We start from the raw sequence: 53,891 nt of genomic DNA, 5'->3' as shown, positions 1-53,891 counted from the left end.
GCCTGGTCTCCAACCCGGGCTCCGGCTCGGCCCTCACCGCGGCCGACGGCGCCAAGCCGGACCACGCCGGCAGCTGGCTCGACTTCCTCACCGGCATCATCCCGACCGACGTCATCACGCCGTTCACCGAGCTGAACGTGCTCCAGATCGTCTTCATGGCGGTCGTCGCCGGTATCGCGATCCTCAAGATCGGCCCGAAGGCCCAGCCGGTCCTCACGCTCTCCGAGTCCGTCCTGGAACTGCTCCAGAAGGCCCTGTGGTGGGTGATCCTGCTCGCCCCGATCGGCTCCGCCGGCCTCATCGGCCGCGCCATCGTGCAGTACGGCTGGGACCTGCTGGGCAACTACGCGACCTTCACCGCCGACATCTACATCGGCTGCGCCCTGGTCCTGTTCGGCGTCTACCCGCTGCTGCTCGCCACCGTCGCGAAGCTGAACCCGGTCCAGTTCTTCAAGGGAGCCTGGCCCGCCATCCAGTTGGCGTTCGTCTCCCGCTCCTCGGTCGGCACCATGCCGGTCACCCAGCAGTCGGCGATCCGTCTCGGCGTTCCGAAGGACTACGCCTCCTTCGCCGTGCCGTTCGGCGCGACGACCAAGATGGACGGCTGCGCGGCCATCTACCCGGCGATTTCCGCGATTTTCGTGGCGCAGATCTTCGATGTCCCACTCGGCGTCAAGGAGTACCTGCTCATCGCCTTCGTCTCGGTGTTCGGCTCGGCGGCCACCGCCGGTCTGACCGGCGCGACCGTCATGCTGACGCTCACTCTGTCGACCCTCGGCCTGCCGATGGAGGGTGTGGGCCTCCTGCTCGCCATCGACCCGATCCTGGACATGATGCGCACGGCAACCAACGTCGCGGGTCAGGCCCTCGTCCCGGTGCTCGTCTCCGCCCGTGAGAAGATCCTGGACCACGCGAAGTACGACAACGCCTCGGCCTCCCCGGCCGACCACGTGGAGAGCCTCTACGACGAGCCGCAGCAGGCCGCCCGGGTGTCCGCCTGACGCCCACCCCGTTCCGGGGGCCACAACATCCTCCGCCCTGACGGCCGTTGGCCGGCAGGGCGGAGGCGCGTTCTCAGCGGCGCTACCCGCGTGCGACGCCGGGCGCCGAGGAGTCGCGCAGTCGGCACGGTCGTCCCGGCCGAGTGTCCCCGGCGCCCGGCACGGCGGCTACTTCTTGTGGCAGCCCCACTTGCCGTGGACCTTCTTGTAGTGCTCACCCTTCGGGCACTTCTTGTGGGGCGGCGTCTTGGTGTGCGCGGCCGCGGGGTCGCTGCCGGCCACCTTCGCGTTCGTCGGCACCGCGAAGGCGGTTCCTGTAGAGGCCACGGCTGCTCCGCTGGCGAGCATGCCTGCGGCGACGCTGGCGGTCAGAGCGCGTATGATCCTGCTTCGCATGATCGACAGCCTTTCTGTAGTCGGCGTCACTGCCTCTCCGTTCGATTTTTGGCACCGCTCCTCGCGACCCGCATCTCGATCACCGGCCACCTTGCCCCGAGTGTCCCAACTTTCCGCGTGCACAAGGCCCTGAGCGGCCGCGGAACGAGAACACGCCGCGCACAGCCGACTTCCGCGGAATCCCGGTCATGACCGAGTCACGCGGCGCCTTTGTCGTCCTTTGCGCCGGGCGCGACCGGCTCCTGATTCATCGCCTGACGCTCCGGCACCACCGGCGCTCGCCCTCCTGCCATGCGTCGGTGGGGGCGAGCCCGGCCGCGGTGGCGACCGCGGCGGATGCCCGATGGTCGGGATGGATGTGGGCGACGACGGTCCAAACCCGCTGCTCGTCCAGCCAGTCGACGAGTGCCCGTGCGGCCTCGCCGGCGATGCCCCTTCCCTGCCACGGGGTTCCCACCACCCAGGCGATCTCGGCGACTGCGTCATGGCCGGAGGGGGCGACCGTCGCCTGGACCGTGCCCGTCAGGCAGGACTCGTCGCGCAGCCGGATCACCCAGTTCAGCCAGGAGACGGCCGGATCGGGAGAGCCGGCGGTCATGCGCTCGTAGCGTGAGCGCAGGGCCCGCGGGGTGTCCGGAGCGCCGCCGATGAAGGTGTGCAGGGCCGGATCGGACAGCACCGCGGCCATCTCCTCGGCGTGCTCGACGCGCAGTGGCAGCAGGTCCAGCCGACCGGTGCTGATGGCGGGGGCCGTGAGGGTGCTCATGCCGCAACCCAACCATGCGGGCGTCGACTTCCGCGTCCGGGGCGGCGCTCGGCGGTCGGCCGGGGGCTCCCCTCTCCGGGGACGTGGTGCGGGGCGCCGCGACGAGGGCTCCCGCGGTGGCCGCTCGGCGTGTGGCCGCACATCCCGCGGCATCGCCTACGATATTCCATGGATTTATGGAGGATGGACTGTCCGCGACCCTGTCGACGACCATGTCCGCAGACCTGTCCCCGCCGACCTGATCGCCGACCCCGTCCACCGGGTGGCGGGTGCTTCCCGCCACCGAAAGGAGCCCCACCCGTGACGAGCACAGCGGCATCGTCCACCCTCGCCGCCGGCCCCGAGGCGCAGCGCCGCATCCTGAAGGTCCTCGTGGCCTCCCAGGTCCTCAGCGGGGCCGGACTCGCGGCGGGCATCACCGTCGGAGCCCTGCTGGCCCAGGACATGCTCGGCACCACAGGTCTTGCCGGACTGCCCAGCGCCCTGTTCACCGCGGGCAGCGCGCTCGCCGCGATAGTCGTCGGCCGCGTATCCCAGGCGAGAGGCCGCCGCCCGGGCCTGGCCGCCGGCTACCTCACCGGCGCGGTCGGCAGTGCCGGCGTCCTCGCCGCCGCGGGCCTCGGCAGCCCCGTCCTGCTGTTCGTCGCGCTGTTCGTCTACGGAGCCGGGACCGCCACCAACCTCCAGGCCCGGTACGCCGGAGCCGACCTGGCCGCCCCCACCCACCGCGCCCGCGCCGTGTCCACCGTCCTGGTCGCCACCACCCTCGGCGGCGTCGTCGGCCCCAACCTCGCCGCCCCCACCGGCGATCTCGCCGCCACCCTCGGCATCCCCCGCCTGGCCGGCCCCTTCCTGCTCGCCGGGGCCGCGTACGCGGCGGCCGCCGCCGTCCTGGCCCTCTGGCTGCGCCCCGACCCCCTCCTGCTGGCCCGCACCCTCGCCGAAGCGGAGCAGACCCCCGCCGCGCGGGCGGCACAGGTCGGTCCGGTCGCCGAAGAGGCGCCGCCGAAGCCGCGTGGCGGCGTCGTACTGGGAGCGCTGGTCATGGTCCTCACCCAACTCGTGATGGTCGCGGTGATGACCATGACCCCGGTCCACATGCACGACCACGGCCACGGCACCGCCGCCTCCGGCCTGGTCATCGGCATCCACGTCGGCGCCATGTACCTGCCCTCGCCGCTGACCGGCCGCCTCGTCGACCGCTACGGCCGGATCGCGATCGCCGGCGCCTCCGGGGTCACCCTCCTCGTCGCGGGACTGGTCGCCGCACTCGCCCCCGGAGACTCCGTCGCGCTGCTGGCGCTCGCCCTGGCGCTGCTCGGCCTCGGCTGGAACTTCGGCCTCGTCTCGGGCACCGCGATCATCACCGACACGGTGCCGCTGGCCACCCGCGCCAGGACCCAGGGCATGGTCGACGTCTCCATCGCCATCGCCGGCGCCACCGGCGGACTGGCCTCCGGCCTCGTCGTCGACCTCGCCGGCTATCCCGTCCTCGCCCTGACCTGTGGCGTCCTCGCCCTGGCCGTCCTCCCGGCCGTCGCCGCCACCGCGCGCAGCCGGTGAGGAGCGAAGAAGCAGCCGGCGGGAAACGAAGAAGAGGACGGACGACCGTCGGCGTGGCGAACGCCACGCTCCCCAAGTGATCGCGGCAGCTCGGGTACGCTATTCCATAGATTTATGGAGGAATGGGTGCGGGGACGGGAGGAGAGCATGGCGGGGACGCCCACGAAGGCGCGGCTCTACGACGCGTTCGCGGCCAGCGGCAAGGCGCTGGCCAGCGGGAAGCGCCTGGAACTGCTCGACCTCCTCGCCCAGGGCGAGCGAACGGTCGACGCGCTGGCGAAGGCGGCGGGACTCAACCTGACGACCGCCTCCGCGCATCTGCAGACCCTCAAGCAGGCCGGTTTCGTCAGCACCCGGCGCGAGGGGGTACGCATCCACTACCGGCTCGCGGGCGACGACGTCGCCCAGCTCTTCGCCCTGCTGCTCAAGGTCGCCGAGACCCACCAGACGGGCGTTCCGGCCGCCCGTGACGCCCACCTCGGCGAAGGCGGCGGCCGCACGGTCACCCGGGACGAGCTGCGGACCCGCGTGGAAACAGGGCAGGTGGTGCTCCTGGACGTGCGCCCGGTCGAGGAGTACCGGGCCGGGCACATTCCCGGCGCCGTCTCCATCCCCGTCGAGGAACTGGCCGACCGTGTCGGCGAACTGCCCGAGGACGCCGAGGTCGTCGTCTACTGCCGCGGCGCCTACTGCGTCCTCGCCCACGACGCCGTCCGCCTGCTTTCCGAGAACGGCCGCCGCGCCGTCCGCCTCAACGACGGCATGCTCGAATGGCGCCTGGCGGAGCAGCCCGTGGACGCGGGGGCGAGCGCGTGACCCACCTCCCGCCGCCGCACCCGGGCCTGACCGGCGGACCGGTCCACCTCGACTACAACGCCACCACCCCCGTCGACCCGCGCGTCGTGGAAGCGATGCTGCCCCACCTGACCGAACACTTCGGCAACCCCTCCAGCACCCACCCCTACGGCAGCGAACCCCGCCGCGCCCTCACGGCGGCTCGCGCCCGGGTCGCCGAACTGATCGGTGCCCGCCCGGACGAGATCGTCTTCACCGCCTCCGGCTCCGAGGCCGACCTGCTCGCCCTGCGCGGAGCCGCCCTGGCCTCCGCCCGGACCCGCCCCCACCTCATCACCCAGGCCACCGAACACCCCGCGATCCTCGCCACCTGCCGGGCCCTGGAGCGTCTGCACCAGGCACGGACCACGGTGCTGCCCGTCGACCGCGAGGGCCTGGTCGACCCGGCCGCGCTGACCGCCGCGCTCGACGAGGACACCGTGCTGGTGTCGGTCATGGCCGCCAACAACGAGACCGGCGCCCTCCAGCCGGTGAGGGAACTCGCCGACGCCGCCCACCGGGCCGGGGCGCTGTTCCACTGCGACGCCGCCCAGGCCGTCGGCAAGATCCCCCTGGACGTACGGGAGTGGGGCGCCGACCTGCTCACGGTCGTCGGGCACAAGATGTACGCGCCCAAGGGTGCCGCCGCCCTGTTCGTGCGCGACGGCGTGCGACTGGAGCCGGTCGTCTACGGCGGCGGCCAGGAACGCGCGCTGCGCGCCGGCACCGAGAACGTCGCCCTCGCCGTCGCCCTGGGCGCGGCCGCGCGACTCGCCGCCGACGACCTCGCCGACGGCGCGCACCAGCGGATCAGGGGCCTGCGCGACGAACTGCACCACCGACTCGTCGACGCCCTGCCCGGGAGGGTACGGCTCAACGGCCCCGCGGAGCGGCGGCTGCCGAACACCCTGAACATCGGCATCGACGGCGTACCGGGCCACCGCGTGCTGGACGGCGCACCCCGCGTCGCGGCCTCCACCGGCTCCGCGTGCCACAGCGGCACCCACACCCCCTCGCCCGTCCTGACCGCCATGGGCATCGACCCCGCGCGGGCCCTGGAAGCCGTACGACTCTCCCTCGGCCGCTGGACCACCCAGGACGAGATCGAGGCGGCCGCGGCCGCGATCGCCGCGGCGGCCACGGCCACCGACACGACGGAACCCTCCACGGCGGGCACCCGGTGACCGCCGGCGACGCGGGTGCGGCGGACATCACGGTCGACGGCACCGGACTGCTCTGCGTCACCCTCCTGCTGAGACTGCGCGCCGCCATCGACGGCGCCGCCCCCGGCACCCGCGTACACGTCATCGCCACCGATCCGGCCGCCCCGCTCGACCTCCCCGCCTGGTGCCACATGACCGGCCACCGCTACCTCGGCTCCGTCCCGAGCGCCGCCGAACACCCGGTCTACGCGCTGCGCCTGACCAGCCACGCCCGCCCGACCCGCACCGACGCCCCCTGGCACACCACCGGACCGGCATCCCGCCGGTCATCCTGACCGGACGTCACGCAAGGCTCCCGCGCCGCCTGTCCGGTCGGCCACGTGACGGCGACCTTCACGCTCGAGCCTTCGCGTGTTCGTCGGGCGAGGGCTCCGGCCCCCGCGCGGGCACGACGGCTTCGGCGGTGTGCACGAGGAAGGTCAGCGTCTCCTGGAAGTACAGCTGGATGCTGGTGTCGTCGTGCGACAGGTAGCCGACGGACAGGTCCTGGCCGAGGCGCAGTTCGAAGTCCCCGCCCCGCGTCGACAGCAGGAACGCCCCGTCGATGGCGGGCGCCCAGACGATGTCGCCGTCCAGCACGCGGGCGATGTGTTTGATGACCGGGTAGCCGTAGTCGGACGTCTCGCTGACCGCGGTGTACGCCGCGGCGCTCAGCGCGAGCGTGTACGGGCCGCCGACACCGGCGAGCCGCAGCGCGGTCAGGGCCTTGCTGACGACGTCCGGGTACTGGCGTGCCTCCGCGGGCAGGGTCAGCGCGGAGTTGGACGAACTCTCCCGCAGACCGGCGATGTCCGCGGACGGGTAGCCCTCGAACACGGCGCGGTCCTCGGCGAAGGCGATCTGCCGGGCAGCGTCCTTGACCGGCTGCCAGTCCGCGTCCTTGGCGCCGCGCGCGACGTCGTCGACCTGCTGCCGGTCCACGGTGAACGGCACCCGCAGTTCGACCAGCGGCTGGAACCGGCGCAGGCGTGCCTCGACCCCTTCGGCCGGTGCCGCCACGGCCCGCAGGTGCCCGGTCCCCACACCCGCCGACTCCGGGCCGCACGGCTCGGGCACGTCGACGATCCGGCGGGCCGCGACGTGCCGCTTGAACGTACGCCGCGCCTCCTCCTCCAGATCGGCCCACGCGGCGGCGGAGATGGGTGCCAGTTCACGATGCAGATTGTCCATCGCGGGGGCTCGCCTCCTGTCACATCCTCAGATCGCCGATCCCCAGCGAGCCGTCCACGGCCGGCGATCGGACCACCGCGGGCACGGGCTGGGTCTGGGTCTCCTCGGCCGCCTCGCCGTCGTTCTCGCCGGCCTCGTCGTCCTCGCCGTCCTCGTGATCCTCCTGGCTCCCGCGCGCGGCCGGCGCGTCAGGGAGGTCGTCGAGGAAGTCGCTGGTGGGCACGGAGAACAACGACCCGGTGACCGCGGTGGAGAAGTCCAGGATCCGGTCGTGAGCGGCCCGCGGGGCGCCCAGGAACATGCGCTCCAGCATCCGCTCGATCACCGCCGGAGTGCGGGCGTATCCGATGAAGTACGTCCCGAACTCGCCCTGCCCCACGGTCCCGAAGGGCATGTTGTCGCGCAGGATCTCGTGCTTCGTCCCGTCCGGATCCTCGATCGTGGTCAGCGCCACGTGCGAGTCGGCCGGCTTGACCGCGTCGTCCAGCTCGATGTCGGACAGCTTCCTGCGCCCGATCACCCTCTCCTGCTCCTCCACCGGCAGGGCGTTCCAGGTGTCCAGGTCGTGCAGGTACTTCTGCACGATCACATAGCTGCCCCCGGCGAACCCCGGATCCTCGTCGCCGATCAGGACCGCCTCGTCGGCCGCCCGGCCCGTCGGGTTCTCCGTGCCGTCCACGAAGCCGAGCAGGTCACGCACGTCGAAGTACTTGAACCCCTGCACCTCGTCACGCACAGTGACGGCGCCGCGCAGCCGTTCCATGATCTCGGCGGCCAGCGCGAAGCAGAGGTCCAGGCGGGCCGCGCGGATGTGGAACAGCAGGTCGCCGGGGGTCGAGACCGCCCGGTGCCGGGCTCCGGCCACCTCGCGGAAACGATGCAGCTGTGCCGGACGCGGGCCCGCGAACAGCCGGTCCCACGCGTCCGAGCCGATGCCCACGACCACGCTCAGCCGCCCCTCCGCCGCCCGGAAACCGACCGCCCGCCGGAGCCCGTTCAGCTCCGACAGGGTGTCCCGTACGACCGGCTCGCCACCCCGGTCGATGGTCACGACCAGGAAGATCGCCGCGACCGTCAGCGAGGACAGCACCGGCTGGGGCTGCGGGTCCTGGGAGTGCGCGCACATGGGCACGCCCCTTCCTGAGGGTCACGGGCGGGCACCTGTTCACCGTATGGCCCGGGCTCGGCACCCGCCACCGCGGCCTCGGCGGCCCGTCGGCCGTCCACATGCGACTGGTTTGACTTGCCGCGCGCTCGTGGGAGCCTGGAGGAACGGCGGCCGGCGGGGCGGACGGCAGCGCCAGGACCAGTGGGCGTTCCCTCGGTGAGAAGGCATGCGATGAACGACACAGCCGACTTCACGCGGTGGCTCACGAGTCACACCGAGGAGCTGAACCGCCTGGGGTCCTTCGCCCGCGCCGTCGCGAACGACCCCCAGTGGCCCGAGGCGGCCACGGTCGAGACGTACCGGCAGTACCTGGAGGGCCGCGGGGCCGCCCCGGAGGTGATCGACACCCTGCGCTGCGCCTGGAGCGAGTTCGAGCACCTGCCTCACTGAGGGCACGGGGCGTCGCTCCTCAGCCGCGTGCCACCCCCGCCACGGGTTCGGGGTGCTCGTGCGCGCAGGCGTCGTCGACGCCGTAGGTGTCCCAGGCGGGGAACGGGTCGACGGGCGGCAGGCCTTCGCCGTCGGCCAGGAGGCAGTCCGTCAGTGCCGCGTGCAGCGCGTCCGCGTGCAGATGCGTACCGATGAAGACCAGTTCCTGTCCCTCGGGGCTGTCGGCGTCGCGGGCGCCGGAGGGCTCGAAGCGTGCCACGGAGCCGGCCTGCGACCACAGGCCCGTCACCTGCCGCCGTCCGGCCAGTGTGAAGAACCCCTTGGAGCGCAGGACCTCGCCGAATGCGCCGCTGTCGAGCTTCTCGGTCACGAACGTCCACAGCCGGCCGGGGTGGAACGGCAGTTCGGAGCGGAAGACGGTCGAGGAGATCCCGTACTCCTCCGTCTCGGGAACGTGGTCGCCGTTCAGCTCCATCACCCAGCCAGGAGCCTGTTGGGCGCGTTCCAGGTCGAACAGCCCGGTGCCCAGGATGTCGGCGGTCCGCACGCGGCCGTGCACGGCGGTGACGACCCGCGCGACCGGGTTGAGGCGGGTGAGTGCGGCCCGCAGCCGGTCCGCCGACTCCTCGTCGACGAGGTCGAGCTTGTTGAGCACGATGACGTCCGCGAACTCGACCTGGTCCATCAGCAGGTCGCTGACGGTACGTTCGTCGTCCTCGTACTGGTCCAGGCCGCGCTCGGCGAGCTCGTCGCCGTCGGTCAGCTCGCGCAGGAAGCCGGCCGCGTCGACGACCGTGACCATGGTGTCCAGGCGGGCGACCTCCGCCAGGGTGGCGCCGTCGTCGCGGGCGAAGGCGAACGTCGCCGCCACCGGCATGGGTTCGGAGATGCCGGACGACTCGATAAGCAGGTAGTCGAAGCGGCCCTCGCGGGCCAGCCGGTCCACCTCCTCGAGCAGGTCGTCGCGCAGGGTGCAGCAGATGCAGCCGTTGGTCATCTCGACCAGGCGTTCCTCGGTGCGTGACAAGGCCGCCTCGCCGCCCCGCACCAGGGCGGCGTCGATGTTGACCTCGCTCATGTCGTTGACGATGACCGCGACACGCAGTCCCTCGCGGTTGCCGAGGACGTGATGGAGGAGAGTCGTCTTGCCGGCGCCGAGGAATCCGGACAGGACGGTGACGGGAAGTCGGTCGGAAGGCATGAACGGTCAGCCCTCGGGGCGCAGCAGCCCGCGCTCGTAGGCCTTCACCAGCCGCTGGGGCACGAGGTAGGTGGAGCCGTCGACGGTGATCGGGACGAGCGCGGGAGCGGCCGCCTTCCACTGGGCGCGGCGGTGGCGGGTGTTGCTGCGGGACATCTTCCGCTTGGGAACGGCCATGGGTCCTCCTGGTTCGGTGGGCACCTTCTGCGGGCACCTGCGGCGGGCGCCCTCGGTGAGCACCAGGAGGCTACATGAAAATGAATCTCATTACTATTCGGCTGTGCGTCGCGGCAGGGCGACGGCCGGCGCCCTCTCGAGGGCGCCGGCCGTCGGCCGGGGGAGCGTCCCGTCGGGTCAGTGGTCGTCCCAGTGCCCCTCGTGGGCGGCGTGGTGGTGGCCGTCGTGCACGTAGTCGATGTGGCCCTCGTGGGGCACGGCCACGTGTCCGCAGCCCTCGCCGTGCTGGTGGTCGTGGTCGGCGTGGGCGGCGTGGCCGACGGCCACGCACTCGTCGACGTGGCCGGCGTGGGGCTTGTGCAGGTGTCCGTCGTGCACGTAGTCGGTGTGGTCGCCGTGCGGGACGGCGACGTGTCCGCAGCCCTCGCCGTGGGTGTGGGTGTGGTCGTCGTGCGTGCGGTGTTCGGTGGCAGTGGCCATGCGCTGCTCCTGGGGTCTGTTCGGCGGCCTGCGGATGGTGGCGGCGCAGGCCGTGCGTCGCGACATCAATATAAGGCGATTCGTGAACATCTGGCTGAAATGTCGCTGCGGTGGGGGCGTGTGGTCGGTCCGGCCCGGCCCGCGCTCTCGACCGAATTGACCGGACCTTTGCTGCCAAATTGTTTTAGTTGCACATGCTTTGCAGAAACGTGTGGGGTGCGGCTGAAGGCGGCCGCTCACCGAGAAGCAAGGCCCGTACCCCATGCCCACCGCACCTGATTCCGCTCCCGCACGCCCGGCCGCGACCGCCGGACGCGGTTCCACGTGGCACCGCGTCCGCACGTCGATGACCCGGAAGGAGTGGGCCGGCGTCGGCGGGATGGCCGCCTTCATCCTCGCGCTGCACGTCATCGGCTGGTTCACGCTGGTCGTGATCGTCGCGCCGGAGCACTACAGCGTGGGCACCCAGGCCTTCGGCGTAGGTATCGGGGTCACCGCCTACACGCTCGGCATGCGGCACGCCTTCGACGCCGACCACATCGCCGCGATCGACAACACCACCCGCAAACTGATGGGGGAGGGCAGGCGGCCCCTGTCGGTCGGCTTCTGGTTCTCCCTCGGGCACTCCACGGTCGTGTTCGTCCTGGCCCTCCTGCTCTCCGTGGGGGTGAGAGCACTGGCGGACCCCGTCCGGAACGGCGACTCCGGGCTGCACGACATCACCGGTTGGATCGGCACGACCGTCTCCGGAACGTTCCTCTACGTCATCGCGATCATCAACCTGCTGATCCTGGTGGGCATCTGGAAGGTCTTCCGGCGCATGCGGGCCGGCCACTTCGACGAGGCGGCCCTGGAGAAGCAGCTCGACAGTCGCGGCTTCATGAACCGGCTGCTCGGGCGTCTGACGAAGGCCGTCTCCAAGTCGTGGCAGATGTATCCGCTGGGCCTGCTCTTCGGCCTCGGCTTCGACACCGCGACCGAGATCGCGCTGCTCGTGCTCGCCGGTTCGGGTGCCGCCTCCGGGCTGCCCTGGTACGCCATCCTGTGCCTGCCGGTGCTCTTCGCGGCCGGTATGTCGCTCCTGGACACGATCGACGGCTCGTTCATGAACTTCGCCTACGGCTGGGCCCTGTCCAAGCCGGTCCGCAAGGTCTACTACAACCTCACGATGACCGGACTGTCCGTCGCCGTCGCGCTCGTCATCGGCACCGTGGAACTCCTCGGCCTGCTCGCCGACAAGGCGGACCTGCACGGCCGCTTCTGGGGCTGGGTGTCCGGCCTGGACCTGAACACCGTCGGCTACGCCGTCGTCGGCCTGTTCGTCGCCACCTGGGCCGTTGCCGTGGTGGTGTGGAAGGTCGGTCGCATCGAGGAGAAGTGGGAGGCGGGCCTGACCGGCTCGGCGCCGGCGGAGCCGGTCGCCGAATAGTCGCCGACGGCGTCATTATTGCTGCTAGGGTGCACTTGCAACTCGTTCGCAATAAAGCCGAAGGATGATGCCGGCCATGACGGTCTACACGCTCCCGGAACTCCCGTACGACTACGCGGCGCTCGCCCCGGTCATCAGCCCCGAGATCATCGAGCTGCACCACGACAAGCACCACGCGGCCTACGTCAAGGGCGCCAACGACACGCTGGAGCAGCTCGCCGACGCGCGGGACAAGGAGTCGTGGGGCTCGATCAACGGTCTGGAGAAGAACCTGGCCTTCCATCTCTCCGGGCACATCCTGCACAGCATCTACTGGCACAACATGACCGGCGACGGTGGCGGCGAGCCGCTGGAGAAGGACGGCGTGGGGGAGCTGGCCGACGCCATCGCGGAATCGTTCGGTTCCTTCGCGGGCTTCAAGGCGCAGCTGTCCAAGGCCGCGGCCACGACCCAGGGTTCGGGCTGGGGCGTGCTGGCGTACGAGCCGCTGAGCGGCCGCCTGATCGTGGAACAGGTCTACGACCACCAGGGCAACGTCGGCCAGGGCTCCACCCCGATCCTGGTCTTCGACGCCTGGGAGCACGCCTTCTACCTCCAGTACAAGAACCAGAAGGTGGACTTCATCGAGGCGATGTGGAAGGTCGTCAACTGGCAGGACGTGGCCAGGCGCTACACCGCCGCCCAGGAGCGCGGCGACAGCCTGCTGCTCGCGCCGTAACGGCGTAGTCCCCCGGATGTCCTGCTCGTGATCGTCTTCTCACCCTTCACCGGCAGGCGCACCGCGAAGTGCTCCCCGGGCACGCCGCCCGGGGAGCACTTCACCGGTGACCACCTGCCGCGGCTGAGGGCCATCATGGCGTCCCGCTGATCTCCTCCGGCGTGGAGGAACTCGTCGAAGGGGCCGACCGGGCGGTGGTGCCGGAGGTTCAGTCGACGTGCGGCATAAGGGGTGGGCCGTCCTCCTCGACAGCGAGGGCCACGACCCGCAGGAGGGCGGCCAGGTGCCCCAACTCCTCCTTGGCCAGGGGCGCGAGCAGGGTTTCGAGCTGTTCGAGGGTGGCCACCACGCCGTCGAATACCGGAAGCCGCCCGCCCTCGCCTGGTTGGCGCACCGCATCGCCGATCGGCCTTGACCTCGCTACTGTCTCGGTCCGGCCGTCGGTGGAAGCACCAGCCGCCCGGTCGCGTTGAGCGCGGCGAAGGCGCGGCCGGCGCGACGCAGGCGTGGAAGAGCTGACCGGCGGGACCGTCCTCATGGACGCGCCCCGCCGTTGGTACGGGTCGGTTGGGTTAGCGGTGGTTGTGGCGCTCGCAGCGCCGGTCGTGCTGGTGGCGCTTGATCTTGGTGCGGTCGGTGGTGGTGTGGGTCGTGGTGTCGCCGCCCCCGGTGGCACTGGCGGTGTTCGTCACCCGGGCGTGGGCCCTGCAGGAGACGTCGACCTTCAGGGTGATGGGAGGGTAGCTGCTCCCGGCGGGGAGGACGTCGCTACGGGTGCAGGTGAGGGTGTTCAGGGTGCACTTCCATCCCGTGCCACGGATGCTGTCGGCGCTGAGCCCGGCGGGGAGCGTGTCGTGCACGGTGACCGTGGTGCCGTCGGTCGGGGCGGCCCCGGCGGCGTTGCCCACGGTGATGGTGTAGGTGCCGTCCCGCCCCTGGGTGAAGTGCCTGGTGTGGGTCTTGGCGATGGTCAAGGACGGGACCGTGTAGGAGATGGTCACCCGGCCGTTGTGGTTCGCCGTCCCCATCGTCGAAAGCGCGTAGCTCGTGCCGGTACCCGTGGGGGTGGCGAAGCTGCTGCCCCCACCACCCCCGCCTCCACCCGCCGAGGTGCCGTTGCGGTTGACGGCGCCACTGCCGCCGCCCCCGCCGGCGAAGTACCCACCCCCACCGCCTCCACCACCAGCGATGCCACTGGCGGCGCAGCCGCCGTCGAAGCTGCCGCCGGTACCGCCGGTTCCGACCGTGGCACCGGAGAACCCGCTCCCCGGCCCGCCGTTCGTGACCGCACAGAGGGGAACGGTGCCGGCGGCCCCGCCGGCACCGCCGGTACTGGTGCTGGTGCTGCCACCGCCCCCACCCTGCCCCGGCGAAGCCCCAGGGCCGGTGGCACTTCCCGCGGTGCCGCCGGCGGCATCCGGCGTTGTCCCGCCGTGGCCTCCGTTCCCTCCCGTAGAGCCCGCTCCGGTGCCGCCGGCGGCACCGCCGCCCCCGGCGACCACCAGCAGGGAATCGCCCGCACTGATGCTGGAGGCCCCGCCCCCACCCGGACCTTCAAAATGAGAACCACTGAGCGGGAAGCTCCCACCTGGGGCGCCGCCGTTGAACCCGCCTGCACCCGGCGTCCCGGTGCCGGTGCAGCCGGTGCCGCCGGTGCCGCCGACGTTGACGGTGAAGGTCGTCGGTGCGGCGGTCTGCGGGAGGGTGGTGACGACCCGCGCCCCCGTCCCACCGGTCCCCGTGACGGAACAGGGAGTGCCGGTGTTGTCGGCGCCGCCGGCGCCGTCCGCGGTGATCGTGACCACCGCCCCCGCCGGAACCGTCAGGGTCTGCGGGGCGCCGGTGAAGGTGAAGGTCTGCGACGGATCAGCCCTGTGCGCCCGCGCCGGCACGGCCCCCGCCGGCGCGGCGGCCACCGGTGGAGCCGTGGCCGCCAGCAGCGCCATACCGGACAGCAGCGCGCACCCCGCCGATACCACCCCCACACCGCGCTCGCCACGCCGTCCACCCGAGCCGACCGGATCGGACGCACCGACGGCACGAACCGGGGTCGTGCCACCGGCCGGGGCCCTGAACGCGGCCACGTGCCACCGACGGCCGGCCCGGTACCACGGCAAAACACCCTGTCCACGAGCACGAGCGCTCATCCGCGGGTTCACCTCTCCTCACGGCAAAGCGCCCCGCACACCTCACGCGACAAGACGCAGGCATGACAGGGCGCCTGACGGAAAATCATGACAAAACATAATTAGATACCCCGATCCGATTACTTCGAGGTAGCGAGGCAAGGAGAAACCTCGTGTGTCGCAGCGCCCGGCTGTTCCACAGCACAGCGATCTGATGTCGGAGTACTTCCATGCCCGAGCGTTTCAGGTCCTGTTTGCCATGGTCGACCGGTGAGCGCCTGGCCACCTCGTCGGGTTCCAGTTGCGCCCTGGCTCGGCGCACCGCAGGCTGCCCGTATGGACCACACCCCGGAGGCCGGCGTGCTGCCCATTCTGGTGACTGGCGCGGCGGGCGGCGTCGGGGCCGTCGGGCGATCCGTGGTCGAAGGCCTTCGGCAACGGGACCTGCCCGTCCGGGCCATGGTGCGTCGCGATGACGGGCGGGCCCAGGCGCTGCGTGCGACGGGCGCCGAGGTCGTCGTCGGAGACCTGACACGCGCGGGCGACGTCGTCGACGCCCTGGCCGGTTGCGGACGTATGTACTTCGGCATGGGCGTGTCGGCGCAGTATCTGGAGGCCGGCGTGACGGCGGCGGCCGTCGCACGCGCGTACGGGCGGCTGGAAGCGTTCGTGAACATGTCGCAGTTGACGGTCTCCGAGATGGACCTCACCGGCACCTCCGAGTCGGTCCAGCAGCGGCAGCAGTGGCTGGTCGAGCAGGTCCTCGACTGGTCGGGCCTGCCCGTCGTCCAGATCAGGCCCACCGTGTTCCTGGAGAACCCGCTGTTCCGTGTCGGCTTCTCCTCGATTGCGAAGAACGGAAGCATCAGACTGCCCTTCGGCCGGGCCAAGACCTCCCCTGTGGCGGCCGGGGACGTCGCCGCGGTCGTGGAGGAGATCCTGGCCGACCCCGCTCGGCATATCGGCGGGATCTATGAGCTGACCGGTCCGCGTTCGGAGGACCTCGCCGCATTGGCGGCGGAGGTTTCCGCAGCTCTGGGGCGACCGGTCCGTTACACCGACGTCCCATTGCAGGAATGGATCGACGACGATCTCAGGCCTCTGGGGCTGCCGGACCATGTCTTCCAGCACCTGTCCACCATGGCTCGCCTGCACGCGGAGAACCGATACGACCGCAAGGCGGACGGGGTCGAGCAGGTTACCGGGCGGCCTCCTACGGGGGTGGCCGATTACGTCCGTGAGAACCCCGGCTTGTTCAACGTGTCCTCCGCCGAGGGCTGACCGTCGAACAGGCCCAGCCGTCGCCGAGGTCGCGCGACCCCCGCAGTACTGGGCACCAACGCCATGAGGACAGAAGACCATGGAGCGCTTCACACCGGACTACCCGGAAATGATCGTCCCGGTCGGCCATGTCGAGCCCGTACCGCGTCGAATCCGCGGCTATGCGGTGAACCTTCCCGTCTTCGACACCGTGCGGGCGCGCTACGTGTGGCTCTGGCCGGGGTACCCGCAGTACTGCGTGCCTCGCGAAGACATCCGCGACGGTGTCCTCCTCGACGAGGGCCGGATCATGGCGCTACGGATCGGCAGGGCGCGTCGCCACACCCTCCGGCTGGGCGAGCTGACCCGCCCGGGCGCGGCCTGGGAGTGGGCCGATGACGTACCCGGTGTCGCCGGTTTTGTCAGCTTCCGCTGGGAGGCCGTCGACGCCTGGTTCGAAGAGGACGAGCAGGTGTTCGTCCACCCAAGGAGCCCTTACACCCGCGTCGATGCGCTTCGGTCGGGCCGTGGTGTGCGCGTCGTGCTCGACAAAGCCGTGCTCGCGGACGCGCCTTCCTCGGTGATGGTGCTGGAGACAGGGCTCCCCACGCGCTACTACCTCGACCGCGTGCACATCGACTGGACCCGCATGCAGCCGACCGACACCGTCACCAGTTGCCCCTACAAGGGCAACACCAGCGGCTACTGGTCCGCCACCACGGACACCGCCACCCACCCCGACCTCGCCTGGGCCTACGATTTCCCGACCCGGCAGGCAGCGCCCATCGCCGGGCTGGTGGCCTTCCACAACGAGCGCGTGGACCTGTACCTCGACGGCCACCTGCTGCCACGCCCCCCTGCCGTCACCAGAGCCGTGTGGGAGCGGCAGCACCCCGTCTGACCTCCGCACTCCCGGCCGCCTCGGCACCGGGCCGTCCCGAACACGGAACTGGGAGCCGTCAACGGGGGTCGGAGAGCAGGGTGTTGAGTTCCGGGAAGGTGATGCCGCCGGCCAGACAGCCGTAGCCGCCGGTGTCGAAGAGCTCCCGCGCGGCGCGGCGGGCGGCGGCGTACGCGGCCTGCGCAACGCCGGAGCCGACGCTCACGCGGGCCACGCCGAGGGCGCCCAGATCGGCGACGCTCGGGGCGCCGGGGCCGGCCATGACATTCAACGGCACGGAGATGCCCTCGGCCAGAGCCGCGATGGTGGCGGAGTCGGTGACACCGGGCACGAAGACGCCGTCCGCGCCGGCGTCCACGTACAGGCGCGCCCGCGCCAGGGTCTCCTCGAGCCGGGTGTCCGGGTCACCGAGCCCCAACAGGTACGTGTCCACACGGGCGTTGAGGAAGAACTCCACGCCCGCGCGGTCAGCGGTCCGCCGGGCGGCGGCCAGCCGCGTTACGAACTCGGCCGGGGCTCGGGAACCGTCCTCGATGTTGACCCCGGCAGCGCCCGCCGCGAGCACCCCGGTGATGGTCTCGGCGACATCCGCCGCGCTGTGCCCGTACCCGCCCTCGATGTCGGCGGTGACCGGAACCGCGACCGCGGCGGCGACGCGAGAGATCAGCCCCAGTGCCTGGTCGCGACCGAGGACGTCACCGTCCGGCGCCCCCAACGACCAGGCGACGCCGGCACTCGTCGTGGCGATCGCGGCGGCACCCGCGGACTCGATCACCCGGGCGCTCGCGACATCCCAGGCGTTGGCGAGCGCGAGCGGCGCCGCGGACGTGTGCAGAGAACGGAGGAGCCGGGCCTTGGCCGACTGCGTGGTGGTCATGCGCGGAGTCAAACACGTCGTCCGCCCGTCCTCCGGCGGGAAACCGACCTCACGTACAGCCTGCTCCCCATGCCCGCGCGGCGCCCGAAGGGCGTGGGTCAGGTGCAGCGCAGCAGGGTCATGAAGCCGTAGTCCATGTGGAGTTGCTGGTGGCAGTGGAACAGGGACAGGCCCGGCTGGTCGGCGGTGAGCCTCAGTGGACCGCACCGCCCAAGGCCTCCTGGGACTACCGCGCCTTCGCCCGCACGGGTGCCACCACCCGGCGGAGCCGGTGGGAACCGCCGCGGCCGGCGTACTCGACCACGGTGCCCATGCCGTTCCTCCGGTCGCCGTCGGCCAGATCCCCCAGTACCCACACGCCCGGATGGTTCATCTCCACCAGGGCCGAGACGCCGCCTCATCGCCCCGCCGCCTTGTTTCGACATGCTTCTATGTTGACGTTTTTCGATTCAGGGTCCAAGGTTGCATTCACGCACGTCAATACAAGCCGCTCCGGGGCGATTTCCTGCCCCGCTTTCCGGGAGTCACACCATGAGCGAGCAGCCCACCACCCCGCCCGAGTCCACCCCCCTGCGCGAGACCGTCCGTCTGCGCTATGCCGCGGCGGCCGTGAAGGTCGCCGGGGGAGGCACCGCCTGCCGCGGGCCGCAGCCGGTCGAGGTCGACGAGAACTTCGGCGCCACCCTCTACGCCGCCGACGAGCGCGACGCCCTGCCCGCCGAGGCCGTCGCCGCCTCCCTCGGCTGCGGCAACCCCACCGCTGTCGCCGCACTGCGCGAGGGGGAGGACGTCCTCGACCTCGGCTCCGGAGGCGGCATCGACGTCCTGCTCTCCGCCCGCCGCGTCGGCCCCACCGGCATGGCGTACGGCCTGGACATGACCGAGGAGATGCTCGCCCTGGCGCGCGCCAACGCCGAGCGGGCCGGCGCGGCCAACGTCCGGTTCCTCAAGGGCGTCATCGAGGCGATCCCGCTGCCCGCGCACACCGTCGACGTCGTGATCTCCAACTGCGTCATCAACCTGTTCGTCGACAAGCCGGCCGTCTTCGCCGAGACCTTCCGCGTCCTGAAGGGGGGAGGCCGCATCGGCGTCCTGGACGTCGTAGCCGACGACACCCTCACGCCCGGGCAGCGCGCCGAACGCGGTGACTACGTCGGCTGTATCGCCGGCGCGCTGGCCTTCGCCGAATACCGCGCGGGCCTGGAGGCCGCCGGCTTCACCGACGTCGAGATCACCCCGATCCGCACCGTCGCGGACGGCATGCACTCCGCGATCATCCGCGCCACCAAGCCGGTGCCTGCCGAAGCGGTCTCCTGACCGGTCGGCCGGGGCCGGCAGGCGTCTGGGCCCGGCCGGGATCAGGATCGGGTGATCCCGGCCGGGCCCGACGTGGCCGCCACTCAGTCGAGCGTGGCGGCGAACATGCCGGGCTCGTACGAACCGCCCTGCTGGTGCACGATCACGGCGAGCCGGTTGGCCGCGTTGATCAGGGCGACCAGGGCGAGCAGCGCGGCGATCTGGTCGTCGTCGTAGTGCTTGCGCACCTGGGCCCAGGTCTCGTCGGACACCCCCTGGTGGGCGTCGGCGAGCCGGGTCCCCTCCTCGGCGAGCGCCAGGGCGGCCCGCTCGGCCTCGGTGGACACCGTGGACTCACGCCAGACGGCGACCAGGTTGAGCCGGACGGCGGTTTCACCGGCGGCCGCCGCCCAGGCCGGTGCCGGCGAACCGCTTGGCGAACCTGGCGCCGATCTCGTTGTCGAACAGGTTGAACCGGGTGCTCATGATGTCGTCCTCACTCCTCACTCCTCACTTGTCGCGTTGCGCTGGACGAACACGAGATGCCGGCGGCCCGCTCCAGTGACGGATCACCGATATGACGTGCGTCATGCCCCGTGGGTGTCACAGGGCCGCGGCGACCGGCGTCTTGTGCGCGAGGCGTCGTCGAGAGCGAACAGGCGGGAGCAGCCGGTGAAGAGCCAGCGCAGCGAGTGCACAGGGGACACGGCCGGTCGGCCCGCCGACGGGGGACGCGTCGACCCCGCCACCGAGGCGTTCGTCCTCCACCGCAACCTGCTGTTCACGGTCGCCTACGAGATGCTCGGCTCGGCCGCCGACGCGGAGGACGTCCTCCAGGAGAGCTGGCTGCGATGGGCCGCCGTCGATCTCGGCACGGTGCGGGACCGGCGTGCGTACCTGGTCCGGATCACCACGCGCCAGGCGCTGAGCCGGCTGCGCACGCTCGGCCGTCGGCGCGAGTCCTACGTCGGCCCCTGGCTGCCCGAGCCGTTGCTGACCGCCCCGGACGTGGCCGAGGACGTCGAGCTGGCCGACAGCGTCTCGATGGCGATGCTGCTGGTGCTGGAGACACTTACGCCGACGGAGCGGGCGGTGTTCGTGCTGCGCGAGGTGTTCGACCTCGGGTACGACGAGATCGCCGACGCCGTGGACAAGAGCCCGGCCGCGGTCCGCCAGATCGCGCACCGGGCACGGGCCCACGTCGCGGCACGCCGGCCGCGCGAGGTCGTCTCCCCGGCCGAGACCCGGGACGTGCTCGACGCGTTCCAACGGGCGGTCGAAACGGGTGATCTGCAGAGCCTGCTCGACGTCCTCGCGCCGGACGTCGTCCTCCTCGGCGACGGCGGGGGAGTCAGGCAGACCGTGCCGCGGCCCCTCGTGGGGGCCGACAAGGTGGGCCGCCTGCTGGTCACCGGACTCGGCAGGATCACCGGGGCGTCGCTGCGGCCGGCGCAGGTCAACGCCTGCCCGGCGCTGATTCTCCGGATCGGCGGCGCGATCGACACCGTCACGCTCCTGCGGATCGACGGCGGCCTCGTCACCCGGCTCTACGCCGTGCGCAACCCCGAGAAGCACTCCCACATGCACCGGGAGAGCGTCCTCAGCCGCTGAGCCGGGGCCCGGTGGAATCCCCGACCCGAGGAGCGATGAGTTCCGGACGCCGTGGCAGTCCATACGGTCATGACGACTCAGATTCTCACCACTCCCGAGGCCGACCTCGCCTACGACGTCCACGGTCCGCTGCCGACCGCCGACGGACGTCCGCCGCTGCTCATGATCGGCCAGCCCATGGACGCCGGCGGTTTTCGCACCCTGGCGTCGTACTTCCCCGACCGCACCGTGGTCACCTACGACCCGCGCGGTCTCGGCCGCAGTGTCCGCAAGGACGGCCGGGTCGACCACGCGCCCGAGCAGCAGGCCGTCGACGTGCACGCCGTGATCGAGGCGCTCGGAGCGGGCCCGGTCGAGATGTTCGCGAGCAGCGGCGGCGCGGTGACCGCGCTCGCCCTCGTGGCCGCGTACCCCGACGACGTGACCACCCTGGTGGCGCACGAGCCGCCGCTCATCCCGGTACTTCCCGACGCCGCGGCCGCCGAGCGCGCCCGGGCCGCCGTCCGGCAGGCGTACCAGGACCGGGGCTGGGGAGCCGGCATGGCGGCCTTCGTCGCGATGACCTCGTGGCGGGGCGAGTTCACCGACGACTACTTCGCCCGACCCGCCCCGGACCCCGTCGCGTTCGGGATGCCGGCCGAGGACGACGGTTCCCGCGACGACCCGCTGCTCTCCGACCGCTCCTGGGCGGTCAGCGGCTACCGGCCCGACGTCGACGCCCTGACCGCGGCGCGGACCCGGGTCCTGATCGCCGTGGGTGAGGAGTCCCACGACACCCTCACCGGACGCACCTCACAGGCGGCGGCCGAACTGCTCGGTCAGCGGGCGACGGTGTTCCCCAGCCACCACGGTGGTTTCGTCGGCGGCGACTCCGGCTACGCCGGCCGGCCCGAGGACTTCGCACGCAGGCTGCGCGAGGTCCTCGACGAGGCCCGCTGACGGCCGGCCTTCCCGGCGGGGCAGGTGTCAGAACTTGCCTGTCTGCTCCGCCGTTCGGTGCCCCAACTGCCGGCTGAACTCCGCGCAGAAGCGGGCGGAGAGCGGCGGCCACCCCCAGAAGTCGAAGGCGAGGGCGCCCACCGCGAAAGCGGGCTCCCACCGCCACTCGGCGACCGGGACCCGGGCGCCGCAGGCGGAGCAGGGGACGCTGCCCTCACCGGTGTCCTTCCAGGCGGTGAGGGCGTCCCTGAACGGCCGCCAGACCTCCTCGTCCGCCTCGAACGACTCGGGGTAGTCGATGATCACGATCTTGGTCTCGCACCGCGGGCAGACGGCGTACTCCGCCTCGTCCTCTCCTTGGCCCCCGCAATGGTGGCCGCGGCCGACGATCACGGCCACCGGGCCCGGCCGCCAGTTCGGGTCGGAGGAGTCGGCCACGGCCCGCGCCCAGTTCGCGCCCGGCACATGGCCCTCGTCCACGTTCGCGCTGTACACCCCGTCGCCGGACGTCTCACGCGTGATCAGACCCTCGGTGACCATCCAGTCGACCATCCGCTCCGCGAGCGGCCCGGCCTCCTCGCCGGTCACCTCGACATCGACGATCCGCTCGAAGAAGTCCCCCATCGTCCTTCCGCTCCTCTCGATGGTTGTCCGTCACTGTGTCACCCCCCTCCGACAACGCCGCGGCCCCGGCTCGGGTGCCGGAACCGCCCCGAGCGACCGGGGGACGGCGCCAAGACGGGTGGCGCGGTCGGCGATGTCGAGGAGTTGTCGCTCCTCGTGGTGGCGGACGACGAGTTGGAGACCGACAGGTGCTCTCTGGGCCGTGATCCCCGCCGGAAGACTGAGCGCTGGATGCCCGCTGAGGTTGAACGCCCAGGTCAGGGCGACGCTCATCCGTGCCCCTGGCCCGTCGTGGCCGTGCGGGGGGTGAGGCGTGGTGGGCGTGAGGACGACGTCGGCTCGCCGGAAGCAGTCGCGCAGCCGCTCCTCGTTGGTGGTGACGACCCTGCTGACATCCTCGGTCGAGGAAGGCACCCCCGCGCGGAGGGCCGTCCAGGCAGGGGCGGGGTCGAGGAGCGCCAGGCCGGAGTCTTCGGCGAGGGTGACCAGTCCGGCCTCCGCGAGACGTTCCGCCGAGCGGCGGGCGACGGCGGCGACCGCCGGACTGGTGTCCGCGTATCCCAAAGTGGCCGACCAGACGGCTCTCAGCGGGTACGTGGAGCGGACGGCCGGCACCGGCGGCTCGGCCACCGCGTCGAGATAGGCGAGGGCGTCGCGCGGGTCGCCCACCAGGACGCCGGGCGAGTTCAAACCCGCCCGATCACGGGCCGGGAGCCGGCCATGGGTGGGCTTGAAGCCGACGATGCCGCACCATGCGGCGGGGATGCGTACCGATCCGGCACCGTCGGACCCACTGGCGAGGGGGACGAGTCCGGCGGCGACCGCGGCCGCCGAACCCGCGGACGAGCCGCCGGGTGACCACGCCGGGTCGAACGGGTTGAGGGTGGGACCCCGGTCCGTGTGCCCGTAGGTCTGCCAGCCACGGCCGGTACGCGGCACCGAGGTCGCACCGACCGGCACGCACCCGGCGGCCACCAGCCGGGTGTTCTGGTAGGAGCCGGGGCCTTCGCCCGTCTTGACGCCGATCGGCACACCCGCGAGAGGCAGTACGGCGCCGCGGGCGAGCCGCGCGTCGACGTCGGCCGCGTGAGTGAGCGCCTGCTCCGCCCAGACCTCGGTGAACGCGCGTACGGCGTGGTCGACTTCGGCGATACGGGCCAGGGCGGCCCCGGCGACGTCGACGGCCGTCACGTCGCCGTGCCGCACATGACGCGCGATGTCCAGGGCGGACAGATCCGCGTACTCGCCGGTGCTGATCACCTTCGCTCTCCTCGCTCAGAACCTCCACCGCGTACGGGTGTACACCCCGTTGTCCCGGCCGAAGCCGTACGCCGCGATCACTTCCTCCAGCAGCGCCGGATCGGCGACCTGTTCCGCCGTGCCCTCGACCACGAGGTCAAGCCCTTCGGTGAGCGAGTTTCCCCTCCGGTGGCCGCCGGCAGGGAAGGGGTGGCCGAGTGCTCTCACGTCACTTTCTCGTGTACGTGACGATGCTGACGCCGGAGTCGAAGTGGCGGCGCGCGGTCGGCAGGAACCCGATCGGGGCGAACGGGCCGTCGAACAGCGGGATGCCGGTGCCGATGACGACCGGATTGCGCTTGATGATCAGTTCGTCGATCTCGTCGCGGAGCGCGCCGGCCAGCTTGCCGCCGCCCGCGAGCCAGATGCCCATGCCGTCCCGCTTCTTCAGATCGCGTACCAGCTCGGCCGGGTCGTCGGCGACGACCTCCACCTCCGGGTCGGGGGAGGTCAGGGTGCGGGAGACGACGTACTGCTTCAGGTGGGCGTATGGGCTGGTGATGCCTGCCTTCAGGGCGGGCTCATAGGTGCCGCGACCCATGATCACGGTGTCGAAGTGCCGGTGAGGGGTTTCGGTCAGGCCGAACGGCCCGCGCACGTGCGCCGGCATGGTCTCGGGATACTCGGCGAGGATCGCCTCCCGGACCTCCCCTTCGAAGGGGAAGAAGTCGTAAGTGCCGTCCGGGGCGGCTATGTAGCCGTCGAGGGTGGCGGCGACGTAGTAGGTGAGTCTGCGCATCCGGTCTCTCTTCTTCTGTGATGACGCGGCGGGGGCCGGGGTTTGTCCGGACCCCTGTATGCCACTGCATCTGATGTACTGTGGTTGAAGTGGTTTGAACCTAGTGCTGCATCCGCAGCGGTGTCAATGAATTTGCCTGGAGCTGTCGTTGCGTCAGAACCCTTCCCGCCGCACCGCGTTGCTCGACGCCGCCATCGAGGTCCTCGCCCGTGAGGGCTCCCGGGGCCTGACGCTGCGCGCCGTCGACAAGGAGGCGGCCGTGCCCACCGGGACGGCGTCCAACTACTTCGCCAACCGCGCCGACATGCTGGCCCAGGTCATGGGACGCACCCGTGAACGCCTGACCCCCGATCCGGCCGAACTGGCCGGCACGATGGACGCCCAGCCGTCGCACGAGCTGGTCAGGACCCTGATGTCACAGCTCGTCGACCGCACGCGTCGCGAGCGCAGCAGTCACCTGGCCATGCTCGAACTGCGCCTGGAGGCCACCCGGCGGCCCGAACTCCACGCGGAACTCACGTGCTTCCTCACCGCCGAACTCGACGCCAACATCGACTTCCATTTGGGGCGCGGCCTGCCCGGCGACCGCACCGGGGTGGTCCTGCTCTACCTGGCCATGCTGGGACTGATCGTCGACGACCTGACCGTCCCGGAACTCCTCACGCCGCACCGGCTCGACGCCCTGATCGACGCCATGGTGAAGCGACTGCTGCCGGGAGAAGCCGCCTGACCATTCGGGCTGCACCTCGCAGGTATAGGTGCCGTCCACGCGCAGCACCGGTGTGCGCGCCGCGGGCAGTTGCGGCATTCCCACTGCCCCGCCCGCGCCGGGAACGACCGCGTGCACTGAACGTGTGCTGCCGCTCATCCGGTGTCGGGCAGGCACCCGGGACAGCCGGCGGCATCGGCCCTGTGCCGGGCCCGTCGCGCGTTCTCTTCGCGGACCGAGGCCAGCCACCGCCACGGTCCGATCTCGTCCAGGGTCAGGCCGGGGCACGCCAGTTGATGGGGGATGCGGCAGGTGGTGCCGGGTGGCGGTTCGCCCAGGCCGCCGTTCCACGCCGTGCCGTCGGTGTCGACGTGCCAGCGGTGGCCGCCGGGAACCAGGTGGGCGGGCACGATGTGCCGGGGTTCGAGCAGGACGTGGTGCCCGGTGTACGTGGCGCGCCGTTCTCCCGCCAGACCGCAGTGCGGGCACAGGGGCGGAGCAGGCGGCTCGGGCCCCGTGGCGCCGTCGCAGGCGGCCTGGGCACGGTCGACCTCCTCCCACGACCGGTTACCGGCAAGCGGCGGCCACGTGCCGGCGCGGTCGACGGGGTCGCCCAACGAGGTGAAGGCCGCTTCGTGCGGATCCGGATCCCCCATGGTTCCGAGCGTGCAGCAGGGGAGGGGAGCGGGGCAGGGCGCGCTCCGGTCGCAGAGGGAGCAAACGAACGGGGCACGCAGGCGCGGCCGGCGGCCGTCCGTCGGCCCTGACGGACACCACACCGCACCCGCGGCACCACCGCTGCCTGCCGTCTCCGCCCGGGAGTACGGGCCTGCCCTGGAGCCCGTGCTCCAGGGCAGGCACGGGAGTCAGGCCGCGGCCAGAGCTTCCGTCGGGGGCAGCCGCGCCGCGCGCAGGGCCGGGTAGAAGCCGGCCAGGCCGCCGATGAGCAGGGTCGCACCGACGCCGCCGGCCATCGCCCAGGGCGGCACCACGGAGGGCCAGCCCTGGTAGGCGGCGTAGCCCACGGTGACCGCGATGCCCAGGGCCACGCCACCGACGCCGCCCAGGGTGGACAGCAGCAGTGACTCGCACAGGAACTGGGTGCGGATCTGGCCGCGGGTGGCGCCCAGGGAACGCCTGAGACCGATCTCCGCACGGCGTTCCAGCACGGAGATGACCATGGTGTTGGCGACGCCGACCCCGCCGACGAGCAGCGCCACGGCGCCGAGGCCGAGGAGCAGCCCGCCGAGGGTGTCGTCGGTGGCCTGCTTGGCGGCGAGCGCGTCGGAGGGCCGGGAGACGTCGACCTCGTTGGGGTTCTCCGGGTTGGCGGTGGCGCCGAGTACGGACTGGACGTCGGCGACGGCCCCCTCCTCGGCCCTGGTGTAGACGGTCGTCGGGTATCCGTCGTACCCCAGCTCGCTCTGTGCGACGGGCCAGCCGACCAGCGCCGAGGAGTCCAGCTCGGGGGCGAGTTCGTTGGGCGCGAGGAGGCCGACGACGGTGAACCACCGTCCGCCCAGCCACACCTGGTCCCCGGCCCGGAACACGCCGAGCTGCTCGGCGGCGCGGGCGCCGAGGACGGTGGCCGGGTACCGGACGTCGGCGGAGCTCAGCCAGTGGCCGGCCACGATCTCGGCGCCGACGGTCTTCGGCAGGTCGGTGCGGGCGGCGCAGACGCTGATGCCCCCGGTCCGCACCGCCGGGATGTGGTCGTTGCGGTAGACCTTGGCGTCCGTCCGGCCGATCGCCGACACCGACTCCACCGCCTCGATGCCGCCGACCATCCGCACGGCCTCCTGCGGCAGACGGGCCTGGCCGCCGGCGAACGTCTGACCGGGGGAGACGGTGAGCAGGTTGGTGCCCAGCGCCGCCAGTCTGCGGTTCAGTTCCTCCTGGCTGGAGGTGGAGATGCCGACCACCCCGATCATCGCGGCGATGCCGATGGCGATGCCCAGCGCGGACAGGAACACCCGCATCGGACGGGAGCGCAGGCCGGACCCACCGACCCGGAGGACGTCGGCGGGGCTCATCCGCGCGGGCCGGGGGCGCGGCAGCGGCACGGTACTCATACGCCCACCTCGTCGCGGGCCGGAGCCGGTGCGCCCGAGTCGTGTGCGACGCGGCCGTCCTTGAGGCGGACCTCCCGCGGCAGCGAGGCCGCGATGTCCCGGTCGTGGGTGATGACCACGACGGTCGTTCCGGCGGAGTGCAGCTCGTGCAGCAGCTCCATCACCACGGCGCCGGAGCGGGAGTCCAGCGCGCCGGTCGGCTCGTCGGCCAGCAGCAGCGGCGGGTCGCCGAGCACGGCGCGTGCGATGGCCACGCGCTGCTTCTCCCCGCCCGAGAGCTGGTGCGGCTCGTTGAAGAGCCGGTGGCCCAGACCGACCCGGCGCAGCGCCGCCTCGGCCAGACGGCGGCGTTCGCGCAACGGACGGCCGCTGTAGAGCAGGCCGTCGGCGACGGAGTCCACGGCCGGGACGCCGGGGGCGAGATGGAAGGCCTGGAAGACGAACCCGATGGTGCCGGCGCGCAGCGCGGACAGCTCCCGGTCGCTCAACGCGCCGACGTCGTGGCCGTCGACGCGCACGGTGCCGGAGGTCGGGCGGCTGAGGGTGCCCATGATGTTGAGCAGGGTGGACTTGCCGGAACCGGACGGTCCGACGATGGCGAGCAACTCGCCGCGGTGAACGGTCAGATCGGCGTCGGCCAGGGCGGCCACCACCCCGTAGGCCTTGGACACCGCGGTCAGTTCGACGACGGGCGGTATCACTGGGGGACCCCCACGACCAGGCCCTCGGTGATGCCGTCGCCGGAGATCTCGACCATGCCGTTGGCGAACATGCCGAGTTTCACGGGGAGGTACTCGACCTGACCGCCGCGTACGGCCTGTACGGCGTAGCCGTCCTCCCGCCGTGCGGTCAGCGCCTCGACCGGTACGGCGAGAACGTCCTCGCGGGTCTCGGCCTCGAGGGTCACGTCGACCGGTGCGGCCTGGTAACGCCCCAGCTTCTTCTGGTTCTTGACGGAGAGCTGGACCGGCAGGGTGGCCTTCGGGGAGCCGCCGGAACCGCCGGAGCCCCGGCCGCCACCGCTGCCGTCGGACGCGGCGGTGGCGGCGGTGCCGACGTCGGTGACCGTGGCCTCCACCGACGTGCCGTCCGGGAGCCGGACGGTGGCCTTCGTGCCGTCGTCGACGAGGTCCTCGTAGCGCACGTCGAGGTCGACGCCGATGCTCCGTTCGGTGCCGCTCCAGGTCAGGATCTCGCCCGTGGGCGTGGTGCCGACCGCGGCCCCGACCTCGGCGACGCGCCGGGCGCCGGGGGCGACCACGGCCTCGCCGGGTGCCACGGTCCCGGTCTGCTCGCGGCCCAGGTCGTCCTGCCATGCCCTGACCGCCTCGGCGGTGGCGGATGTGTACGCGTTGTCCACGGTGAAGCCGGTGTAGCCGAGCTCGGCCAGGTTCTTCTCCAGCATCGCCACGTCCTTGCCCTCACTGCCCACACGGAGTGTGCGGTACAGCGGAATCGAGCCGTACAGCAACGGCACCTTCTGGTCGTCCACGCTGTAGACGGACTCGCCGCGCCGGATGGTGTCGCCCTCGCCGGGCAGTGCCGTGACGATCCCTGCGCCTGGGCTGTCGGCGCTGTGCCCGGACCTGCCGCCCTGCGCGTCCCCACCGGGGGAGCCCGAGGCGGCGCCGGGTGCCTGGACCGGGGTCGCGGTGCCGTAGCCGAGGGTGCCCTCCACGGTCTGGGTGCGCGTCAGCGTCCTCAGCTCGACCTCGGCCGTCCTTGACGGCCCGGAGGGCGCGGCCGAGGGCTGGTCGTCCCCGCCGCCGTCCAGGGCCCCGGTGGCGGCCACCTCCGCGGCCCCGGCGACGCTCAGGGCGGCGAGCACGATCAGCGCGGTGCGCATCGGCCGCCGCCTGCGCCGGCGGGGTGCGGGATCGGCCGAAGGAGCGGTGCCGTTGGGGCGGACCGCCGACGGCATGTCGGTCGGGTCGGTGTGACCGAGCCGGTCGGTCCGGTCGATCGGGTCGCCGTGATCGCCTTGTGCGATCGCGTCGGTGTGGTTGGTGCGGTTCTGGAGAGTCACTGGCCGCCCCCGCCGCCCGTGATCATGATGCCGCCGGAGGGCCGCTTGTCCTGGCAGGCCTGCATCGCCTCCTGGAACGTGCCGCTCTGCGGGTCGAGGCCGCTCATGTCGATCTGTAGGGAGCCGCCCTGGATCTCCGGGTCGGGGAAGTCGGGCACGCCGTTCTTCCGTATGCACGCCGCCCACGCGGCCGCCTTCGCCGGGTCGATCGTGCCACCGCCGGCGCTCTGACCCTGCGGGGACAGGTCCTGGCAGGCTTCCCGCGCCTTCTCGAACTCACCGGAGCCGGGATCCAGGCCACTGTCCGGGCCGATCTTGATGCCGCCGTCCTCGGACGGGTCCGGGAAGTTCGCGACGCCGTTGTCGCGCATGCACTGGGAGTAGGCCAGCGCCCGGTCCTGGGAGCTGGTGGGGGACGCGCTCGCCTTGCCGGAGGCCGCCGCGCCCGCCGGCTCCGGAGAGGAGTCCGAGCAGCCCGTCAGCAGCGCCCCGGCGAGCAGCAGGGAAGCCACCGGCAAGGCCCGTACGGCTTTCCGTTCGTGTGTTTTGACCATGGGGCCAAGAGCTACAGGTGAGGCGGTTACACCACGGGAACGTCCACTGTTATGCCGGTGTAACCTCCCGTCCTGCATCCTTGTCCGACATGCGCATACTGATCGCCGAAGACCACAGGGAGCTGGCCGAGACCGTGGCCGTCGGGCTGCGGCAGGACGGGATGGCTGTCGACCTCGCCTTCGACGGCCGGGACGCCGTGTACCTGGCGACGCTCCACGACTACGACGTCGTCGTTCTCGACCGGGACCTGCCCGCTCTGCACGGCGACGACGTGTGCCGCACGCTGGTCGAGGACGGCGGCCGTGCCCGCATCCTGATGCTCACCGCCTCGACCACCGTCGAGGACCGTGTCGACGGCCTCGGACTCGGCGCGGACGACTACCTCACCAAGCCCTTCGCCTTCGCCGAGCTGATCGCCCGGATACGCGCGCTGGCCCGGCGCACCCAGCCCGCCCTGCCCCCGGTGCTCACCCACGGCGACCTCACCCTCGACCCGGCCCGGCGCACGGCGCGGCGCGGCGGCGTACGGCTCGACCTGTCCCCGAAGGAGTTCGCGGTACTGGAGCTGCTGCTGGCCGCCCGTGGCGCCGTCGTGTCCGCGGAGGAACTCCTCGAGCGCGCCTGGGACCATGCGGCCGACCCCTTCACCAACACCGTCAAGGTCACGATCAGCCGGCTCCGCCGCAAGCTGGGGGACCCGCAGGTGATCGAGACGGTGCCCCATGCCGGCTACCGCGTCTGACCCGGTGGGCCGCGAGCCCCGCCGCATCCGCTGGACGGTCCGGCTGCGGCTGACCGCGCTCTACGGCGCCCTCTTCCTCGTCTCCGGTGCGGCCCTGCTGCTCATCACCTACCTCCTCGTCGCGAACACCAGTACCCCGCGTCTGTTCGTGTCCACCAGAAGCGGGTCGAACGTCCTGTTCCAGGCGGTCGACCCCGAACTGCTGCGCCAGGTGATGGGCACGCGGGCCGCGGAGCAGCGCGAGGCGATGCTGCGGCAGCTGCTCACCCAGTCGGCGATCGCCCTCGGCCTGATGTCCGCGGTCTCGGTGGGCCTGGGCTGGCTGATGGCCGGGCGGGCGCTGCGTCCGGTGCGGCTGATGGCCGACAGGGCCCGCCGCATCTCCGAGCGCAACCTCCACGAACGCCTCGCCGTCACCGGCCCGGACGACGAGCTGAAGGACCTCGGTGACACCATCGACGACCTGCTGGGCCGCCTGGACACCGCGTTCGCCGCGCAGAAGCGCTTCGCCGCCAACGCCTCCCACGAGCTGCGCACCCCGCTCACCCTGCAACGGGCGATGGTCGAGGTCGCGCTGGCCGATCCCGCGGCGGACGCCCCCTCGCTGCGCCGCGTCTGCCAACGGGTCCTGGCCGCCGGCGAACACCAGGAACGCCTCATCGAGGCGCTGCTGATGCTCGCCCGCAGCGAGCGCGGCCTGGACCGGCGCGAGCCGTTCGACCTCGCACGGGTCGCCGGGACGGTCCTGCGGGACCGCGGCCCGCAGGAGGCGAGCGTGGAGCGGGCTCTCGCGCCGGCGCCGGCCTCGGGCGACCCCCGGCTGATGGAGCGCCTGGCGGCCAACCTGATCGACAACGCCCTGCGGTACAACGTGCCCGGCGGCTGGGTGCGGGTGGTCACCGGAACCGCGCACGGGCAGGCGTTCCTGCGGGTGGTCAACAGCGGACCCGAGATTCCACCGAACCGCATCGGCACCCTGTTCCAGCCCTTCCAGCGCCTGGAGTCCCGGACCGGGAACCCCGACGGGCACGGCCTCGGACTCTCCATCGTCTCCGCCGTCGCCGCGGTGCACGACGCCGAGCTGGCCGTCGCCCCGGGCCCCCGGGGAGGACTGTCCGTCACGGTGGCGCTGCCCCGCGTCGAGAGCTGAGGCGCCCGCACCCGGGCTCGGTGACGCTCAGTAGGCGTGGCGCAGGGTCGGCCACAGGCTCGACCACGGCGCCGTCGTTCCCGAGCACAGGGCGATCACGGCGTGCTGTTCCTCGTTGAGTACGCCGTGCCGGTTGTCGACCCGGGCGACCGGGCGGCAGCCGGTGAAGAACTGTTCGACGCCGGACGCGTCCCGCTGCCGCACGAGGAGCACGGGCCCGTTCGCGGTGTCCGGTGGCCGGCGGCAGTCGGCGTAGCTCATGTGTCCCGAGTAGGGCCGGGGCAGGCCGCGTTCGGGGCCGTAGCGGTCCAACGCGCCTGCCTCGCCGTAGTTCTGCGTGAAGACCACGGCACGCACACGCTCCTCGGCCGGTACGCGCACGCCACAGCCGCAGCCAGCCGGCGATCCACACGTGTCGCCGAAGACGGCTCGGGCCGCGCGGGCCACCAGCGGGGTCATCGGCGGCTGGTCCACGTATCCCCAGGCCGGATGGTCGCCCGCGGCGAGGAAGTACAACTCGTCGCGGTGGTAGCCGTACCGCCCGGACAGCGCGGTGAGCAGGGAGGCGAAGGCGACGGCGACGGACACCACCGGAAGGGCGGCGAAGGACGGCAGCGCGCGAGCCGGTTCCGACGTCGTCACACCCCCTTGGCGCACCGTACTGAAGGGGCCGTCACCGGTCGAGAGGCCCGGTGGACGAAGGCCGGGGCAGATCGGGCCACACCGCGGCGGTGCGCTCCACCGTGGCGGAACGGCCGCGCAGGTCCGGGGCGAAGCGGCGGCCGGCGGGGCGCACACTGGAGGCAGAAGGACGTGCGTCGTGAGCCGGACCGGGGAGGTCGCCGTGAGCACCCTCGAAGAACACATCGACGTCGGAGTCCCCATCGACAGCGCCTGGGAGAGTCTCCACCGGGTGGAGAACTATCCCCGCTTCATGGACGGCGTGCGGGAGGCCCGTGCGGAGGCCGGGGGCCGCGCCCAGCTGGACATCGAGACGGGCGGAGCCGCACGGCAGATGGAAGCCGAGGTCTCCGACCGCGCCGGGGACCGCGTGATGGAATGGCACACCACGGGAGCCCCGCACCTGAGGTGCTCCCTCGCCCTGCACTCCATCGACCAGGCGAACACCCGGGTCCAGGCACGACTCGAGTACGACCCCGACACCGTCCGGGAGGCCTTCGGCGGACCCCGGGGCTTCGCCCAGGCGAACGCGATCGAAAGGCTCGTCCGCGGCGATCTGGAGCACTTCCGGGAGTACGCCGAACACAGCCGGTGAGCGGCAGGAGGACCGGGGAGGGCCCGCGACTCGGCGACGCCGTGCTCAGGGCAGCAGACGCTGCTCCTTGGCGACGGCCACGGCGCCCGCGCGGGTGTCGACACCGAGCTTGTCGTAGACGCGCCCCAGGTGCGTCTTGACGGTGGCCTCGCTCAGGAAGAGGGCCTTGGCGATGTCCCGGTCGGTCAGGCCGCGGGACAGCTGGCCGAGGATGTCGCGTTCACGGTCGGTGAGGCCGCCGTCACCTGGAACGCGCCCACCTCCGAGCTGGTCAAGCGCCTGGACTCGGCACCGACCCTGAAGGACGTCCCGGGCACTCTGTTCCTGGCGGGCGGTGCCCCGGTCGCGTACGGCAACGCCCCGATCGCGGGCATCGGCGTCGCGGGCGCCCCCTCCGGCGACCTGGACGAGAAGTTCGCCCAGGCCGGTGTCGCGGCGAGCAGCAACGGGCGCTGACCCCACCCCGTGGCACCACACCTCTGCGCTCCTCTGCTTTGCTTGCCGTCCGTGCCGCCGCCGTCGCGGCCCTGTTGTCCGCCGCCATCCCGTGGAGGAGTTCCGTCGTGGTCAAGAAGTCGCCTTCCCCGGCCGATCGCGTCCTGCTGGACGCCGCACACCAGGGCGACGCCGACGCCGTCCGGGAGGCGCTGGCAACCGGCGCCGACCGGGAGGCGCGCGACGAGCAGGGCCGCACGCCCCTGGTGCGAGCGGCCCTCTCCGACGAGGTGGCGGCGGCGCGGGTGCTGGTCGACGCGGGCGCGGACGTGAACGCGCAGGACGACCGCCTGGACAGCGCCTGGCTGGTGACCGGGGTCACCGGAAGCGTGGCGATGATGCGCGCGCTGCTGCCCGGTGGGCCCGACCTGAAGCTGACCAACCGGTTCGGCGGTGTGTCGGTGATCCCGGCGAGTGAGCGCGGTCATGTGGCCTACGTACGGGCCGTGCTGGCCGAGACCGACATCGACGTCGATCACGTCAACCGGCTCGGCTGGACGGCGCTGCTGGAGGCGGTGATCCTCGGCGACGGCGGGCGCACGCATCAGGAGGTGGTGGAGGTGCTGCTCGGGGCGGGCGCCGACCCGCTGCTGCCGGACGCCGACGGGACGACGGCCCGCGCCCACGCCGAGCGCCGCGGCTTCCGCGGGATCGCGGCCTTGCTGCGCGAGGCGGAGACGCGGGCGGACACGGAACGGGGCAGGGCCGGGCGGCGATGAGCGGGCACACCGGTCACTGTGCCCGCACCGCGACAACCGCGGTGCGGGCACAGTGACCGCGGTGCCCGCCCAGCCGTGAAGACCCCGTAGTGAGATCCCGGCCGTGGCCGCCGGTCTGTCAGGGAGCGACCGTGCCCGGCCGGCCGGCGTGGAAGGCGCGGTGCAGCTCGCGCAACCGGCCGGTCAGGGAGGGAACCGGGCCCTGCACCGCCAGTCCGGGCACCACGTCCCGGATCGCCAGGCAGCGCACCGGGGAGGGCGGCACACCCAGTTCGGCCAGCCAGTCGGTCAGCTGGGCCGCCGAGTGCGCGTAGACGATCCGGCCGAGGCCGGCCCAGCCGTGGGCGGCCGCGCACATGGGGCAGTGCTCCCCGGAGGTGAACACGGTGGCCTCCGCCCGCTGCCGCTCGGTCAGATGGGCGGTGGCCCAGCGGACCAGCTCGAACTCCGGGTGCCGGGTGCGGTCGTCCAGAGTGTTCACCCGGTTGCGGTCCTCCGCCAGGACCTGCCCGTCGGCACCGACCAGGACCGAGCCGAAGGGCTCGTCCCCGGCCCGCACCGCCTCGGCCGCCAGCTCGACCGCGCGCTCCAGGTGCCGCAGCTCGGCGGCGTTCGGTTCGATGAGGGGCATGGCTGCTCCCTCAGACGGCGGTGGGCGCACCGGGAACACGGCGTTCGCCGCCGTTGTGCTCCTGCCAGAGCCGGTAGACGTCCACCGCGGCGTCACGCGGCTCGTAGCGCATCGGCAGCCGGCGCTCGTCCCAGTTCTTGGCGAACTCCTCGTAGAAGTTGTCCAGTTCGAAGTACTTGCGGTCGTCCACGTAGTGCGGCTCGTAGGCGTCCCGGCTGGTGAGGAAGACCACCTCGTCCGGCGAGCAGTAGTACAGCGACCCCAGGCACATCGGGCACGGGTGGGCCAGTACGTAGATCGTGGCGCCGACGAGGTGCTCGGTGCCCAGCTTGGTGCACGCCTCGCGGATGGCAAGGATCTCGGCGTGCGCCGTAGGGTCGTTGGTCTGGGCGACCTTGTTCGGGCTCTCGGCGAGGATCTCGCCGTCCTTGACGATGACGGTCGCGAACGGGCGGCCGCCCTCGGCGACGTTGCGGCGGGCGATGTCGATGGTGCGCTGTGCGAAGTCCATCACGTGTCCTTTCCGTGGGAGGGGGAAGCCGGGGCGGCCGGGCTGGCCGTACCGCCCCGGAGCCGGTCCGATCGGGGCGGTCAGAAGGGCTTGGTGGGCAGGTACTTGCCGTCCAGGGTGATCACCGCGCGCTCGCCGCCCTCGGGGTCGGCGACCTTCTTCACGTCCAGCCTGAAGTTGATCGCGGAGATGATGCCGTCACCGAACTGCTCGTGCACCAGGGCCTTGAGCGTGGTGCCGTACACCTGGAGCATCTCGTAGAAGCGGTAGATGGTCGGGTCGGTCGGGATGCCACCGGGGATCGACCCCCGGGTCGGGATCGTCTGGAGCAGCGCCACCGCGTCGGCGTCCAGGCCCAGCAGCGCGCCGACGGCCTGCGCGGCCGGCTCGGGCAGGGCGTGCTGGCCGAGCACGGCGGCGGTGGTGAACGCCACCGACAGGCCGGCCGCGTCCGCGATCTGCTGCCAGGTGAGGTCCTTGCGGGTCTTGGCCTCCACGGCGGTGACGGCCAGGGCCTGTCGGGCGGCGGGGTCGAACTGGGCGTGCGGCATGAGAGGTGCCTTTCAGGGGTGGGGGGTGGGGGTGACACCCGGACCACTGCGACGTGGCAGGGCCGGGACGATGGGGGCCGTGGGCCGCGTGGGCCGCGTGGGCCGCGTGGGCTGTGGGCCGCCGGCTGTGGGCTGTCGGCTGTCGGCTGTCGGCCGTGGGGCCGGGGCCCGGCGGTCAGGCCGCGGTTGCCGTCGCCTGCGGGTCGGCGCCGACGTCCTCGACGCCTCCGGTGGCGATGTCGTAGACCCAGCCGTGCAGGGTGAGGGTGCCTTCGGTCAGGCCGCGGGCGACCGAGGGGTGGGTGACCAGGTTCGCCAGCTGGGCGAGCACGTTCTGGCGCACCAGGGCGGCGACGTCCCCGCGGGCGGTGGTACGGGCACGGGAGGCGTCCGCGTGCCGCAGCCACTGGGCGACCGCCGGCACCCCGCGCAGGTCGTGGGCCTCGGCCAGGGCCGTCATGGCGCCGCAGCCGGAGTGCCCGCACACCACGATGTCGGACACTCCGAGGACGGCCACGGCGTACTCGATGGCCGCCGCCACCGCGTCGGGGCCCGGCGCGTGGGACGGGACGAGATTGCCCGCGGTGCGGACGACGAACAGCTCGCCCGGTTCACTGGCCGTGATCAGTTCGGGGACGACGCGCGCGTCGGAGCAGCCGATGAACAGCGTGTGCGGCGTGTGGCTCTCGGCGAGGTGGGCGAACAGGTCCGCCTTGGCGGGGTGGATGTCCCGCTGGAAACGCGTGACGCCCTGGGCGAGGTCGCGCATGAGTCACTCCCTTCGGTGGGTTCCGGCCTGCCCGGCTCGGTGAATCCACCTTGCATGACCTGGACCTATAGAGTCCAAGACGCAGTACCCATGTCTCCCATTGGTCGCATCTATAATCGTTCCCATGGCTCTGGAACTGCGTCATCTGCGCTATCTGCTCGCCGTGGCCGAGCACGGCAGCTTCACCCGCGCCGCCGAAGACCTGCGCATCTCCCAGCCCACGCTCTCCCAGCAGGTCCGGCAACTGGAGCGGACCGTCGGGGTGCCGCTGCTGGACCGCAGCGGCCGCAGCGTGCGACTCACCGACGCCGGTGAGACGTACGCGCGCCACGCCCGTCGTGCCCTGCGGGACCTGGAGGCCGGCCGGCGCGCCGTCCAGGACGTCCAGGACCTGACCCGCGGCCATCTGCGCCTGGCCGCGACGCCGACGTTCACCTCCTATCTGGTGGGCCCCCTGGTCGCCGAACTGCACGCCCGGCACCCCGGCATCACCTTGGACGTCAAGGAGCTGACCCAGGACCGCATTGAGTCGGCCCTGCTCGCCGACGACCTCGACCTCGGCATCGCCTTCGCCGGTTCCCACCTGCCCGGCATCCTGGCGCAGACCCTGTTCACGGAGACCCTGAGCCTCGTCACCGGCCCCCCGGGCCCCGAGGCGGGCCTGTCCCGCCCGCTACCGGTGGAGGAACTGACTGATCGTCAACTCGGCTTGTTGAACGGAGACTTCGCCACGCGCAGCCATATCGACGCCCACTTCGCGGCCCATCGGGTGCAGCCCCGTGTCACGGTGGAGGCCAACTCCGTGCAGGCCCTGGTCGAGATCGTGCGGCGCACCCCGATCGCCACCGTGCTGCCCGACGCCATCACCCACGACCACCCGCACCTGCACCCCGTGCCCCTCGAACCGGCGCTGCCCCCACGCACCGTCACCCTGCTGCGGCGCGGCAGCGCCTACCAGAGCGCCGCCGCCCGTGCCTTCACCCGCCTCACCCAGGACCTCGTCCGGGCCCGCGGCTACACCGACGTCCCGCAGTGACGTCCGGGTGCCCCGTGCGTCGTCCGATGAGGCGGCACCGACCGTCTCATCGGACGACCTGCCGGCATCGCGAGGCAGGCACGCGTCGTCGCCCGTGGGCCCGCGGGACGGTCAGACGGTGAAGTGGTGGGTGCCGGAGCCGACCCGGTAGACCGCGCAGCCGTCCTTCTGGTGCAGGAAGGTCCCGTGAGTGTGGGTGACCGCCTCCGGAGTGGATGCCGGGATCCACACCTCGGCGGCCGTGTTGGGCGGCACCGAGCACATCAGGGTGAAGCGGCCGGTCTGCTGCCGCCATTGTGCGGAGACGGGCCCGTAGACCGAGGTGAACGTGGCGCGGGAGGAGGTGACGCCTCCGCCCGGACGGGGGCGGACGACGATCTCGCGGTAGCCGGGCCGGCCCGCCGAGATACCGGCGATGTTCGCGTACATCCACTCTCCCACCGAGCCGTAGGCATAGTGGTTGAAGGAATTCATGCCCGGGTCCTGGAATCCGCCGTCGGGCCGGATGGAGTCCCAGCGTTCCCACATCGTCGTGGAGCCCTTGTCGATCTGGTAGCCCCAACTGGGGAAGGAGCGCTGCTGCAACAGGCGATGGGCGACGTCGGTGTGCCCCGTGTCGGTCAGGACGGGCAGCAGCCGGGGAGTGCCGAGGAAACCTGTGGAGAGGTGCCAGTCCCTGGCCTGGATCAGGGTGACGAGCCGGTCGGCCGCGGCCTTCCGCAGTCCGTCCGGCATCAGGTCCATCGACAGTGCGAGGACATAAGCCGTCTGTGTATCGCCCTTGACCCTGCCGTCGGAGGTGACATAGGCGTTCTGGAACGCCTCTCGTACTCGTTCGAAGAGGTCGAGGCAGGACGCGGGGTCCTTGCCGAGCTCCGTGGCCATCCGGGCCGCGAGGTCGGCGCTGTGCGCGAAGTACGCGGTGGCGATGACGTCCTTGGGGGTCTCGTCGGCGACGTTCAGCCAGTCGCCGTATCCCTGAGCCGGGCGCAGCAGACGGTCGCTGTTCTTCTCCAGGTACGCCAGCCATGCCTGGACGGACGGCCAGGCGTCCGTCAGGACCTTGCGGTCGCCGTACGCCTGGTAGAGGGACCAGGGGACGGTGACGCCCGCGTCGCCCCAGCCGGCGGTGCCGCTGCCGAGCCCGCCGACCGCCGGCGCCACGTCCGTGAACGCACCCTCCGCGGTCTGGGAGTCCCGGAGGTCGACGAGCCACTTGGACAGGAAGCGGGCCGACTCCATCGTGTAGGCGGCCGTGGGCGCGAAGACGTTGATGTCTCCCGTCCATCCCAGTCGCTCGTCGCGCGCGGGCGTGTCCGTCGGGACGGAGAGGAAGTTGCCGCGCTGCCCCCATGTGATGTTGCGGTGCAGTTGGTTGAGCATCGGCACGTCGGTCTCGAAGTCGAGCGTGGACGGTGCTGACGTATACATGACACGCCCGGTGACGGCCTTCGGCGAGGGAGTGCCGGGGAATCCGGTCACCTCGACGTAGCGGAAGCCGTGGACGGTGAAACGGGGCTCGTAGCTCTCCATCCCGTGGCCCTTGAGGGTGTACGTGTCGGTCGCCGACGCGCTCCGCAGGTTCGCCGTGTAGACGGTGCCGTCGGGGTTGAGCACCTCGGCGTGTCTGAGCCGGACGGTCGTTCCCGCGGTGCCCGACACACGCAGGCGTACCGAGCCGACCATGTTCTGGCCCAGGTCGAACACGAAGACACCCGGCTTGGGCTGGGTCACCTTCTTCGGCGTCAGCTCCTCGGCCACGCGTACCGGACCGGCCTCCTGCGCGACGATCAGGCCGGGGCCGACATCGCCGGCCTCGCGCACGCCGAGCCAGCTCCCGTCGTCGAAGCCGGCTGAGGTCCAGCCGGGGGTCTCCTTACGCGCGTCGTACGTCTCGCCACCCTGGAGGTCGGCGGCGACGATCGCCCCGGAGGCGGCCCGCCAGTCGGCGCCCGAGGTGATGCGCTCGCTCGTCCCGTCCGTGTACTCCACCTCCAACTGCGCCAGCAGCGACGGCTGTTCGCCGTACTGGTGGGGACCGAACATGCCGACGTCGCCCGCGTACCAGCCGGGTGCGAGATACACCCCGATGGCGTTGGCGCCGGGCCGCAGGAGCGTGGTGACGTCGTACGTCTGGTACTGGACGCGGGTGCGGTAGTCGGTCCAGCCGGGAGCGAGCTGGTCGCGGCCCACGCGGCTGCCGTTGAGATGGGCCTCGTAGAGACCGAGCGCCGTGGCGTACAGCCGCGCGCGGGACACCTTTTGGCGCCCGAGCCGGAACTCGTGGCGCACCTGGGTGACGGCGTGCGACACCGGGACGACCCTTCCCCAGGGCCCGCCGCCCCACGGGGCCGCCACCATCGCCGCCGGCCAGCCGGCGTCGTCGAAGCCGAGCCCGCGCCAGTCGGCCGGAGGTTCCTTGTCCGCGGCCTTCCAGGAGGCGTCGGTGACCGTCCTCTGCTCGCCGGAAGCGGTACGGACCGTGAGAACGACGATGAGCCCCGCCGGGCCCGGGGACGCGTTGGTGGCGGAGACGGCGATGACGTTGTCGCCGGCGCGCACCCGGTCCAGTACGTCGATCACGGCCGGGCGGCGCCAGCCGTCGATGTCGGTCTCCGGGTCGGTGCGGGCCACCTCGACTCCGTTCACGGAGACGGCGTACGCGTCGTCCGCGCTGATGACGAGCGTCGCCGCGGTGATCCCCTCGGGCAGCTCCGCGATGCCGCGGAACCAACGGGTGACCGCCGGAACGCTGCTCGCCGGATCGCCCTCCGGGAACCAGATCCAGGAACTGCCCTCGAGGGACGGCACGTCCGTGAGGCTCGCCGGAGCCGAGATCCAGTCGGCCGTCCACTGCCCGGCGTCCATGAGGCCGGTCTCCCACCACGAGGGCTCGCTCCAGCCGGAGGCCCGGCCGTCGGCGTCCCACACGCGCACGGACCAGAAGTAGCGTGTCCGGGGTTCGAGCCCGGGACCTCCGTAGGGCACGAGCACGGACTCGCCGGACGCGACCTTCCCGCTGTCCCAGACGTCCGGACGGGACAGGCCCTTCGCGGTGGTGGCGACGCGGACCTGATAGGCGCTCTGGCGCATATCCGGCTTGTCGGAAGCCAACGGCCAGCTCAACCGGGGGCGTTGCACATCGAGTCCGAGGGGCTGCTGGACGTACTCCACGGTCGGCGCCGTGACGCGCAGGCCGCCGTGCCCTGCGTTCGCCTGCGCCGGGACAGGTCCGGATCCCGGTACGGCCGCCGCTGGTACCGCGTCCAGGGTCGCCGCCGCGACTGTGGCGGCCGCTCCCGCCAGAACACTCCTCCTACTGATCACTACGACTCCTCGCCCAGAGATGGATGAATCGATTCAGTACCGATGAGTGTGGGTAACGTATGGGCGAGCGGGGTGAAGGTCAATCAGTGTGCGGATACTTTCGCAGGTGCCTCATGTTCCCCTGTTCACTCCGAGCGAGGTCGACGCGTGAAGTGGACGCGAGCTGATTGAACGGTTTCAATAAGGACCCCGAAAGTCGGAGGGTTCGGCAAGACCGCGGCAGTGCACGGACCGCCCCCGCCGTCGGCCAGGCCGGTCCGTGACGCGTGGGTCAGGTCCTGTTCGCGGTCCCGGATTCGGCTTCCGTCAGGAGGCGCGTCAGCCGGGGGAGGAACGCGGGGATGTGCGTCGCGTACGGTACGTGGCCGCCGGGCATCGCGGTGAAGGCGGCGCCGATGCCTGCGGCCAGCTCCTCCAGCGCGGCGCGGTAGCGCCCCAGCAGCTCCTGGTGGAGGTCCGTGCCTCCCTCGGACCCCACCGCGACGGTGACGGGCACCCGCCGGTCCGCCGTGAGGCCGGCCGGAGGGTCCCACCGGTCGACGACGCCCAGCTCGCGGGTCACCCAGACCTCGCCGTTGCCGAGCGTCCGCTCCGCCAGATCGTGCTCGCGCTCACGGGTCGTGCCGGTCAGCCAGCCGCTGAAGTCGGCCATCGACGCGCGGTAGCCGCCTCGCTGCCGCGCCGCTTCGGCGCGCTCGCGCAGCAGGGCGAGCAACTCGTCCCGCTCGGGCATGACCCCGATCTTCGGCGGCTCATGAGCGACCGCGCTGCGCACGACCTCCGGGTGGCGCAGGGCCAGGTTCAGGGTGATGGTGGCGCCGCTGCTGGAGCCGAAGACGTGCGCCGGAGCCAGGCGGAGAGCGCGCAACAGGGCCGCCGCGTCGTCGGCCTGTTCGTCGGGAGAGGTGGCGTTCCACGCCGGTGGACGTCCGCTGCGTGAATTGCCGCGACGGTCGTACGTGATCACGGTGAAGTGCTCGGCGAGGAGGCCGGCCACGGCCGCGTACGTACCGCCGTCACCGCCGGCCCCGGGAATCATCAGCAACGGCGTTCCGGTACCGCGCAGTTCGTAGTACAGCTCGATGCCGTTGGCGGACGCCCTGCCGGTCACCGGCTCGTCGCTGTGACTGGTCGTGTCTGTCATCAGGGGGTTTCTCCGTGCTGTGCGTGCGTGGTCGTGGGACGGTCAGATCTCGAGCAGGTCCCGGCCGATGACGATCTCGCCGTCGAACTGGGAGGCCGCGGCGTCGCGCCACATCTCCTCGGTGACCGTGGGGTGGTGGGGGACCAGGTGGGACAGCACCAGGGTGCGCACGCCCGCCTCCTTGGCCAGCCGGCCCGCGTCCTGTGCGGTCGTGTGGCAGCCCACCAGGTGTTCGCGGAGTGTGGCGGCCCGGGCGCCGCGGAGCTGCTCGAACAGCGCCTCCTCGTAGATCGCCTCGTGGACGAGGACGTCGGCGCCCGCCGCGAGTTCGGCGAGCCGGGGCGAGTAGCGGGTGTCGCCGGACACCACGATCGACCGGCCGTCACCGTCGAAGCGGTAGGCGAGGGCGACGTCGAACGGCGGGTGGTCCACCAGCGTCGCCGTCACCCGCAGCCCGTCGGACTCGTGGACCGGACCGGGGCCGCCGAGGTCGTGGCAGCGCAGCAGTGAGGGGAAGGACGCCCGGCCGGTCGTGCGGGTACGGGCCTCCAGCTCGATCCGCACCATCTCCACGAAATGCCCCACGGACGCGGTGATGCCGGTCGGCCCGTGGATGCCGATCGGCTCCGTCATGCCGTCGGTCCAGGCGAGCAGGGGCAGGGCGCCGACGTCGAGCATGTGGTCCGCGTGGTGGTGGGTGATGTAGATGCCCGCCAGCCGGTCCAGGGGGAGCCCGGCGGCGGCCAGCTGGCGGGCGGTGCCGTTGCCGCAGTCGACGACGTGCACCTGATCGCGGTGGACGACGGCCTGGGCGGGGGCCGCGCGGTGGACGGACGGCCGGGGGCCGCCGGCGGTGCCGAGCAGGACGAGTTTCACGAGGGTTCCTTGGTCGTGGTCGGTGCCCCCAGCAGGGGGTCGATGAGTTCGGGGGAGTAGCGCAGGGAGCGGAACATGCGGTTGGCGGCCGGGACGTCGTCGCCGAGCGGGCTGGTGACGAAGTACGGGTTGACGTACTCCCAGACCGTGGCGCCCTCGGGCGTCACCTCGAAGACACGGCCGGACAGCCCTTCGCAGACCAGGGTTGTGCCGCCAGGCAGCCGCTGGGCGCCCGACTGCAACGCGCTGAAGAAGTCGAACGGGACCGGATCGGTGTAGGTCCACAGGATGTCGCCGGTGCGCAGATCGAACTCGACGACTCGGGAGAAGGGCAGCCCCGGGTGCTGTCGCTGGAAGCCGTTGTCGAAGACGAGTACGCGGTTCTCGCCGCTGAGCGACGGGGCGTGCTGACCGGCGAGGACACCGCTGCCGATGCGTCGGCGGACGGCGCCGTCGGCGCGGTCGACCACCAGCAGGGTGGAGATCTGACGTGCGCTCAGCAGGAGGTCGCCGTCGGGGAGTTCCAGCACGCCGTTGGCGTGCGTCCATTCGCTGCGGTCCATGGGGCCGGGGCCGATGACATCGGTGTCGGGGTCCAGGTGTGCGGACGCGGACCACTCCCACACGGTCTCGCCCGCGGTCGTCATCTCGACGAGGGTGTCCGCGTACATCGTCTCCTGGGCCTCGACACCGCCGCGCACTCGATGTCGGAGCGCGGCGGGGACCTCTTCCAGGCCGAGGAGCAGGACGTTGCCATTGCGTAGCAGGATCGCGTCGTGGTGATGGGTGGGGTGCTCGACGGACCACAGCACCGTGCCATCCCAGGCGACCTCGGCGACCACGCCCCCCTTGAAGGGCAGGGTCCCCAGGAAGGGCACCCGGGGATCGACGACGCGCCCCGAGTACAGGAGGGTTCCGCGTTCGGTCAGCCGGGAGCCGAGGCCCGGGGGCCAGGGCAGTTCCCAGCGGTGGACCTCGCGGCCGTGCATGTCGATCAGGTAGGTCGTCCGCCCGCCGAAGCTCGGGGTGATGAGGGTGTAGCCCCGGTAGGCCAGGGCCGGGTCGTGGGCGCGCAGTCCGAGTCCGGTGCGGCGGCGGGTGACCTGGTCGACCGCCGGCGGTGTTCCGGGCGTCGGCGGCAGGCCCGGCGCGGCCGGGTGCACGGCTTGGGCGGGGGTCACGGACGAGCCTCCATCCGGGTCTCGATCTGGAGGACCAGGCGGTCGATCGTCTCGACGAACGCCTTCTGCTCCGCGGGGGCGAGCGTCCCGAACACGTCACGGCGCAGCCGGTCCACGCGGGGAGCGATCCGGTGCACCACCTCGCGACCCGCGTCGGTCAGGATGAGTACCTTGCGGCGGGAGTCGTTGGGGTCGCGCAGGACTTGGACCAGGCCACGCTGCGTCATGCGCTTGACCACGTCGGCCGCGGTGGCCTTGTCCATCGACAGCCGTGCTGCCAGCGTCTTCTGGTCCTGACCCGGGTCGCGGTGCAGCCCCGCCAGGGCGCCGAACTGGACGGCCGTGACCTCGCTGGAGACCTCCGCGGACCACGCGGCACCGTAGACCTGGACGAGTCTGCGGATCCTGGCGAGGAAGCCCCAGGTCGGGTCGGCCTCACCGAGCGCCTCGGGGGTTCCTTCGAGTTCGGGTGTCGTCATGGCAGGTCCTTCTCGTGGCTGTTTCCGGTCGTCGCTCGGGCGACGCTCGCCGACTGTTCCCGAATCTCCCGCATGACGTTCGCGCGTACCTCCGCGAACCGGGGCAGCGCCTTGGTCTCGATCTGGTCACGGGACTCGCCGAGGCCTGTGTCCTCGACCCGGCGGACCAGGGCGGGGGCGCCGCCGAGCACCACGACGCGGTCTCCCAGGTAGACGGCCTCGTCCACGTCGTGGGTGACCAGGACGACGCTGGAGGAGTAGTCCCGCCGCAGCCCGAGGACAAGGTCCTCGAGGTCGGCCCGGGTCTGGGCGTCCACGCTCGCGAACGGCTCATCCATGATCATCACCTCCGGGCGGTAGGCGAGCGCACGGGCGATGGCCACTCGCTGCTGCATGCCGCCCGACAGTTCGTGGGGCAGTTTGTCGGCGTGCGCGCCGAGCCCCACCGCGCCGAGCACTTCGGCCGCGATCGCCTGTTGCTCCTTCTTCGCCACGCCCTTGCCCTTCAGGGGCAGCACCACGTTGGAGCGCACGGACATCCACGGCAGCAGCGAGCGGCTGTAGTCCTGGAAGACCATCGCCATGCCCGGCGGCGGCTCGGTGACGGGTGCGCCGGCGAAGCGCACCTCCCCGGCCGTGGGCCGCATCAGCCCCGACAGGCACTGCAGCAGTGTGGTCTTGCCGGTCCCCGAGTGGCCGACGATGCAGACGAACTCCCTCGGGGCGACGCGGAAATCGATCCCGCCCAGCACGGTCCTGGCCTTGGCACCGTGACCGTAGGCCTTCTTCAGCCCGACGGCCTCCAGTACCGGAGTCCCGTCGCCGCGGGGGCGCGGTGGGCGCCCGGAGTCGGTGGTGGTCGCAACGGACATGGCAGGCTCTTCCCCTTCGTGGGCGTGTTCGTCGAGGTGTTCCGGGGCGTGTCTCATGCGTCGATCCGCGTGGAGGGATGCCACCGCAGCAGGCGTCGCTGCGCCACGGTGTAGAGCGAGTTGAGCGAGTATCCGAGGAGTCCGAAGACGAGGGTTCCCAGCCACACACCGGCGATGTCGAAGTGCCGTTGGGAGTCGATGATGAAGTGGCCCAGGCCCTCGGTGGCGCCGAACATCTCGCTGATGACGACCACGACGATCGAGACCGAGAGCGCCGTCTTCATACCGGCGAGGATGTGCGGTCCCGCGGCCGGCAGGGTCAGCCGCAGGAACCGGGTCGGCGGAGGGAGCCGGTAGGCGCGTGCAACGTCCCGCAACCGGGGATCGGTCGACAGCACGCCGTCCATCGTGCCCAGGAGGATGGGCCAGACCGCGCTGAGGAACACCACGAGCACCCGGGTGCTCGCCGAGAACCCGATGACGATCAGCAGACACGGGACCAGAGCGGCGTTCGGCACGGCACGGAGGAAGTCCAGCGTCGGCGTGACCAGGTCCCGCACGGTCCGCGACGATCCCATGGCCAGGCCGAGGCCGACGCCGATCACGGCGGACAGGGCGAAGCCGAGCAGGATGTTGCGCACGCTCGGCAGCAGGTCCTGATGCCACCCGTCGGGCCACCACAGGACGGCGCGGTCCCAGATCTCCTGGGGAGTGGAGACGTAGATGTTGTGGGCGGCGTCGGCGGTCACGACCCAGGCGAGCGCCAGCAGGGCGGGTAGCGCCAGGCTTCGGGCCAGACGCCGCGGAACGGCGGCGCTCACGAGTTCCTCCGGTTGCTTGTCGCGGCGTGGTGCCAGCCCATCACCTTGTTCTCGACGCAGCGGAGGGCGACGTTGACGGCGACACCGAGCACGCCGGTCCAGACGCTGAGCGCGAAGATGGACAGACCGTCGCCACCCGCGTTGGCCACGGCCATCTGCTGTCCCAGCCCCGGGGCGCTGACGATGAGTTCGCTGCCGACCACCACCAGCAGGGTGACGACCGTGGTGAGCTGGAGGCCGGTGACGATGAACGGACTGGCGGCGGGGACGACCACCCGGAGCAGGGTCCGGGTCCGGCCGAGGCGGAAGCTGCGGGCCATGTCGAGCGAGACCGGCTCGACGGAGCGCGCGCCCTCGATGGTGGCGATGAGCAGCGGCCAGCCGGCGATGAAGGCGGTCAGGAGGACCACCATCGACGGTCGGGCGCCGAGGAAGAGGACGAACAGGGGGATCAGGGCAAGGCCGGGGACCGAGCGGAGGAAGTTGACCGTCGACCGGGTGTAGGCCTCGACGACGGGAACACGCCCGATCAGCATGCCCAGCGGGACGGCGATCACCACGCACAGCAGCAGGGCGACGCCGGCCTGGGCGAGCGTGCGTCCGGTCTGCGTCCAGGTCTGCGCGTGCGAGAGTTCGACCGCGAGCCGCCTAAGGGTGGCCGACGCAGGCGGCAGGGAGGCCTCGGGCACCAGACCGCCCCTCGACGTCAGTTCCCACACGGCCAGTGCTCCGGCGGCGCCGAGTCCGCCGAGCACGGTACGGCGTATCGGTGCCATGTCAGGATCCGGGGGTGTAGGAGTAGAAGTCGTCGGGGCCGACCCTCTTCTGCAGCCCCGCGTAGTCGGTCAGCACGTCCTCGAGGGAACCGAGGGCCTGCCTGTCGATCCTGGTGCTGAACGCCTGCATGACCGTCTTGGCTGCTACGGCGTCGCTGACGTTCTGGTAGAGCTTCCAGGTCATCGCCCGCACTTCGGCGGGGTGCTCGTTGGCGTAGGTCACGGCCTTGTCCAGGGCCGCCCGGAACTTCTTCAGCGTCTCGGGGTTGTTCTTGATGAAGTCGTTCTTGGCGAAGTACACGTCGAGGGGCGCACCGGCGGGAAGCGGGTCGGTGTAGTTGAAGAGAACCCGGACCTTCGGGTTGGCGCGGGCGACCGCGGCGTTCGGCTCGTTGAAGTTGGCCGATGCCACGCGCCCCGACAGGAGGGCTCCGAGCTGCTGCGCTCCGGGCATCTCGACGAGCTTGAGGGCGTTGGGGTCCCCGCCGTCCTTCTTGACCGCGGCGCGCAGCCCGACGGCCCCGAGGTCGTTGAGCGAGGTCACGGCCAGCGTCTTGCCCTGCAGGTCGCGCGGGCGCTTGAGGGAGGGGTCGACGACGTCCACGTCCGCTCCGGACTGTCCGGGGCCGCGGCCGTGGTCGATGGCCGCGGTCTGTGCCACGACCTTCACGGGAGCCTTCTTCGACAGGGCGCTGAGCAGCGGCGGCGCGGCGCCGAAGCCGATGTCGTACTGCCCGTTGAGGACGCCGGCCAGTGTGGCGTCGAAGGCGGTGGAGGTCTGCGGTTCCACGGTCAGGCCCTGCTCCTTGAAAAAACCTTTCTGCTGGGCGATCAGGAGCGGCACCTGCGGGCCGATGGGGATGGTGCCGACCTTGATGGTCCGGACGTTCTTCGCCTCGGGCGTGCCGCCCGGGCCGCAGGCGGCGAGGGCGGCCAGGGCAAGCGAGGTGACGCCGGCTGCGATGACTCGATGCTGTCTCTTCATGCTGGACCTCTCGGAGGGGTCGGCGTGGAGTGATGCATGGCGCTGGGGGGGGGCTCCGGTCGGCCCGGCGTGGGCCCGGACCGGACGGAGCGGGTGCTCGTGCGGTCGACCGGGCTCGTGGGGCTCTGGCGCGGCCTTGCGTGGGCGGTCCGGAAGGGGTCTCCTCCGGCAGGAGCCGTCTGTGCCGCGTGGCGGGGCGTCCCGGAGTCGGTTGGAACGTATACGAACTATCTCGGTGGTGCCCCCGAGAGTCAATACTTCTACGGTGTCCAACTCAGGCTGTTGGGTCGGATGGGATGTGTACTGCCTGAATGACGGCGTGACGCCGTGGGAGCAGGGCGTGGGTCCCGGACGGCTCGGCAAATGGGGTGAGGCGAGGCGCGGTCGGACGCTACAGTCGAACCCCCCACCACAGGGGTGAAGGACCACGACAGCGAAAGGAGGGACAAGCCCATGATCCGCATGATCACCGCGCTCGAGCCCTCCCGGGGTGCGGACCGTATCTGACCGCCCCCGGAGCGGACGGGCGCCTTCACCGGAGCGTGCCTTGACCGTGCATCAGAACGACCTGACCATGCGTCCGATCACCGGACGCGAAGAACTCGACCTCTTCTGCCGACTGCCCTACACCCTCAACGAGGGACTGGCGGACGACCTCGCCGTCGGCCGCCGACGCCCGGAATGGATGTGGGTCGCCGTGTGCGGTGACCGCCTGCTGGCCAGGGTGGCCTGGTGGAGCCGGCCGGGCGATGACGCGCCCTTCATCCTGGACGTCCTCGACCTCGACGACGGCATCCCGCGCCCCGAACGTGTCGACATCGGGGTGCGGCTTCTGCGTGCCGCGACCGCGGCCACCCTCCCGAACGGGTCGCGTCCCCCCGAGTACAGCCGCTTCATCCCGCCGGACTGGCGTGAGACCACGGTGACCAGGCAGGTCGTCGAGGAGCGCATGACGGTACTGGAGCGCACCGGTGCGCGGCTCTTCGTCGAACGGCTGCGCCTGGAATGGCGTCCCGCATCGCCCGTTCCCGAGCCCGCCGGACGCCTCGCGTTCCGCCCCGTCCACGACACCGGGGAACTCCTCGCCCTGATGACCTCGGTACTGGACGGGACACTGGACGCACACGGGCGGGACGACCTGACCCGGATGTCCGCCCACGAAGCGGCCGTCAAGCACTACGAGGAGGAACTCGCCCGCTACACCAGCCCGCGCGACTGGTGGCGCGTCGCGACCCTGCCCCACGGAGAGCCGGTGGGATTCGTCCTCCCCGCCCACAACGGCTACAACCCCGTCATCGCCTACATCGCGGTGCTCCCCGGGCACCGCGGCAACGGCTACATCGACGACATCCTCACCGAGGGCACTCGCGTGCTCGCCGAGCAGGACGTCCCCCGTATCCGAGCGTCCACGGACCTCGGCAACACCCCCATGGCGCACGCGTTCCAGCGCGCCGGCTACGTCAATTTCGAACGCGAGATCAACATGACCTGGAGCTGACCGGGGCGGGGGCACCTACGCGGGTGCCCCCGCCCGACCCGTCCCGCTCGCTCAGCCGATGGTGACGACACGCGCCCAACGCGGCGGGGCGTCCGGGACGTAGGCGGGACTCTCCTCGTCCACGGCCCGGGCGGGCCGGGGGAAGAGCCCGACAACGGTGCGGCAGGGTGGCTGCGCGGAGGGCCACGGCGTCTGGCCATCCGTCAGGGCGACGATCACGTCCGGGCGGGGCCGGGAGCGCAGCGCCCGGGCGAAACCGGAGCGCAGATCCGTCCCCCCGCCGCCGACCAGTTCCAGGTTCTCGGCACGGCAGAGGGGGACGGCGATCCCTGCCGCCGCGTCGCAGGAGATCACCGAGACCAGGTCGCGCCGTCCGCCCACCGCCCGCGAGATCGCCGCCACCTCCAGCAGCGCGCTGCCCAACTCGGCGTCGCTCACCGACCGGGAGGTGTCGATCACGACGCAGACCCGGGGCGGCGTACGGCGCAGGCTCGGCAGCAGCACCCCGGGGACACCGGCCGAGCGCCGGGACGGACGCCGGTAGCTGTGGTCCTCGCCCACCCCTGGCGCACCCGCCGCCGAGCGGACCGCCGCCCCCAGCAACTGCCGCCATGGCTGCGGCGGATGGAATGCGTCCTGCGCCCACCGGCGCCACCCGTCCGGCGCGTTCCCCGGCCGGCCCCTGATCCCCTCCGCGACCCGGAAGCGGACGGCGTCCCGCTGCTGCCTGCTCAGCCCATGTGCCCCGTCGGGGCCCAGCTCCCACGGCCGATCCTGCCCGTCGGCGCCACCGCCGCAGTCCAACCAGGCGAGGTCCGCGGTGAGTCCGGACATCGACGCCGTCCGCAGGTACTCCTCCATGAGCAGCCCGTCGGGCAACCTCAGCAGCGACGGCAGCACCGCCCCGGCCGGCAGGGGCAGCCCGTCACCGTAGATGTCGTCGTTGATCTCGAAGTCGGCGGCGATGTTCCGCCGCAGCCTGCCCCAGTCCTCGGCCGGGGACACCCCCGTCTCGTTCCGCTCGCCGGGCCTGTGCTCCTCGTGCTCCCGCGCGTACCGCTCGCCCCGCCCGTGGTGGTCCCGCAGCAGATGGGAGACCTCGTGCACCCAGACGCCCGCCAGTTCCTCCACCGGGGTGCGCGCCACGAAGCCGGGGGAGACGTAGCAGCGCCAGTGCGCGTCAACCGCCATCGTCGGCACCGACCGGTCCTCCACCACGTGCAACGCGAAGAGCGCGTCGGCCAGGTAGGGACGGACCTTCACCGCGTGCAGCCGGGCGGCGAGCAACTTGTCCATGTCCAGCGGGAGTCCGGACCGGCCGGTCCGTCCGCCGGTGCCGGCCGGCGGCCCCGGCACGGTGGTCCGTACCGGTCGCGGCGGCGCGGGCCGGGTCACCGGGCGCGGCAGTGGGCGCGGTCCCGGGCGGTTCGCGGCCCCCGTCATCGGCCCGCCCCCGGCGCACGCCCGGCGTCGGCCGACGCCGCGACCCGTTCCACCGACCGGTCCGCCCGGCGGGCGAGACCGACCACCCCGGTCAGCCGCTCCACCGCCTCCGGTACCTCCCAGTCGTCGCGCCGCAGCGCGGCGAGCGTCGTCGCCGGGGCGACCAGCAGGTCCGGGGCGCCGGTCTCCAGCGCCCGCACCAGGACCGCCCAGCCCGCCTCCCACCGCTCCCGCTCCGGCCGTGCCCCGACGGCGGCCACCACCGCCTCCAGCGCCGCCTGGCGCAGATCGCCCCGCACCGGCAGCTCGGCGGAGGGCGGATCGGCCAGCAGCGACTCCGGGTCCGGCAGCTCCATCCGGTCGAGGTGGGCGAGGAGTTCGAGCCCCGGTCCGTCGCCCACCGCGCCCCGCACCAGCAGTGCCAGCACTTCCCGGGAGACGCAGGCCGCCGTGCCGAAGGCGAGCAGGGTCAAGGCGGTCTCCCAGCTCCGGGGCGAGGGCCAGGCACCACCGCGCCGTGTCTCGGTGCTCGGCAGGCGGTGGATCAGCGTCGGCCGGGCTTCCAGGAAGCCGCAGACCGCACGCCGGGCGAAGGTCACCGCCTCCGGCAACCGCTCCGGTACCAGCCGGGGCAGCTCCGCCCGGGGCCAGACCCCGCCCAGCCCGCGCACCACCACCTCCCGGTCGTGCACCCAGTGCAGATGCACGAACCGGTTGGCCAGCGGCGGACTCAGCTCCCATCCGTCCGCGGCCGACGCGCGCGGATTCGCGGCGGCCACGATCCGTACGCCAGGCGGGAGTTGCAGCGTACCGACCCTCCGCTCCAGGACGACCCGGAGCAGTGCGGCCTGGACGGCCGGGGTGGCGGTGGAGAGTTCGTCGAGGAAGAGCAACCCCCGTCCGGCCCGTACGAGTTCGACGGCCCACCGCGGCGGCGCCATCGGCACCCCTCGCACTGCCGGATCGTCGCCCACGATGGGCAGCCCGGAGAAGTCGGACGGCTCGTGGACGCTGGCGATCACGGTAGTCAGCGGCAGGTCGAGAGAGGCGGCGAGTTGTGTCAGGGCCGCGGTCTTGCCGATGCCCGGCTCGCCCCAGAGCAGTACGGGCAGGTCGGCCGCGACGGCCAGGGTGAGCGCTTCGAGCTGCTCGTCGGGACGCGGCTCGGTGGTGGTCGACCGTAGCAGGGCCAAAAGGCCGTCGGCGACGGTGAGTTGGGCGACGGTTCCGCAAGCGCCGGAGTCGGCGGGGGCGGGCGCGGTTGTGGGCGGGATCGTGCTGGACGGCATGGGCATCACCTGGGGCGGAATGAGGGAACGGGACGGCCCGAACCCGGAGATGTCTTGGTGTCGTGGGGCGTGCGCGAGCAACGCGCAGTGCGGGAGGGGACTTCGCCGGTACATGTGGGCCGGTGCGGCCGGTGCGGCCGGTGCGGCCGGTGCGGCCGGTCAGCGGGTCAGGCCGGTGCGGGGCCGGGCCCGGCTGCTCCGCTTGCGGCGCATGGCGGGAGGTGAGCGACGGTCGAGCCGAGGACGATGGCCTGCCTCCGCGTGTGCCGCGGCCGAGCCGTTCTCCTCCCCCCATGCACCGGCACCGGGGTGCGGGGTGAGGAGCCCCGAGCGGAAGAGCCCGTGGTCGACGCGGCGGGCCGCGGCCGACTCCAGTTCCGCCCGGAGCGGCCCGTCACGCAGGACCGCGGCGGGACCGAGCAGTCCCTCGACCACGGCCAGTGCTCCGGCGACGTCACCGTGGCCGAGCCGTTCCCGGACCGCCGGCAGTGCCTCCGGGCTGCGGTGCACCGCGTCGATCGCCCGCAGGCACGGCAGCGCCGGCCCGCCGAGCGCCACCAGCAGCTCCTCACGGCGCAGTTGGTCCGGGTCGTGATCGACCGCCGTCAGCACCCCGTCCCGCAGCGCGATCCGGTGGACCTCGCCGCGGCATTCCACCCGGTGCGGATCACCGGGCTCGTGGACGGGGCCGGCCACGGGTGCCGAACCGGACGGCGCGAGTGCCGCGGCGACCAGCGGGTGCAGTCCTTCGGCCGAGACCAGCCCGGCGCGCAGCAACTCGAGATCAGGAAGGACCCGGGCCGCGGCCTCCGGCAGCATCGGAAGCGCCGCGACCTCCTGCGGCGGCAGCGCCTCCCGCAGTGGTCGGAACGTCGGGGCATGGCTGTCGTCGGGGGCGACGAGTTCGAGCACGGCCCGGTTCCGCGCACCGAGCCGCACGGTGAAGGCCCCGCGAGGGCGCCCTTCGGCCCGCAGCAGCAACTCCGCCTCGGCAGCCCAACCAGCCGCCGCCCAACGGGAATCGTGGGGGGTGGGCAGGTCGGGCGGCGCCGTGGAGGATGTGCCGTCCGCACCGCACCGCCGGGCCAGTTCCCCGCTCCGCCCTGAGTCCCAGAGATGCCGGTGCAGGTCGAGCCGGAAACGCCGGTCGGGATGCGGGTGCGGGTGCGCGAGGTGCTGTCCGGAGCCTTCGTTTTTGGGCCCTTCCCACAGGGCCAGGGACATCCACTGTCCGGCGTCTGCCCGGGCCGGTGGTGTCCGCACCACCAGTCGCAGCGGCACGGGGCCCGAACTCCGGTAACGGGCCAGGGAGACGGTGACACCGGGCCGCAGGCGCCCGCCGGGGGCGATCCGGGGCATGTGCCAGCGGAGCAGGTCAGGCGCCAGCCGACGCAGATCCGCGCGGAGACGGGTGACGAGATCGGTGCCGTGGCGGTCGCGCACGGCGCGCAGATCGAGATCGACGTCGACTCGGGCGGCGGCGCAGGCCCCCGCCCAGTCACCGACCGTACGTCGAGCGGTCGCGGTCTCGATCATGGACGGTGGCACGGCGTACTCACGCACGCGCTGCCACATCAACAGGCGGGTCGGAATGTCGTTCGCGAGGTGATGTGCCATCAGCACTCACCTTGCGCGGACGATTCCCCCCATCCGTACGAGGAGAGGTTCATCACCCGAGCATCATAGGCCACGGTTCCTCCAGGTGTGGCCAGGGTTTTTCGTTGGGATCAGCCCGCGAGCCCGGCATGATCCGAACGAGAGGCCCTAGTG

General features: G+C 72.0%; 59 protein-coding genes and 3 pseudogenes (1 of these 62 running past the window's edge). 22 read left to right on the top strand and 40 right to left on the bottom strand.

What is annotated here, in order from left to right:
* Positions 1 to 1,001, top strand: partial view of a dicarboxylate/amino acid:cation symporter gene (locus ACTYVM_RS32630; RefSeq protein WP_445529432.1) — the 3' portion only. The gene continues 337 nt to the left of window position 1, outside the view; the window shows 1,001 of its 1,338 coding nt (coding positions 338-1,338); its start codon lies off the left edge, out of view; it ends in the stop codon at positions 999 to 1,001.
* A 168-nt stretch (positions 1,002 to 1,169) separates the two neighbouring features.
* On the opposite strand, the gene ACTYVM_RS32625 is transcribed toward ACTYVM_RS32630, so the two are convergent.
* Together ACTYVM_RS32625 and ACTYVM_RS32620 are read right to left on the bottom strand one after the other, a co-directional pair.
* Positions 1,170 to 1,397 carry a hypothetical protein gene (locus tag ACTYVM_RS32625; RefSeq protein WP_445529431.1) on the bottom strand — a complete coding sequence of 76 codons (228 nt, stop codon included), beginning with the start codon at positions 1,395 to 1,397 and terminating at the stop codon, positions 1,170 to 1,172.
* Between the two features lie 247 nt (positions 1,398 to 1,644).
* Positions 1,645 to 2,163 (bottom strand): GNAT family N-acetyltransferase, encoded by a 519-nt coding sequence (locus tag ACTYVM_RS32620; protein ID WP_445529430.1) that lies wholly within the window; start codon positions 2,161 to 2,163, stop codon positions 1,645 to 1,647.
* A 300-nt stretch (positions 2,164 to 2,463) separates the two neighbouring features.
* On the opposite strand from ACTYVM_RS32620, the gene ACTYVM_RS32615 reads away from it, so the two are divergent.
* The 4 genes from ACTYVM_RS32615 to ACTYVM_RS32600 all read left to right on the top strand — a co-directional run bounded on the left by ACTYVM_RS32615 (position 2,464) and on the right by ACTYVM_RS32600 (position 6,058).
* Positions 2,464 to 3,726, top strand: a complete 1,263-nt coding sequence (locus tag ACTYVM_RS32615) for an MFS transporter (protein ID WP_445529429.1) — start codon at positions 2,464 to 2,466, stop codon at positions 3,724 to 3,726.
* A 147-nt stretch (positions 3,727 to 3,873) separates the two neighbouring features.
* Entirely contained in the window at positions 3,874 to 4,542 is a 669-nt protein-coding gene (locus tag ACTYVM_RS32610) for an ArsR/SmtB family transcription factor (RefSeq protein ID WP_445529428.1), read from the top strand.
* Entirely contained in the window at positions 4,539 to 5,744 is a 1,206-nt protein-coding gene (locus tag ACTYVM_RS32605; protein ID WP_445529427.1) for a cysteine desulfurase family protein, read from the top strand. The genes ACTYVM_RS32610 and ACTYVM_RS32605 overlap by 4 nt, the downstream gene beginning before the upstream one ends.
* Positions 5,741 to 6,058, top strand: coding sequence for a sulfurtransferase TusA family protein (locus tag ACTYVM_RS32600; protein WP_445529426.1), 318 nt, complete (start codon positions 5,741 to 5,743; stop codon positions 6,056 to 6,058). Before ACTYVM_RS32605 ends, ACTYVM_RS32600 begins: the two co-directional genes overlap by 4 nt.
* Positions 6,059 to 6,116: 58 nt before the next feature.
* On the opposite strand, the gene ACTYVM_RS32595 is transcribed toward ACTYVM_RS32600, so the two are convergent.
* Positions 6,117 to 6,953, bottom strand: a complete 837-nt coding sequence (locus tag ACTYVM_RS32595; RefSeq protein ID WP_445529425.1) for a family 1 encapsulin nanocompartment shell protein — start codon at positions 6,951 to 6,953, stop codon at positions 6,117 to 6,119.
* A gap of 19 nt (positions 6,954 to 6,972) precedes the next feature.
* Positions 6,973 to 8,079, bottom strand: a complete 1,107-nt coding sequence (locus ACTYVM_RS32590; protein WP_445529424.1) for a Dyp-type peroxidase — start codon at positions 8,077 to 8,079, stop codon at positions 6,973 to 6,975.
* Between the two features lie 213 nt (positions 8,080 to 8,292).
* Between ACTYVM_RS32590 and ACTYVM_RS32585 the strand changes: the two genes are divergently transcribed.
* Complete coding sequence (locus tag ACTYVM_RS32585; protein ID WP_445529423.1) at positions 8,293 to 8,511, top strand: YozE family protein; 219 nt, start codon at positions 8,293 to 8,295, stop codon at positions 8,509 to 8,511.
* Between the two features lie 19 nt (positions 8,512 to 8,530).
* On the opposite strand, the gene ACTYVM_RS32580 is transcribed toward ACTYVM_RS32585, so the two are convergent.
* From ACTYVM_RS32580 to ACTYVM_RS32570, 3 genes are all read right to left on the bottom strand, one after another.
* Positions 8,531 to 9,712, bottom strand: coding sequence for a GTP-binding protein (locus ACTYVM_RS32580; RefSeq protein ID WP_445529422.1), 1,182 nt, complete (start codon positions 9,710 to 9,712; stop codon positions 8,531 to 8,533).
* A 6-nt stretch (positions 9,713 to 9,718) separates the two neighbouring features.
* The gene (gene rpmF, locus ACTYVM_RS32575; RefSeq protein ID WP_445529421.1) at positions 9,719 to 9,889 is read right to left on the bottom strand and encodes a 50S ribosomal protein L32; all 171 of its coding nucleotides are present in this window, start codon (positions 9,887 to 9,889) and stop codon (positions 9,719 to 9,721) included.
* 177 nt (positions 9,890 to 10,066) lie between these two features.
* Positions 10,067 to 10,369, bottom strand: a complete 303-nt coding sequence (locus tag ACTYVM_RS32570) for a hypothetical protein (protein ID WP_445529420.1) — start codon at positions 10,367 to 10,369, stop codon at positions 10,067 to 10,069.
* 262 nt (positions 10,370 to 10,631) lie between these two features.
* Here ACTYVM_RS32570 and nicT point away from each other — a divergent pair, with 262 nt between their 5' ends.
* The 3 genes from nicT (at position 10,632) to ACTYVM_RS32555 (ending at position 12,666) form a co-directional block, all read left to right on the top strand.
* Positions 10,632 to 11,798 carry a Nickel transporter NicT gene (nicT, locus tag ACTYVM_RS32565; RefSeq protein WP_445529419.1) on the top strand — a complete coding sequence of 389 codons (1,167 nt, stop codon included), beginning with the start codon at positions 10,632 to 10,634 and terminating at the stop codon, positions 11,796 to 11,798.
* Between the two features lie 76 nt (positions 11,799 to 11,874).
* Positions 11,875 to 12,516, top strand: a complete 642-nt coding sequence (locus ACTYVM_RS32560) for a superoxide dismutase (protein ID WP_445529418.1) — start codon at positions 11,875 to 11,877, stop codon at positions 12,514 to 12,516.
* Between the two features lie 27 nt (positions 12,517 to 12,543).
* On the top strand, positions 12,544 to 12,666 hold the full coding sequence (locus ACTYVM_RS32555; protein WP_445529417.1) for a hypothetical protein: 123 nt from the start codon (positions 12,544 to 12,546) through the stop codon (positions 12,664 to 12,666).
* A gap of 58 nt (positions 12,667 to 12,724) precedes the next feature.
* Here ACTYVM_RS32555 and ACTYVM_RS32550 read toward each other — a convergent pair whose 3' ends face one another.
* Positions 12,725 to 12,910, bottom strand: coding sequence for a hypothetical protein (locus ACTYVM_RS32550; RefSeq protein ID WP_445529416.1), 186 nt, complete (start codon positions 12,908 to 12,910; stop codon positions 12,725 to 12,727).
* Positions 12,911 to 13,088: 178 nt separating this feature from the next.
* Entirely contained in the window at positions 13,089 to 14,501 is a 1,413-nt protein-coding gene (locus ACTYVM_RS32545) for a hypothetical protein (protein ID WP_445529415.1), read from the bottom strand.
* A 477-nt stretch (positions 14,502 to 14,978) separates the two neighbouring features.
* Here ACTYVM_RS32545 and ACTYVM_RS32540 point away from each other — a divergent pair, with 477 nt between their 5' ends.
* Both ACTYVM_RS32540 and ACTYVM_RS32535 read left to right on the top strand, forming a co-directional pair.
* Complete coding sequence (locus tag ACTYVM_RS32540) at positions 14,979 to 15,923, top strand: NmrA family NAD(P)-binding protein (RefSeq protein WP_445529414.1); 945 nt, start codon at positions 14,979 to 14,981, stop codon at positions 15,921 to 15,923.
* A 79-nt stretch (positions 15,924 to 16,002) separates the two neighbouring features.
* Positions 16,003 to 16,803: a DUF427 domain-containing protein gene (locus ACTYVM_RS32535; protein ID WP_445529413.1), complete on the top strand. Its 801-nt coding sequence runs from the start codon at positions 16,003 to 16,005 to the stop codon at positions 16,801 to 16,803.
* A 58-nt stretch (positions 16,804 to 16,861) separates the two neighbouring features.
* Here the strand turns inward: ACTYVM_RS32535 and ACTYVM_RS32530 are convergent, their stop codons facing one another.
* The 3 genes from ACTYVM_RS32530 to ACTYVM_RS32520 form a co-directional block, all read right to left on the bottom strand.
* Positions 16,862 to 17,680: an isocitrate lyase/PEP mutase family protein gene (locus tag ACTYVM_RS32530; protein WP_445529412.1), complete on the bottom strand. Its 819-nt coding sequence runs from the start codon at positions 17,678 to 17,680 to the stop codon at positions 16,862 to 16,864.
* Between the two features lie 98 nt (positions 17,681 to 17,778).
* Positions 17,779 to 17,877: a multicopper oxidase domain-containing protein gene (locus ACTYVM_RS32525; protein WP_445529464.1), complete on the bottom strand. Its 99-nt coding sequence runs from the start codon at positions 17,875 to 17,877 to the stop codon at positions 17,779 to 17,781.
* Positions 17,878 to 17,906: 29 nt separating this feature from the next.
* Positions 17,907 to 18,038 carry a hypothetical protein gene (locus ACTYVM_RS32520; protein WP_445529465.1) on the bottom strand — a complete coding sequence of 44 codons (132 nt, stop codon included), beginning with the start codon at positions 18,036 to 18,038 and terminating at the stop codon, positions 17,907 to 17,909.
* A 173-nt stretch (positions 18,039 to 18,211) separates the two neighbouring features.
* Between ACTYVM_RS32520 and arsM the strand changes: the two genes are divergently transcribed.
* Complete coding sequence (arsM, locus tag ACTYVM_RS32515) at positions 18,212 to 18,997, top strand: arsenite methyltransferase (RefSeq protein ID WP_445529411.1); 786 nt, start codon at positions 18,212 to 18,214, stop codon at positions 18,995 to 18,997.
* A gap of 83 nt (positions 18,998 to 19,080) precedes the next feature.
* Here arsM and ACTYVM_RS32510 read toward each other — a convergent pair.
* Positions 19,081 to 19,462, bottom strand: a pseudogene (locus ACTYVM_RS32510) (carboxymuconolactone decarboxylase family protein).
* A 186-nt stretch (positions 19,463 to 19,648) separates the two neighbouring features.
* Between ACTYVM_RS32510 and ACTYVM_RS32505 the strand changes: the two are divergent.
* Together ACTYVM_RS32505 and ACTYVM_RS32500 are read left to right on the top strand one after the other, a co-directional pair.
* Complete coding sequence (locus tag ACTYVM_RS32505) at positions 19,649 to 20,587, top strand: RNA polymerase sigma-70 factor (RefSeq protein ID WP_445529410.1); 939 nt, start codon at positions 19,649 to 19,651, stop codon at positions 20,585 to 20,587.
* A 69-nt stretch (positions 20,588 to 20,656) separates the two neighbouring features.
* Positions 20,657 to 21,526, top strand: a complete 870-nt coding sequence (locus ACTYVM_RS32500) for an alpha/beta fold hydrolase (protein ID WP_445529409.1) — start codon at positions 20,657 to 20,659, stop codon at positions 21,524 to 21,526.
* A gap of 27 nt (positions 21,527 to 21,553) precedes the next feature.
* Here ACTYVM_RS32500 and ACTYVM_RS32495 read toward each other — a convergent pair whose 3' ends face one another.
* The 4 genes from ACTYVM_RS32495 to ACTYVM_RS32480 are packed head-to-tail and all read right to left on the bottom strand — an operon-like array spanning position 21,554 to position 24,188.
* Positions 21,554 to 22,150 (bottom strand): hypothetical protein, encoded by a 597-nt coding sequence (locus ACTYVM_RS32495; protein WP_445529408.1) that lies wholly within the window; start codon positions 22,148 to 22,150, stop codon positions 21,554 to 21,556.
* Between the two features lie 30 nt (positions 22,151 to 22,180).
* On the bottom strand, positions 22,181 to 23,407 hold the full coding sequence (locus tag ACTYVM_RS32490) for an amidase (protein ID WP_445529463.1): 1,227 nt from the start codon (positions 23,405 to 23,407) through the stop codon (positions 22,181 to 22,183).
* Positions 23,408 to 23,425: 18 nt separating this feature from the next.
* Entirely contained in the window at positions 23,426 to 23,617 is a 192-nt protein-coding gene (locus ACTYVM_RS32485; RefSeq protein ID WP_445529407.1) for a hypothetical protein, read from the bottom strand.
* A gap of 1 nt (position 23,618) precedes the next feature.
* The gene (locus ACTYVM_RS32480; protein ID WP_445529406.1) at positions 23,619 to 24,188 is read right to left on the bottom strand and encodes a dihydrofolate reductase family protein; all 570 of its coding nucleotides are present in this window, start codon (positions 24,186 to 24,188) and stop codon (positions 23,619 to 23,621) included.
* Between the two features lie 148 nt (positions 24,189 to 24,336).
* Here ACTYVM_RS32480 and ACTYVM_RS32475 point away from each other — a divergent pair, with 148 nt between their 5' ends.
* Entirely contained in the window at positions 24,337 to 24,918 is a 582-nt protein-coding gene (locus tag ACTYVM_RS32475; protein WP_445529405.1) for a TetR/AcrR family transcriptional regulator, read from the top strand.
* 134 nt (positions 24,919 to 25,052) lie between these two features.
* Here ACTYVM_RS32475 and ACTYVM_RS32470 read toward each other — a convergent pair whose 3' ends face one another.
* The 5 genes from ACTYVM_RS32470 to ACTYVM_RS32450 form a co-directional block, all read right to left on the bottom strand.
* Positions 25,053 to 25,553: a DUF6083 domain-containing protein gene (locus ACTYVM_RS32470; protein ID WP_445529404.1), complete on the bottom strand. Its 501-nt coding sequence runs from the start codon at positions 25,551 to 25,553 to the stop codon at positions 25,053 to 25,055.
* Between the two features lie 210 nt (positions 25,554 to 25,763).
* Positions 25,764 to 26,969 (bottom strand): ABC transporter permease, encoded by a 1,206-nt coding sequence (locus ACTYVM_RS32465; protein ID WP_445529403.1) that lies wholly within the window; start codon positions 26,967 to 26,969, stop codon positions 25,764 to 25,766.
* A complete protein-coding gene (locus ACTYVM_RS32460) occupies positions 26,966 to 27,670 on the bottom strand; it encodes an ABC transporter ATP-binding protein (RefSeq protein WP_445529402.1) in 705 nt (234 codons plus the stop codon). Before ACTYVM_RS32460 ends, ACTYVM_RS32465 begins: the two co-directional genes overlap by 4 nt.
* Positions 27,667 to 28,995, bottom strand: a complete 1,329-nt coding sequence (locus ACTYVM_RS32455) for a peptidoglycan-binding protein (RefSeq protein ID WP_445529401.1) — start codon at positions 28,993 to 28,995, stop codon at positions 27,667 to 27,669. The genes ACTYVM_RS32460 and ACTYVM_RS32455 overlap by 4 nt, the downstream gene beginning before the upstream one ends.
* Positions 28,992 to 29,507: a hypothetical protein gene (locus tag ACTYVM_RS32450; RefSeq protein WP_445529400.1), complete on the bottom strand. Its 516-nt coding sequence runs from the start codon at positions 29,505 to 29,507 to the stop codon at positions 28,992 to 28,994. The genes ACTYVM_RS32455 and ACTYVM_RS32450 overlap by 4 nt, the downstream gene beginning before the upstream one ends.
* A gap of 131 nt (positions 29,508 to 29,638) precedes the next feature.
* Between ACTYVM_RS32450 and ACTYVM_RS32445 the strand changes: the two genes are divergently transcribed.
* Together ACTYVM_RS32445 and ACTYVM_RS32440 are read left to right on the top strand one after the other, a co-directional pair.
* Entirely contained in the window at positions 29,639 to 30,292 is a 654-nt protein-coding gene (locus ACTYVM_RS32445) for a response regulator transcription factor (protein ID WP_445529399.1), read from the top strand.
* Positions 30,273 to 31,442, top strand: coding sequence for a sensor histidine kinase (locus tag ACTYVM_RS32440; protein WP_445529398.1), 1,170 nt, complete (start codon positions 30,273 to 30,275; stop codon positions 31,440 to 31,442). The genes ACTYVM_RS32445 and ACTYVM_RS32440 overlap by 20 nt, the downstream gene beginning before the upstream one ends.
* A gap of 27 nt (positions 31,443 to 31,469) precedes the next feature.
* Here ACTYVM_RS32440 and ACTYVM_RS32435 read toward each other — a convergent pair whose 3' ends face one another.
* The gene (locus ACTYVM_RS32435) at positions 31,470 to 32,084 is read right to left on the bottom strand and encodes a hypothetical protein (protein ID WP_445529397.1); all 615 of its coding nucleotides are present in this window, start codon (positions 32,082 to 32,084) and stop codon (positions 31,470 to 31,472) included.
* A 178-nt stretch (positions 32,085 to 32,262) separates the two neighbouring features.
* Between ACTYVM_RS32435 and ACTYVM_RS32430 the strand changes: the two genes are divergently transcribed.
* Positions 32,263 to 32,718: an SRPBCC family protein gene (locus tag ACTYVM_RS32430; RefSeq protein ID WP_445529396.1), complete on the top strand. Its 456-nt coding sequence runs from the start codon at positions 32,263 to 32,265 to the stop codon at positions 32,716 to 32,718.
* Positions 32,719 to 32,763: 45 nt separating this feature from the next.
* On the opposite strand, the pseudogene ACTYVM_RS32425 reads toward ACTYVM_RS32430, so the two are convergent.
* Positions 32,764 to 32,955, bottom strand: a pseudogene (locus ACTYVM_RS32425) (response regulator transcription factor); the annotation flags it as partial.
* On the opposite strand from ACTYVM_RS32425, the pseudogene ACTYVM_RS32420 reads away from it, so the two are divergent.
* Both ACTYVM_RS32420 and ACTYVM_RS32415 read left to right on the top strand, forming a co-directional pair.
* A pseudogene (locus ACTYVM_RS32420) lies at positions 32,956 to 33,174 on the top strand (heme-binding protein); the annotation flags it as partial.
* A gap of 107 nt (positions 33,175 to 33,281) precedes the next feature.
* A complete protein-coding gene (locus ACTYVM_RS32415; protein WP_445529395.1) occupies positions 33,282 to 33,932 on the top strand; it encodes an ankyrin repeat domain-containing protein in 651 nt (216 codons plus the stop codon).
* 118 nt (positions 33,933 to 34,050) lie between these two features.
* On the opposite strand, the gene ACTYVM_RS32410 is transcribed toward ACTYVM_RS32415, so the two are convergent.
* The 4 genes from ACTYVM_RS32410 to ACTYVM_RS32395 all read right to left on the bottom strand — a co-directional run bounded on the left by ACTYVM_RS32410 (position 34,051) and on the right by ACTYVM_RS32395 (position 36,394).
* On the bottom strand, positions 34,051 to 34,563 hold the full coding sequence (locus tag ACTYVM_RS32410; protein WP_445529394.1) for a nucleoside deaminase: 513 nt from the start codon (positions 34,561 to 34,563) through the stop codon (positions 34,051 to 34,053).
* A 10-nt stretch (positions 34,564 to 34,573) separates the two neighbouring features.
* Positions 34,574 to 35,074 carry a nucleoside deaminase gene (locus ACTYVM_RS32405; RefSeq protein ID WP_445529393.1) on the bottom strand — a complete coding sequence of 167 codons (501 nt, stop codon included), beginning with the start codon at positions 35,072 to 35,074 and terminating at the stop codon, positions 34,574 to 34,576.
* Positions 35,075 to 35,154: 80 nt separating this feature from the next.
* Positions 35,155 to 35,625 (bottom strand): cyanase, encoded by a 471-nt coding sequence (gene cynS / locus ACTYVM_RS32400; protein WP_445529392.1) that lies wholly within the window; start codon positions 35,623 to 35,625, stop codon positions 35,155 to 35,157.
* A 175-nt stretch (positions 35,626 to 35,800) separates the two neighbouring features.
* Complete coding sequence (locus ACTYVM_RS32395) at positions 35,801 to 36,394, bottom strand: carbonic anhydrase (RefSeq protein WP_445529391.1); 594 nt, start codon at positions 36,392 to 36,394, stop codon at positions 35,801 to 35,803.
* 124 nt (positions 36,395 to 36,518) lie between these two features.
* Here ACTYVM_RS32395 and cynR point away from each other — a divergent pair, with 124 nt between their 5' ends.
* Positions 36,519 to 37,430 carry a transcriptional regulator CynR gene (gene cynR / locus ACTYVM_RS32390; RefSeq protein WP_445529390.1) on the top strand — a complete coding sequence of 304 codons (912 nt, stop codon included), beginning with the start codon at positions 36,519 to 36,521 and terminating at the stop codon, positions 37,428 to 37,430.
* A gap of 111 nt (positions 37,431 to 37,541) precedes the next feature.
* Here cynR and ACTYVM_RS32385 read toward each other — a convergent pair whose 3' ends face one another.
* The 9 genes from ACTYVM_RS32385 to ACTYVM_RS32345 form a co-directional block, all read right to left on the bottom strand.
* Positions 37,542 to 40,757 carry an alpha-L-rhamnosidase gene (locus ACTYVM_RS32385; protein WP_445529389.1) on the bottom strand — a complete coding sequence of 1,072 codons (3,216 nt, stop codon included), beginning with the start codon at positions 40,755 to 40,757 and terminating at the stop codon, positions 37,542 to 37,544.
* 271 nt (positions 40,758 to 41,028) lie between these two features.
* Entirely contained in the window at positions 41,029 to 41,901 is an 873-nt protein-coding gene (locus tag ACTYVM_RS32380) for an alpha/beta fold hydrolase (protein WP_445529388.1), read from the bottom strand.
* Between the two features lie 42 nt (positions 41,902 to 41,943).
* Entirely contained in the window at positions 41,944 to 42,777 is an 834-nt protein-coding gene (locus ACTYVM_RS32375) for an MBL fold metallo-hydrolase (RefSeq protein ID WP_445529387.1), read from the bottom strand.
* Positions 42,774 to 43,958, bottom strand: a complete 1,185-nt coding sequence (locus ACTYVM_RS32370) for an aryl-sulfate sulfotransferase (RefSeq protein WP_445529386.1) — start codon at positions 43,956 to 43,958, stop codon at positions 42,774 to 42,776. The genes ACTYVM_RS32375 and ACTYVM_RS32370 overlap by 4 nt, the downstream gene beginning before the upstream one ends.
* A complete protein-coding gene (locus ACTYVM_RS32365; protein WP_445529385.1) occupies positions 43,955 to 44,437 on the bottom strand; it encodes a MarR family winged helix-turn-helix transcriptional regulator in 483 nt (160 codons plus the stop codon). Before ACTYVM_RS32365 ends, ACTYVM_RS32370 begins: the two co-directional genes overlap by 4 nt.
* Positions 44,434 to 45,309 (bottom strand): ABC transporter ATP-binding protein, encoded by an 876-nt coding sequence (locus tag ACTYVM_RS32360; RefSeq protein WP_400036010.1) that lies wholly within the window; start codon positions 45,307 to 45,309, stop codon positions 44,434 to 44,436. The genes ACTYVM_RS32365 and ACTYVM_RS32360 overlap by 4 nt, the downstream gene beginning before the upstream one ends.
* 53 nt (positions 45,310 to 45,362) lie before the next feature.
* On the bottom strand, positions 45,363 to 46,130 hold the full coding sequence (locus tag ACTYVM_RS32355) for an ABC transporter permease (RefSeq protein WP_445529384.1): 768 nt from the start codon (positions 46,128 to 46,130) through the stop codon (positions 45,363 to 45,365).
* On the bottom strand, positions 46,127 to 46,906 hold the full coding sequence (locus tag ACTYVM_RS32350) for an ABC transporter permease (protein ID WP_445529383.1): 780 nt from the start codon (positions 46,904 to 46,906) through the stop codon (positions 46,127 to 46,129). The genes ACTYVM_RS32355 and ACTYVM_RS32350 overlap by 4 nt, the downstream gene beginning before the upstream one ends.
* A 1-nt stretch (position 46,907) precedes the next feature.
* Entirely contained in the window at positions 46,908 to 47,891 is a 984-nt protein-coding gene (locus tag ACTYVM_RS32345; RefSeq protein WP_445529382.1) for an ABC transporter substrate-binding protein, read from the bottom strand.
* A gap of 574 nt (positions 47,892 to 48,465) precedes the next feature.
* On the opposite strand from ACTYVM_RS32345, the gene ACTYVM_RS32340 reads away from it, so the two are divergent.
* On the top strand, positions 48,466 to 49,389 hold the full coding sequence (locus ACTYVM_RS32340; RefSeq protein WP_445529462.1) for a GNAT family N-acetyltransferase: 924 nt from the start codon (positions 48,466 to 48,468) through the stop codon (positions 49,387 to 49,389).
* A 51-nt stretch (positions 49,390 to 49,440) separates the two neighbouring features.
* On the opposite strand, the gene ACTYVM_RS32335 is transcribed toward ACTYVM_RS32340, so the two are convergent.
* The 3 genes from ACTYVM_RS32335 to ACTYVM_RS32325 all read right to left on the bottom strand — a co-directional run bounded on the left by ACTYVM_RS32335 (position 49,441) and on the right by ACTYVM_RS32325 (position 53,738).
* Positions 49,441 to 50,685: a vWA domain-containing protein gene (locus tag ACTYVM_RS32335; protein ID WP_445529381.1), complete on the bottom strand. Its 1,245-nt coding sequence runs from the start codon at positions 50,683 to 50,685 to the stop codon at positions 49,441 to 49,443.
* Positions 50,686 to 50,828: 143 nt separating this feature from the next.
* Positions 50,829 to 52,127: an AAA family ATPase gene (locus ACTYVM_RS32330; protein WP_445529380.1), complete on the bottom strand. Its 1,299-nt coding sequence runs from the start codon at positions 52,125 to 52,127 to the stop codon at positions 50,829 to 50,831.
* A 153-nt stretch (positions 52,128 to 52,280) separates the two neighbouring features.
* Entirely contained in the window at positions 52,281 to 53,738 is a 1,458-nt protein-coding gene (locus tag ACTYVM_RS32325) for a hypothetical protein (RefSeq protein ID WP_445529120.1), read from the bottom strand.
* Positions 53,739 to 53,891 lie beyond the last annotated feature (153 nt).

The organism is Streptomyces cyslabdanicus, assembly GCF_052663305.1.
The sequence above is the reverse complement of the archived record's forward strand: the minus strand, read 5'-3'. Positions and strand labels throughout refer to the sequence as shown.

Excerpts from the sequence above, each read along its gene's own strand:
- ACTYVM_RS32625 (WP_445529431.1), bottom strand. The coding sequence starts at position 1,397 with ATGCGAAGCAGGATCATACGCGCTCTGACCGCCAGCGTCGCCGCAGGC.
- ACTYVM_RS32620 (WP_445529430.1), bottom strand. The coding sequence starts at position 2,163 with ATGAGCACCCTCACGGCCCCCGCCATCAGCACCGGTCGGCTGGACCTG.
- ACTYVM_RS32610 (WP_445529428.1), top strand. The coding sequence starts at position 3,874 with ATGGCGGGGACGCCCACGAAGGCGCGGCTCTACGACGCGTTCGCGGCC.
- ACTYVM_RS32595 (WP_445529425.1), bottom strand. The coding sequence starts at position 6,953 with ATGGACAATCTGCATCGTGAACTGGCACCCATCTCCGCCGCCGCGTGG.
- ACTYVM_RS32590 (WP_445529424.1), bottom strand. The coding sequence starts at position 8,079 with ATGTGCGCGCACTCCCAGGACCCGCAGCCCCAGCCGGTGCTGTCCTCG.
- ACTYVM_RS32585 (WP_445529423.1), top strand. The coding sequence starts at position 8,293 with ATGAACGACACAGCCGACTTCACGCGGTGGCTCACGAGTCACACCGAG.
- ACTYVM_RS32580 (WP_445529422.1), bottom strand. The coding sequence starts at position 9,712 with ATGCCTTCCGACCGACTTCCCGTCACCGTCCTGTCCGGATTCCTCGGC.
- rpmF (WP_445529421.1), bottom strand. The coding sequence starts at position 9,889 with ATGGCCGTTCCCAAGCGGAAGATGTCCCGCAGCAACACCCGCCACCGC.
- ACTYVM_RS32570 (WP_445529420.1), bottom strand. The coding sequence starts at position 10,369 with ATGGCCACTGCCACCGAACACCGCACGCACGACGACCACACCCACACC.
- nicT (WP_445529419.1), top strand. The coding sequence starts at position 10,632 with ATGCCCACCGCACCTGATTCCGCTCCCGCACGCCCGGCCGCGACCGCC.
- ACTYVM_RS32560 (WP_445529418.1), top strand. The coding sequence starts at position 11,875 with ATGACGGTCTACACGCTCCCGGAACTCCCGTACGACTACGCGGCGCTC.
- ACTYVM_RS32540 (WP_445529414.1), top strand. The coding sequence starts at position 14,979 with ATGGACCACACCCCGGAGGCCGGCGTGCTGCCCATTCTGGTGACTGGC.
- ACTYVM_RS32535 (WP_445529413.1), top strand. The coding sequence starts at position 16,003 with ATGGAGCGCTTCACACCGGACTACCCGGAAATGATCGTCCCGGTCGGC.
- ACTYVM_RS32530 (WP_445529412.1), bottom strand. The coding sequence starts at position 17,680 with ATGACCACCACGCAGTCGGCCAAGGCCCGGCTCCTCCGTTCTCTGCAC.
- arsM (WP_445529411.1), top strand. The coding sequence starts at position 18,212 with ATGAGCGAGCAGCCCACCACCCCGCCCGAGTCCACCCCCCTGCGCGAG.
- ACTYVM_RS32500 (WP_445529409.1), top strand. The coding sequence starts at position 20,657 with ATGACGACTCAGATTCTCACCACTCCCGAGGCCGACCTCGCCTACGAC.
- ACTYVM_RS32495 (WP_445529408.1), bottom strand. The coding sequence starts at position 22,150 with ATGGGGGACTTCTTCGAGCGGATCGTCGATGTCGAGGTGACCGGCGAG.
- ACTYVM_RS32480 (WP_445529406.1), bottom strand. The coding sequence starts at position 24,188 with ATGCGCAGACTCACCTACTACGTCGCCGCCACCCTCGACGGCTACATA.
- ACTYVM_RS32470 (WP_445529404.1), bottom strand. The coding sequence starts at position 25,553 with ATGGGGGATCCGGATCCGCACGAAGCGGCCTTCACCTCGTTGGGCGAC.
- ACTYVM_RS32465 (WP_445529403.1), bottom strand. The coding sequence starts at position 26,969 with ATGAGTACCGTGCCGCTGCCGCGCCCCCGGCCCGCGCGGATGAGCCCC.
- ACTYVM_RS32445 (WP_445529399.1), top strand. The coding sequence starts at position 29,639 with ATGCGCATACTGATCGCCGAAGACCACAGGGAGCTGGCCGAGACCGTG.
- ACTYVM_RS32440 (WP_445529398.1), top strand. The coding sequence starts at position 30,273 with ATGCCGGCTACCGCGTCTGACCCGGTGGGCCGCGAGCCCCGCCGCATC.
- ACTYVM_RS32410 (WP_445529394.1), bottom strand. The coding sequence starts at position 34,563 with ATGCCCCTCATCGAACCGAACGCCGCCGAGCTGCGGCACCTGGAGCGC.
- ACTYVM_RS32405 (WP_445529393.1), bottom strand. The coding sequence starts at position 35,074 with ATGGACTTCGCACAGCGCACCATCGACATCGCCCGCCGCAACGTCGCC.
- cynS (WP_445529392.1), bottom strand. The coding sequence starts at position 35,625 with ATGCCGCACGCCCAGTTCGACCCCGCCGCCCGACAGGCCCTGGCCGTC.
- ACTYVM_RS32395 (WP_445529391.1), bottom strand. The coding sequence starts at position 36,394 with ATGCGCGACCTCGCCCAGGGCGTCACGCGTTTCCAGCGGGACATCCAC.
- cynR (WP_445529390.1), top strand. The coding sequence starts at position 36,519 with ATGGCTCTGGAACTGCGTCATCTGCGCTATCTGCTCGCCGTGGCCGAG.
- ACTYVM_RS32380 (WP_445529388.1), bottom strand. The coding sequence starts at position 41,901 with ATGACAGACACGACCAGTCACAGCGACGAGCCGGTGACCGGCAGGGCG.
- ACTYVM_RS32365 (WP_445529385.1), bottom strand. The coding sequence starts at position 44,437 with ATGACGACACCCGAACTCGAAGGAACCCCCGAGGCGCTCGGTGAGGCC.
- ACTYVM_RS32360 (WP_400036010.1), bottom strand. The coding sequence starts at position 45,309 with ATGTCCGTTGCGACCACCACCGACTCCGGGCGCCCACCGCGCCCCCGC.
- ACTYVM_RS32350 (WP_445529383.1), bottom strand. The coding sequence starts at position 46,906 with ATGGCACCGATACGCCGTACCGTGCTCGGCGGACTCGGCGCCGCCGGA.
- ACTYVM_RS32345 (WP_445529382.1), bottom strand. The coding sequence starts at position 47,891 with ATGAAGAGACAGCATCGAGTCATCGCAGCCGGCGTCACCTCGCTTGCC.
- ACTYVM_RS32340 (WP_445529462.1), top strand. The coding sequence starts at position 48,466 with ATGCGTCCGATCACCGGACGCGAAGAACTCGACCTCTTCTGCCGACTG.
- ACTYVM_RS32335 (WP_445529381.1), bottom strand. The coding sequence starts at position 50,685 with ATGGACAAGTTGCTCGCCGCCCGGCTGCACGCGGTGAAGGTCCGTCCC.
- ACTYVM_RS32330 (WP_445529380.1), bottom strand. The coding sequence starts at position 52,127 with ATGCCCATGCCGTCCAGCACGATCCCGCCCACAACCGCGCCCGCCCCC.
- ACTYVM_RS32325 (WP_445529120.1), bottom strand. The coding sequence starts at position 53,738 with ATGGCACATCACCTCGCGAACGACATTCCGACCCGCCTGTTGATGTGG.